The sequence below is a fragment of the Pseudomonas versuta genome (assembly GCF_001294575.1).
GTDB classification, from domain to species: Bacteria; Pseudomonadota; Gammaproteobacteria; order Pseudomonadales; family Pseudomonadaceae; genus Aquipseudomonas; species Aquipseudomonas versuta.
Map to the genome: position 1 here is coordinate 2,578,683 of NZ_CP012676.1, position 57,671 is coordinate 2,636,353.

Below are 57,671 nucleotides of genomic sequence, written 5' to 3' on the forward strand. Positions count from 1 at the left end.
AGTAAGAAGATAAAGCCCGGATATTTTTATTTTTATTGGGTGTAACTATCAGAACGGGACGGTCTGGCTAAGCCTCACGTTGTCCGAGGCACTGGCCAGTCTCAGCGTGCGCTCGCCCTGAGGCAGCTGCCACGATTTTGACTGCGTTGCCCAATACTGCAGCTTGCGCAGCGGCACGATGATTGACACGTCTCTGGTTTCCCCTGCCTTCAGGCTGATCCGGTCAAAACCGACCAGGGGTCTGCGGCGCGAACTCGGCCCCCTGGATCTGCTTTTGCGGCGCACTTCAGGTAAAGCTGCGGCACTTCATCACCGGCCACCGGGCCACTGTTGGTCAATTTGAAATCGACCTTCAGATCACCATTAGGCAAACGTCCGGTTTTCAAAGCGCTGTAATCGAAATGGCTGTAGGACAGCCCGTAGCCGAATGCAAACAGCGGCGCCTTGTGCTGCGACTCAAACCAGCGGTAACCCAGATTGACGCCTTCGGTGTAACTGACCACGCCATCAAGTTGCTGGCCGCGCTCTGGGTAACGCGGATCGGTGGCTGGATAGTCCTGAAGACTGTGAGCCCAGGTGAATGGCAGGCGACCCGCCGGGTTGCTGCGGCCCGTCAGGATATTGGCCGTAGCCGGGCCACCCTCGTCACCGGTCCACCACATTTGCACCAGGCCTTTGACCTTGCCCAGCCATGGCATGGCCACCGGTGTGCTGGTATTGAGCACCACCACCAGATTGGGATTGATGGCGGCGATTTCCTCGATCAACTTGTCCTGATCACCCGGCAAGCCGAACTGCGGGTCGGTGCGCGCCCAGGCGAAAAAGATCACCTTCTTCGCGCCACGAGCCGCTGCCAGCGCCTGGGCCCGGTTGACTTCCCGCATTTGCGGGGTGACCCAGGCCAGCCGCACCTGAACCGGTGCGCCGGAGGTATCGTTGTAGGTGCTGACTTCGAGCAGATGCTCGCCGCGGCTGAGCTTGACCATGCGCCGCACATTGTTGAGACCATCGGTGGTCGGCATCAAGGCATCCTGTCCCGGATGGACGACGTCACCGTGCAGGGCGTTTTTCAGTGAACTGCTTTCACCGATGATTTTCCCGTCTACTTTCAGCACGGCACCGGCGCCGAGCATCTGCAGGTTGAGGTTGTAATCGCCCTCCTGCTCGATGTTCAAACGGGTTTTCCAGCTCGGCAAGGTGTTAGCCGCCAAGGCATTACCGGTTGCAGCCGTAAACGCCAGCTGGCCATCACGATGGTTTTGCCCCTCTTGCTCTCTGGCCCAGCCAGGCTTTCCATCGAAGGACACTCGATCTGCAGGGATGGCAATACCGGTCATGTCGTTGGCTACGGCCACGTTTATTTTTGCTTGCGGTTCGAGTGCGTGCAGCGCGTCGGCCGGGCCGACCTGCAACTGCGGCATACCGATCGAGTGCTCGGCAGAAACGCCCAGCGCTACCGGCTGCACCGCGCCCGGGCCGATCATCGCCAGCCCTTTGAGGTCGTCCCCGGTAAGCGGCAACACATTGTCCCGGTTCTTCAGCAAGACCGCCGAATGCTCGCTGGTCCTGCGCACAATCGCGGACAGACCGTCCTCCATAGGGGTGGATTGCGGTTGATGGCTGCCCTTGTCCAACAGACCGAAACGCTCGATCTGCCCCAGCACGCGGCTGGCGGCCCGCTCGATGTCCTGTTCTTTTACGGTTTTATCGCGCAAGGCTAGGAACAGGTTCTGCGGTTTCTCGTCATTGGGAAACTGCCCCATCATTACGTTCGGCCGCTGGCCCACCATCCATTCTTCCGGCATCGGCCGGGCGAATACTTTTTTCATGCTGCCCATGGACGTATGCAGCGCGGGTTGCTGTATCGCGGTGTTGTCATAGTAGGAACGCATGATGTCCCAGAACGGGTGTTTCTCGTCGATGCGCCCGGGCATCTCCATGTCCATGCCTTTTTTGATGTAGCTGGCACTGTGCACGCCTCCCCAATCGGAAGTGACAAAGCCTTTGAAGCCCATCTGGTTGCGCAGCACCTGTTCGAGCAAATGCTCGTTGCCGCAGGCGAACTCGCCATTGAGCTTGTTGTATGAACACATGATCGAGGCCACTCCGGCGTCGATAGCGTCCTGAAATGGCGCCAGATACACCTCGTGCAGTGCTTGCTCGGGAATGCTGACATCGAAGCCGGTCATGTCGTAGCCGACCAGGTGCTTGGCCTGGGCCATGACCCCCTGGCCCTGAATGCCTTTGATCACTTGTGCGCCCATGCTGCCGGTCAGCAGCGGGTCTTCACCATAAGTGTTCCAGCCGCGACGAAAACCCGAGTCGCGAAACATGTTGATAAAAGGCTCCAGGGCTACGTCTATCCCCAGACGACTGGCTTCCTTACCGATGACCACCCCATTGTCATAGGCATCCTGCTTGCTGAAGGTGGCAGCCAGGCCCATGGTCGAGGTTGGAATGATCGATTCCTTACGGGTCAGGACACCCGGCGGGCCGTCTGCCAGCCGCAAGGGCGGCACTCCCAGGCGAGGGACGCCCGGCAGGTACCCGGCCTGCCCCTGATTGGTGCTGTCGTCCTCGGTCATGCCACGCACCAGGTTGAACTTGTCCTCCAGGGTCATTTTTTTCAACAGTGCGTCTACCCGGACCTGATCGGCCTCGGGGCGCACTTGTACATCTGCGGCCATGCTCCGGGCCGCCAGGGTCGAGCACAACACTGCAGCTGCCAGTATCGACAGCCGGAAAAAACCCGGGCGATAGCGCCCGTACCGCGCACAAAAGGTCGTCATCAATAGCTCCGTTACTTCTGGGTTAACGTTGGGTGGGCTCTTTAACGAGCACGAGACCGAGCAGGGAAATCAGCCCGCAAGCAATCAGGTAAAACGCCGGGGCGCTGGGATTGCCGGTCAGGGATATCAGGAGGGTGCAGAAGAACTGGGCAAAACCGCCGAAAACGATGCTGGCAAGGGCATAGGTCACTGACAGCCCGGTCGCCCTAACCTCAGCCGGGAAAATTTCCGCCAGCATGACCAGCGAGGGCACGGTGTTACATACAAGCAGCGCCGCCAGGGTGCTCGCCACCACAACCAGCACCGGCAATGTCGGTGAGTGCTGCAGCAGAATAAACGCCGGATAGATCAACACCAGCATGGCCAGCCGCGACCAGAGGATCATGCGCTTGCGCCCCCAGCGATCACAGGCCCGGCCGGATGCCACCGCCAGGGCCACTTGCACGGCGCCCGCCGCGCACCCGGTCCAGATCCCGACCGACAACGGTAGATGCAACTGCGCCACGGCAAAGTTGGACAGGTAATGCAGGATCACGTAAGAACCCGAAGTACCGCCGATGGCAATCAGGATCCCGGCCACCAGTGCCTGCTTATGCTGGCCCCAGCTCAGGCGGTGGCTGACATCGCGCTTGACCTGATCACTTTCCTGCAAGTGCCGGCGCATGTATGACCCGACAGGAATCACCAGCAACCCGATCACGAAGGGGATGCGCCAGCCCCAGCCGGCGACCTGCTCTTCGCTCAGCCCGTAGTTCACGCTCAGGCCCACCATCGCGCCGAGGAGCACGCTCAGGCCCTGGCTGAAAAATTGCCAACTGGTGAAATAACCGCGCTCATGGCTCCGGGCCTTTTCCATCAGGTAGGTGGTCGAGGCGCCCACTTCGCCGCCAATCGCAAAGCCTTGCAGCAGGCGGGCAAAGACAATCATCAACGGTGCCGCAATCCCGATCTGCGCATATGAAGGTGTCAGGACAAAAATCAGCGAGCCGATCGCCATCAGCCAAAGGGTCAATATCATGGCGGCCTTGCGCCCTACCCGATCGGCATACTGGCCTAGCAGGATGCTGCCCAGCGGGCGCATGAAAAAGCCGATGCCATAGGTTGCGAACGCAAGAAGCAACTGGTTTGAACCGTCAGCCGGGAAAAACTGTTTGCCGATCACAGTGGCAAAAAAGCTGTAGACGGTGAAGTCGTAGAACTCCAGCCCATTGCCAATGGTAACGGCCGCGATGTTCTTTTTGCGGCTGCCCCGGGAGCCGGTCGATGAGTGCCCGGCCATAGCGGGTGTTTCAGATAAGGTATGTTCCATAATGGAGTCCGGGCCTCAAAGTGCAGGTGCTGTGGGCTTGAGCATTTTTTCCACCAGCTTCACCCAGTAGGACGCACCGACCAGCAGGCACTGATCATTGAAATCGAATTTCGGGTGGTGGCACATGACATTCTCTGCACTGTCACCGTTGCCGATGATCAGGTAGGAACCGCGACATTTCGCCAACATGAAAGCGAAGTCCTCGCTGCCGGTAAGCGGGCGCATGTTCTCGATCAACCCCTGCTCCCCGATCCATTCCAGAGCCGCGCTACGGGCTAACTCGGTTTCATGCTGATCATTGACCAGCACAGGGTATCGGCGGTTGTAATGAACCTCTGCTTCGCCGCCATAACTTTGGGCGATATGTTGCGCCAACAGGGTGATGCGCGCTTGCAGGATGTCTCGGGTGTCAGCCCGCAGGGAGCGGACACTGACTTGCAGCTTCGCCGACGCGGGGATCACGTTGGCCGCCGAGCCTGCGTGAATGGAGCCGACACTGACAATTGCGGTATCCAGCGGGTCGATGTTGCGCGACACGACACTTTGCAGGCACAGGGTCAAAGTGGCGGCCATGACCACCGGGTCCACAGTCTTGTGCGGTACTGCGCCATGCCCGCCCACCCCTTTTAAGGTGATGGAGGCGGTGTCCGATGAGGCCATGAACGGCCCGCTGAGAAAGCCCAGTTTGCCCGCAGGGAAACCGGGCATGTTGTGCATGGCGAAGATCGCATCGCACGGAAAAAGCTCGAACAACCCTTGCTCGACCATTTCCCGGGCCCCTCCCAGGCCTTCTTCGGCCGGCTGGAAGATCACATTCAGGGTGCCACTGAAACGTCGGGTACTGGCCAGCACTTTGGCCGCAGCCAGCAAGGTGGCAGTGTGACCATCATGGCCACAGGCATGCATCTTGCCTGCTTGAGTGCTGGCGTAGTGCAGTCCGGTTTCCTCGGTGATCGGTAGCGCGTCCATGTCGGCACGCAACCCGATGCGCGGGCCGCTGCCATGACAGAGCTGCCCTACCACCCCCGTGCCCGCCAGGCCCCGGTGCACCTCAAAGCCCCACTCCTGCAGTTTTTGCGCTACCAGATCACTGGTTGCAAACTCTTCGAAGCCCAGTTCCGGGTGAGCATGGATAGCGTGCCTGATCGCTATCATCTCGTCCTGTATCTGCTCGATCTCTGCCAGAATCATCATTTTTTGTTGTCCCCTCAGACTTGTTATTGATTTGATTCTGACCCGTATTGACAGAATTAAAAGACAAGGTTTAGGCTCGGTGACAACATTTAGTTGTCATCAGGGGCAAGATGAAAACCAACCAGTTCGTGGCTTTGGTGGCGGTCTCCGAAACCGGAAGCATCCGCAGCGCAGCCAAATCGATAGGTCTGACCCAGGCAGCGATCACCCGCACGTTGCGAGAGCTTGAACAGCAACAAGGGGTGGAGTTACTGGAACGCAACCATACCGGTGTGCGCTTCACCGAAGCGGGCAAAAGCCTGCTGCACCATGCACGCCTGATCCTGAGCGAGATCGATAAAGCCCGGGCAGACTTAAACCTGATCCGTAGCGGGCAATCCGAACGTCTGCGGATCGCCATTTCACCTTTTATCAATTTCACTTTTTTGCCGGAGTGTCTGAGCCTCTATCAACAAGAGTACCCACACGTATTTGTGGAAGTGTTCGAGGGCCTGCATGGCATTTCCGTACCTCAGCTCAGGGACGGCTACCTGGATTTCGCAGTGATCCAGGCCAGTAATTTTATTGCTGAAAACGAATTCTCGATCGAACCGCTGTTTTCCTATCAGGCCCATGTGGTGGGGCGCAGCGATCACCCGCTGCTGGATTCCACGTCCATCGACGAACTCAATGCAATGAAGTGGCTGGCTAACTACCCGCCTTCATTGCACAGCACCTTTATCAGTGACCTGCACCGGGAGTTTCGCCTGTCGCCCAAGCCCAGCCACGTGGTCAGCGTGCACTCGGCGGGGATTCTGTTGCCGGTGCTGTTGCAGACAGACGCGCTCACGGTGCTGCCCGACCTGCTGCTCAAGTCTCAATGCTTTGCTGCGGCGGTGGCGCCTTTGAGTGCGTTCAAAGGCTCCAAGTCCCGAATCCTCGGCGTGGTCAGCCGCCGTGGCAACGTGCGCAGCAAAGCCGCCAACGCCTTCATCGCGACCTTGAAACAAGTGATAAAGCAGCACGCCAAGAACCCCAACTCACCCTTCAGTGAGATGCTCTCGCCCAAAGACCTGCTCTTTTGAGCCGGTGTGACGGATTGCGGGGCGAATGCTAAACAGGGTCAAGGTGGTAATGACGCCGAACGTCACCAGCATCAGGGAGACCGGCCAGGATGACTTGTAGATGCCGAACAGGGCTGTAGCCGCCAGAGGCGCCAGACCGCCGGAGAAAATCGACGCAATTTCATGCCCCAGAGCCAGGCCTGAATAACGCACATGAGCCGGGAACAGCTCGCCCATCAAGGCCGGCTGAGTACCAATCATCGCGCCGTGGCTGAAGGCCAGCCCGAGCAGCAGGGCCAGGTAGACCCAGCCCGTAACATGGGTGTCCATCATCCAGAAGAACGGAAAGGCCAACACGATCAGGCTGATGGAGCCGATTGCATAGACGGTTCGCCGACCTATTATATCCGACAGCCAGCCCCAGAACAGAATGGTGAAGGCTTCAACGATCATTGCCAGCATGACCCCGCCCAGGACCACTTGAGTGCTGAGCCCGGTGAGTTTGGCGTAGGCCATGACGAACGCGAGGAAGATATAGGCGCACCCGTTCTCTGCCAGGCGCAGGCCCATGGCCTGGAACACCTCCCGGGGATGGTTGCGCAGCACCTCCAGAGCCGGAGGGCGCTCGGCCTTGGGGCGACGCTTGACCTCCTGTTCAAACTCACGGCTTTCCGGCAGGCTGCGGCGGATATACAGGCCCACCCCGAAAATCAGAATGCTGGCCAGAAACGGCAGGCGCCAGCCCCAGCTCATGAAGTCCTCCTGGGGCAGCATCTGCACCAGGTAGAACGCTGCAGCGGAGAGAACGAATCCACCGGACACCCCTAACTGGCTCCAGGCCGCATAGAAGCCGATCCGCCCGGGTGGTGCATTTTCGCTAAGCATCAGCACCCCGCCACCCCATTCTCCGCCTGAGGCCACACCCTGGGCGATCCGCAAGATGACCAGACTGGCGGGGGCCAGATACCCCGCCTGCTCGAATGTCGGCAACAGGCCCATGAGAAAGGTCGCCAGCCCCATAATCGCCAGGGTCATGACCAAGGCTTTTTTGCGGCCGTGCCTGTCGCCGATATGGCCAAAGATGATTCCCCCCACCGGGCGGGCAAAGAAGCCAACGGCGAACCCGGCGAACGCCCCCATGGTGCCGACAATCGGATCCGTTCCCGCGGGGAAGAACAGCGGACCGAAAATCAATGCGGCAGCCGTGCCATACAGGAAGAAGTCATACCACTCCAGTGCGTTGCCGAACACCGAGGCGATGACGATGCGCCGCATCGATGCGCGATTGACCGGCCCGTTATGACCTGTTTGCAAATTGCTCATGAATCCCTCCGATCAACACTTGCGGGTTGTGGTTGTAATCAATCAGCAGCTATCGGGCCTCAGTACTCCAGCGTGAGGCTCGACTCGAGATTGGCCTGCACCTGGCTTTCGCTCAGCCAGTCCTGTTTGCAGCCATGGTCGCGATAAAGCGTCAACTGATCCGCTACGTGCTTGCTGGCCTCGCCATTGGCCGCGACGAAGCCGCTCTGACCCGGTGGTACGACCGAGCACATGCTCACCCCGTCACTGCCCAGGCTGACCCTGAACGTTTCGCTGCCACGGTTCATGAATGGAGCAAGGGCGGGTTGCCGGTCTTTTGAAGCCCAAGGCACGCCGATCGCGTTGAGCGCAGCAAAACGCATGCTTGCCACTGGCGTGCGCCAGGCCTGCAAATCTGCTCCTTGGGTGGCTAGCAAAGCTTTGAGGGTGCTGCGCAGAACTTCCAGGACAACAGCTTCAGGCGCCTCACCATTGAAAAAGTCATAACCCTGAGGAACGCTGGCGTGCTTGCCCTGCAGCGCATTCCACAACAATTTCGAGGCATTGCCCGGCTGTGGCGATACCGGACTGTATTGCGTCGGGTAACCGGCCCCGGCATAAACTTTAAACACCTCTGCCGGTAAATCGTCTTGCAATACCCGGCTGTACATGGCCGCCAGCCACCCACGCATAATCGGCACCGCCGGGCTGTCATAGACGCCTTTGCCCTGATCGTCACGGTTTTGCAGATTCCACTGCTGCAGAATGTCGGCGGCCTGACGCGCCGGATCAGCGACCGGCAGATTGCGGGTGGCCGCCACAATCGAGGGCACAAAATAGCGCGCATTAAGGTCGGCAAATGCACCGCGGCGATCCACGTCCCAGATGTCGTCGAGACTGAGCCTGGCCTTGGCCTGTAACGGCGCGATCAACTCGTTAACCCGATCGACACGGGAATAATTGGCACCGTCCGCACGCAGGCCCGGTGCGGGCTGGTTGTTCCAGCTGACCAGATACCCCTGGTCCGGGTTGTAACTGCGCGGATTGCCAGCAAAAGGAAGGAAACCTTGCCACTCCATGCTGCCATCACCCAATGCCGGAAACTGCACCGGCTGGTGGCCTGGACGCTGTGGTTGCTTGCCCACGGCCACGTGTCCGATATTGCCCAGGGTGTCGGCATAGAACCAGTTGATCGAGACGCTGACCCGCTCGGCCTGAAGCAAAAACTCATCCCAGTTATGGGCCTTGGCCAACCCGGCCCACCCCATCAGGCTTTCGATCTCGCGCCCTTCCCAGCTGCGCTTCTGGCTGTAAGCGGTTTGATTGGCAACATCCCAGGTGCTGACGAAACCATGAACCGTCGAGTACACCTCAAGCGTATAAGGTGCCTCTCCTTTCACCTCGATGGTCTCGGTGCGTTTGTGCATCGGTTGGTAATGACCGTCGTAGCGATACTCAAAACGATTCTGCGGGTTGAGCTGTTCTTGATAGACGTCGTTGGTATCCAAGGCGCCAACAGTCGAACCCCAGGCAATGTGCCCGTTACTGCCAAACAGAATGGCCGGCAGGGCCACCGGGGTGCTGCCGGTAAAGTCATAGCCGGCCCCGTGCAAGCCGACGCTGTAGGTGATACTGGGGTTAAACCAGCCTTGCTGCGGACCATTGAACAGCACTGCGCGACCGTCCTGGCTTTTTGCCGGTGAGACGACCCAGGCATTACTGGCCGTTGGCATCGCATCTGCCGCGGCTTGCCCCAGGCGGGCGATCTGCTGACTACGCCAGGTGTGCGCCGCCGCGACCGACAAGGGTTGCAGGCCTTGCGCTGAATTGTAATTTCTCAGCGGTCCCGCTGCCTTTGCCGACGTTGACGGGGCTTGGGGGTCCTCCAACCAACGCAGCTGGTCATACAGTTGCTGCCCGATCAGAGTACCGCGAGAGGCTTGGAGGCGTTCCAGCAGTTGCAGGTTGGCGACTTCCTGGGTACCGGCAAAGAACCGGTTAAGGATCAACCCCACCCAGATATTGGCGACATCTTCAGGACTCCAGGGTGCAGGCTCAAAACCTTCCTCGACAAATTCGATCGCCAGCAAGTTCGGCTTGTCCGCCAGCACCTCCCGGATGCGGGCGTTGAAGCCTGCCGCATAGCCTTCAAAGATCTGTCGATCATCAACTGGCAATGCCTGCAACTGCGCGCGAATACTGGCGGGATCGAAATTTGACCGCGTCGCCTTGTCGATCTCCAGATAGTCCTTGCCCAGCACCTGGGCAACAGTTCCGTTGCTTGAGCGACGGGCCATTTCCATTTGATACAAACGATCCTGGGCAACGGCATAGCCGTACCCGAAATACAGCCCCCCCAGATCCTGAGCGTAAATATGCGGCACACCGTAGTGATCACGCTTGATGGTGACTTGTGCTGCGAGCCCTTGCTGGGCAACTGAACCAAGACCCAGCCCAAGCAAAGCCAGGCGCATTGTCCGACCAAACACACGGGGTTGAGCAAGCCTGTGAGGCTTGAAACTGTACATAACGGACATCCTTATAACGGCCGGGTTATGTGCCTCAGCACAGCGGTGAAAATGCTGCGGGCAGGTAAATCGTGGAGTGCATGTCGAGTAGTTGCGGCCCCGAGTTTTCCGGTGGCCAAACCCCGTCGTTAACCGCGCGGGTGCGGACCTCGAGCCGCTGCTCAAGGCTGCGCCAGGGCCAGATATGCAAGTACCGGGGCGTGCGCCCGTCCGTTGCGTAGAACGCGGCATAAACCGGCGAGTAGCCCTTGCCTGTGCGTGCGCCTATGGCGCACTCCCAGCCGTCGAGCGTGGGGGCAAGACCCGAAGGAACCAGGTTGTAGACCCGCAGTTCATAGAAAGGCCCGTGGGGGCCTGCAGCAAGGGGCTTGAGAAAAGGGAACAGGCTGTAGTTTTCCACCGTCATATCCGCCATGAAGGCCTCTATGCCAAAGGCATCATGGGACAGCAGATAACGCTCACGCTCGTTATGCCGTGAACGCTCGTCACAAAAACCGCGCAACACTGCCACCTGGTTCAACGGACCAATCTCCGATGCCCAGCAACCGATCAGACTGCAACCTTGAACGGCCCCACCCAGCGTTTGCTCCAGCCGCGCCATAACCGCAGGCATGGTGCGAACCCGCACAGTGAAGGTAATCAACTCGTATAAAGTCATCGCGACCTCTACTCGGCAACCAGAAAACACCCGTCAGCGGGCAGCAGACTGGCGTCCCTGGTGATGGGAGCTCTGTGAAATCAAAGAATTCAGAACTTGAAGACGTAGGTGGTGATCAGGCGGTTTTCGCCGTAATCCTGGCCTGATGCGTCACCCCTTCCATAACGGGTCTTCACATCCGTGCGCCGCCACTCAAAAGCGAGATTTTTCAGCGGACCGCTTTGCACCACATAGGCCAGCGCCAGGTTGCGCTCACTCTCCTGGTTGTTGCTCAGATCACCCCCGCGGTCCCAATGGGTGCCTTTTGTATAGCGTGAGTAGAACGTCAGGCCCGGTACGCCCATTGCCACAAAGTCGTACCCGTAACGCACCGACCAGGAGCGCTCTGCCGGCTGGACAAACGCCAGCGACGACCAGTTAACCAGGTAGGGTTGAGGGATATATCCGTTCAATGTCGGGAACACACTCTCGCCCAACATGCGTTGGTAACTGAGGCCGAACATATGCGCGTTTTTGGTCAGGGTAAATAACGTGCCGTAGGATCGATTATCAATCTTTCCGTCCAGGGCATGCCCGGCCTCACTATTATTAAAGTATCGAATGTCTGTTTTTAAGGCATAACCATTACCCAGATCAGCTCGATGCATCAACCCCGCATAATGTTGTTGATAAATATCATGCAGCAACCCGTAGTAATAACTCAGTTGCAAGTTTTTACTCAGATTGTAAGTACCGCCTGCGAAGTCCAGCCCCTCACTGTCGAGTGCGTCGCTCGTGCCCCATTTATAGAGCTTTTCATGATTGGAAGACTCGCGGGTGACCACCGACCAGAAACGCCCGGCGGTTAACTTCAGCCCTTCGATTTCCTGAGACTCGATCATCGCCCCCTGATAGATCGTATCCAGTTGCCTGCTGGAGTCATCGTAGGCAATGGGCAGTTGCGGGCGATGATCGCCCACTTTCAACTCGGTCTTGCTGTAGCGCATTTTCAGGGTTGCGCCGGCCCTGCTGTAGTCTGCAGCCGTTTGTTGGTCCCGGACACTGAACGGCAGCGATCCGTCGTTACCGGTTGAGTCCAGGCGCACGGCATATTGCGCGTTCAGATCCAGGCCAATAGCCAGAGGGCTGTCGGTATAGCCTGATACCCATTGCGCATCGAAGCCCTGGCTCCAGCTGCCGACTTTCGAATCGCGTGCCTGATGCTGGTGGTAATCCCGGTCGAGATAAAAGTTGCGTAACCCCAGACTAAATTGTCCGTCGTCAAGCATATCGGCATTGGCCAGCTGCGGTATAACAACCGCGGTCAGGCACACCGCGGTAACAGCCTCGCTTACCCAGCGCTTCTGAAACATCGGATACTTCCTTTTTACATGCCAAAAGGCATTTATAGTGGGAGCAGATTAATAAGCAAAAACAAGGGATGCGGATAATCTACGTTGTTATTTTTATAAGCCACTTAGTGCAAAAAGAGCTGAGCAACTCCGACACGGAGCGCTGGACACCTGGAAACTTATTAATGTTCTTTATGCTTTACTTTAAGAGGACCCACTTCAACTTGCCGCTTTCGATGCGTCTCCCAAACGGTGGTAGGCACGATTGAAATACACCAGACCTTCCTGGCTTTCACCATTACGAATTCCCACGACTTCACAGTAAAAAATCGTGTGCGAACCGACTTCATGGGCCTGGGCAATACGGCAGTCGAAGTTGACCAGGGCTTCATCCAGCAAAGGTGCACCGCTTTCCAGAGTGCTCCAGCGGGCACAGGAAAAACGAGCATCCATGTCCAGTTCACGATTGGCGAATACGCCAGAAATCCTCTGGTGATCTGCACTCAACACATTGACACTGAGTACGCCGTTGCTCTTGAAATGCACATTTGAATACGACGAACGATTCATACAAACCAACAGCGTTGGCGGTTGATCGGTGACACTACACACCGCAGAGGCAGTGAAGCCGAATCGCCCTGCCGCACCGTCGGTGGTGATCACCGAAACGGCACCACCGAGCATTGCCATTGAATTACGAAATCCGGTCGTGTCGACCATGGTAGTTACCTCTGTCAGATATCCAGTACCAGCGTCTTGGATTTGGCCCGCGAGCAACACACCAACATCTGGTCGTTCGCAGATTTTTCATCATCGGTCAGGTAAAAGTCACGGTGGTCCGGCTCACCTTCAAGCACGTCGCACAGGCAAGTGCCGCAAACACCTTGTTCGCAGGACATCTCGACCTTGATTCCGACTCCGGCCAGGGCGTGGGCAATGCTCTGGCCTTCACCTACCTGCACCGTTTTACCGCTGCGTGCAGCGATGACTTCGAACCCAGCGCCCGAGGCATCGACCTCGATCTGGAAATATTCGCGATGGATATGATCATCGGCGTACCCCCGTTTTGCGGCCTCGGTAATTACCCATTCCATGAATCCGGCAGGGCCACAGACATAAATATGCACCCCGGCTTTGGGCGTACCGAGCAGGCTGCCCAGGTCGAGTTTCTGTTGCGCGTCCTCATCATCGAAATGGGTGTGTACACAGCTGGCAAAGTCCGCATTGCCAAGCTCTTCGAGAAACCCGCTGCAGGTGCGCGAGCGGCTGCAGTAGTGCAGCTCGAAGGCACTGTCCAGAGCATTGAGGCTATAGGCCATCGCCACCATCGGCGTAATGCCGATGCCACCGCCTATCAGGATCGAGCGCTGTGCATCCGGCGCCAGCGGGAAAAGATTGCGCGGGAGGCTGATCTCGATTTGCACACCTTCGCGCAGTTGTTCATGCACCGCCAAAGACCCGCCGCGAGACGCAGGATCCTTCAGCACGCCCACACGATAGCGCGACCCGTCAGACGGGTTGCCGCACAGGGAATACTGACGAATCAGGCCAGGCCCAAGATGAATATCCACATGTGAACCTGCGTCGAAAACCGGCAACGGCTGGCCCGAGGCATCACTCAACTCGAGGACCACGACACCGTCGCCCTGCTCCTCGCGCTTGCTCACCACAACCTTTAAAGTTTGCTCACTCATAGCTTGTTTCCGGGTTACACCCAGCCGCATTACGGGCCGGGTCGGTTGAGTCCTGGGACCATGCTTAACGCATGAAGATCCCGCCATTCACATCCCAGGTGGCCCCGGTCGTGAAGTAGGCGTCTTCACCGGCCAATAGCACGACCAGTTTGGCGATGAAGCCGGCGTCGCCGAGGCGCTTGACCGGGATGGCGTCGATCAGCTGTTCCAGCCTTTGTGCCGGCACCGCTGCGCGCACCGCCGGGGATTCCACAGGGCCCGGTGCGATGGCGTTAACCGTCACCCCTGAGGAGGCCAGTTCTTTGGCAAAAATTTTCGTCAGGGTGATGATTGCGCCCTTGGAGGCGGCATAATGTGCGCCGGTGGCAGTGCCCCCGTTTTGTCCGGCCAGCGAGGCCATATTGATGATGCGCCCGTAACCCTGGGCGGCCAGATGCATGCCGAACACCTGACAACCGACGAAAGTCCCGCGCTGATTGACCTCAATGACCCGGTCAAACTCCTGGGCACTGATCTGCATGACCGGCGTGATCATGGTCATGGCGGCGTTGTTCACCACCACCTGCAGCGCCCCCCAATGCGCCAGGACAGCCACCAGCGCGGCTTCAAAATCGGCTTTTATGGCGACATCCAGCTTCAGGGCCAGAACACGCTCGCCACTGGGGTCGAGCTCACGGGCGGCGGCTTGGGCCAGTTCCAGCGAGAGATCGGTGATGACCACCGCATAACCGGCGTCGAACAAGCCCCGGGCAATTGTGTTGCCCAACCCTTGAGCGGCGCCGGTCACCAATGCTGTATGCGTCATGAAACACTCCTCAGAGGATGTAACCGATACCGGCTAGGGTATCGGTGGAGTTGATCAGCTGGATCAATTTGCGCTGGATTTTGAAGCTGTCACCGCTGCGCAACAGCTCGAATGTGATGTCGGCGGTGTAGTGCTTGAACACGTCCTTGCGAAATTCCCGCAGGTTTTGAGCGCAACGCACGGTGACCACACCGCCTTCATCCGAAAGCACCCGAAAACGCGATAGCGAACGCACAGTTCGGGCCCGCGGCGTGGTGGAAATGGAGTCTCCGCTGATCAGGCGCGTAACCCGCAACTGACGCATGTGATGATCGTCGTAGGCGTAGTTCAGGGTGTTTTCAAAGTCGGTCTCCAGCGGATCGATCGGAATGATATAGGTGGATTTTTCGGCCCACAGATCGAGCCACGGGGAAAACTCACCGTGGTCGAGCATGTCGGCTTCCTGCCAGATAAAGGCGCTCACATGGTTGAGCAATTGCACGTCGATCATCATTTGCCCTCCTGGGCCGACATCATTTTTTTCCACTGCTGGTAGCCTGCGCGCATACCGGTTTCGGCACTCACATCACCGACCACGCCGTCCTCTGATTTTTGCTCCCCGGGCAACCCGCGGTTGAGCATGATCCACAGGTCGGTGCCGGCACTGGCGCCCCGCTGCACCCGTTCCCAGGCCTCGGAATCGTCCGGCGTGCCAAAGCCCATCGGGCCTTGGAAATGCTCATGCAAGCGCAGGCGATAACGGTTGGCCACTGCCGGGCCGCCGTCCATGGTGATCACCGCATGATGAATTTCGGTTTCATTCACGGCTATCGGTTGCAGCACGCGGAAGAAAGCCATCGAGCAAGCGATGTTCGGGAACAGGTTGAGGTTGAAACCCGAACCTGCGACCGCCCGCACGATTCGTCGCACCTCCAGTTCTTCGTGACCTTCGGCCCTCAGCTGCGCTGCCAGCTCTTCGAAGCGTGCAGGAATCGGCAGGTCGAGGTTGGCTTCCAGATCGATCAGGTCGGGGATCATCACCATCACACTGTGGCCGTTGCCCAGATCTTCAACAAAACCGCTGCCGCCGACAAAATCGAGCATCTCCTCTGTCTGCTTGTCCACCGATGACAGGAATGACTTGTGAACCAGCGGGAAGTGGTAAGCATCGGTGGTGTTTTCGAGCTGAATCTTCCAGTTGCCGGGGAAGCGGAAACGGTGCTCGCCCGCCACTTTGATCGGGTAACCGGCGCCCTGTTTCATGAACAGATCTATCCACTTTTTCGCCGCACCGAGGAAGTCGCTCAGCGGCTCAATGTCATCCTTGAAGGTGGCGAAGATCATGCCGTTGTACTGTTCGACCCTCAGGCTGACCAGCGGATGCTCGCTCTTGTCGAGCATGTCGGCATAGCTTTCAGGATGCGGCACGCCCCGCAGCGAGCCGTCCAGGGCATAGCTCCAGCCATGGTAGGGACACACGAAACTGTTGGTCTTGCCTTTTTTGTGTTCACAGACGGTCGCGGCGCGGTGGCGGCAACGGTTGAGCAACACATGAATGTCTTTCTTGCGGTCGCGTACCACGATGACCGGCTGCTTGCCGACGTAGGTGGTCTTGTAGCTGCCCGCCTCGGGTATTTCACTGACGTGACCGACCCAAATCCAGGTGCTGTAGAAAATGTTCTTCAGCTCCTGATCGAAAATCTGCGCATCGGTGTACAGCGAAGTGTGTACCCGGTCATGCAGTACAAGATCTGCCGGGGTCGTTTGCAGCGTGGTGGTCTGAATCAGGTTATTCATGATCACTCCTCGTCGGCATATCCCGCCGACTCCTGGAAAATTCTGGTTGTTACTCGCCGGACCTGGCCGGCACTGGCAACGCGGCGGCGCTGTTCCACGCGGTTACCGGGCGGCTGAACAGGTTTTCGGTCTGAAAGTGCGCGATGCACCACCTGCCGTTTTCCTCCGTGAAACTGACTGTCAGGCGTGCGCTGTTGAGGTGCGAGTCGCCGCTGGCAAAGGTCGAGGTCTGCAACATCACCCAGCTTGCTTGGGCACAATCGCCCTGCACCCGAATCAGCTCGGACGTAAGGAAATGTACGTTGAGAGCAAAGTGCGCCGGTTCGACCATATAGGTCGCAAACATTTCCTTGATTGCCCCTCGCCCGCGATAGCCACCGAAGGCATTGCGGTACTTGGCGCCCTTGCCTTCCCACAGTGCATCCGGGGTGAAAAGACCGGCCAGTTCGTCCAGAGGCGAGTTCACCCCAAGCTCGTCGCACAGCACCATGTAGCGGTTCATGCAGGCCCGGATGGCGTTCTCGCTTTCCAGCCCCTGCAGCCGCTGTTCCAGCTGTAGTACCCGCTCTTCAAGTTCCATGTAGGCAGTCCGGCTCAGCGCTGGATGATCAGTTCGCGACCCACACGGGCCTCGACTTTGGTGTACTTCCACAGCTTGCTGGTGCCATCGCCGACCGGCGTTGTGCGGAACAGGTTGCAGGCGGCATTGACCGTTTCAATGTCCGGCACGTCGGCCAGCAAATAAGTGGTCCAGGGGTAGCCTGTGGAGGGGCCGACCATGCTTTGGTCATCGTCCATGTTGCCCAGGACATTGATCCCCGGCAGGTCGGCTATGCCGTTCCACATTTCGCTGAATGCCGCCCAGACCTGCAGTTGCTCTTCTCGCGGCGCGTCGAAAAAATTCTGGTTGATGCCCATGCAGAACAGGACACGTAATACTTTTTTGTCGCTCATAAATTCACCCATCCAGGAGAAGTAAAAAATTACAGGTAGCCGGGCAATGGCTTGTTGCCGAAGAAAATTGCACCGGCGTTCTGATAGGTCATGTCGCCCATGAACGCGTGCTGGGTGATCACCAGGGTGTCGTTGACGAAACGTGACAGCGGGCTGCTGCGATAGACCCCGCTCATGCCCGAGAGCATTTGTGCGGTTCGCGCGACCTCAGCGGCGACACGGGTGGCGTGGGTCGAGGACAGGCGCAGCATGTTGGTCTGCTCCACGGTCACCGCATCACCCGCCAGGACGCTGCTCCAGGCGTCGTCGATGGACTCGTAGAACCAGGCTCTGGCTGCCCGCAATGAAGCCTCGGCCTTGGCCATTTCTACTTGTGCCAATGGCCGGTCGGACAGCGAAGGCGCGCCGGTCACCGAGATCCGCCCGCTGGCCATGCCGGCCAGTTCATCCAGTGCCGCACGGGCGACTCCAAGCCCGACCACGGACAACACCTGGGTGGCGAACGACAGCGACGGATAACGGAAGAAAGGCTCGTCGAGGCTGGACGGGCCGCCGCGGATGAAGGTCCAGTCCTCCGGGACTACTACCCCGTCAATGACCACGTCATGGCTGCCGGTGCCGACCAGGCCGACCACATTCCAGGTTTCCTCGATGCGGACCTTGTCCCGGGGCATAACGGCCAGGCGCGGCAAACCGAGCATGTCGCCTTTTTTTGGCGCAATCCCTACGCCGATCAACGACGCCCCCATGCAGCCGCTGGAAAATTTCCAACGCCCAACCACTTCCAGGCCGCCCTCAACATAGGCCGCCGGTTGTGGCGGGAAGATGCCGCCAGCAAACACTACGTCCGGGGAGTCGGCGTAGATTTTCTTGATGGTTTGCAGCGGCAGTGCCGACAGGTAAACCGGGCTCATGCCAAAGCTGGCAACCCAGCCGGCGGAGCCGTCGGCATGGGCAATCTCTTCAATCATCTGGCAGAACTGGGCGGGCGAGCGCTCATCTCCACCAAAACGCCGGGGCACCAGAGCACGGTAAACGCCGAGCTTGCGAAAGCGTTCGATCACGTCCTGGGAGATAAATTTTTGCTGGTCAAATTCTTCAGTTCTGGCCCGCTCGCGAATCTCTGCCAGCAGTTGCCGGAATTCGTCACCCGCAGTGATCGGCACGCAGGGCTGGTGATTCAGCTCGCCAAGTACAGTCATGGGTTTCTCCAAGGTATTCATACAGATTGCTGTAGGTTTTCAAGACGGCCAACCAGCTCCCGGGCGACTGCGCACAGCAGTTCGTCCGCGCCTTTGGCGGCGATCAGTTGCAAGCCGACCGGCAGCCCCGAGGCTCCGACCAGCGGGATGTTTAGGGCCGGATGGCCAGAAAGATTGAATGGCCGCACAAAGGCGGTCATGCCGATGGCGGCGCGGGTGTCGGCGGCATCGCTAACCCGCAACGGGTAGTCGGGCATGGTGGGCATTGCCAGGATCTGACAATGCTCAAGGGCTGCATCTACCTCAGCAGTGAACTGCAACCGTACTTGCTCGGCAGCCTCCAGGGCCTGATCCGTTGTGTCTTTGGCACTGAGCAGACGGCCTGCTATGTCCTGACCCACCAAACCGGTTTCCAGCAAGTGGCCGCAGGCATTCCAGGTTTCCCTGTTGATGACCACCAGACCAGCGTCATAAGCCGCCTCCATACCGGGTAACTGCATGGTTTGCAGAGCAAAACCAGAGGTCTTCAGCGCCTGATCAACCGCCGCCTGTACTTCGGAGCCCGCATGAACCGGCACCACGCCCAGGGTGATATTTTCGGTGTCCGGCAAGCTGATGAAGCTCGGGTCGATGATTTTCATGGCTTCGATCAGCACGTTCATGTTCCCCGCGAACGGCCCTACGCAGTCCAGCGAGCTGTGGGTCGGCATGACTCCGGCCCGACTGATGCGACCCAGGGTGGGCTTAAGGCCGAAGACCCCGCAGCACGCAGCCGGAATGCGCACGGAACCTCCGGTATCGGTGCCCAGGGAAAAGTCGGCAAGGCCCGCCGCTACAGCCGCTGCAGAGCCACTGGAGGAACCTCCCGGAATCCGCCCCGGGTAACGCGGATTGTCTGCAGTGCCTTGCCACTCATTGATACCGGTGGTGCCATATGCCAGTTCATGCAGGCTGGTTTTGCCGAGGATCCGGCAGCCTCTGTCGAGTAATGCCTTCACCACCCGGGCATGTTCGACAGCGGCAGGCGCATCGGCCAATGCGCGGCTTGACGCACGGGTTGGCCAGCCCGCGATGTCGATAGTGTCTTTCACCATCACCGACAACCCGTCCCCGCCCAATGCCAATTTCTGAACCACGATTGTCATGCCTTCACCTACCTGTCTATCCATTGCGCAGTGCGCTTTGAGCCATGAGCCCGATCGCAAGAGCGAGCCGAACGCCTAAATCTAAAATCGTAATAATTACGTGAATTGTCAATTGAATTATCACAAATAAAATAGTGTGTATTTTTGGGACGTTTTTTAATGTTACGCACCGATAACGTGCAGAGCAGTAACAACCTTGAATGGTTCAAAAGCCAGTAGAACAATTGTTTTTTATCTTTAAAAACAACTAGATACATTATAAAAAACCTATCTAAATGCTTTTGACCGTAATTTTTATGCCACACCATCGTGGATAAAAAAACGCTCATAAAAAATAAAATACGAAAAATATTCACGTGAAATGTAACGCAATAAACAGCATTTTTTGCCTCATAAAAACACTGAAAAAAATCGATTAAAACATTTTTATGATTGACTACTGATCCAGATCAAAGCCACGTCACAGCTAATGCCGGCGGTTTTTTTCGAGGGTGATTGCTCTGCCCTGTCGACAGATTTATTGCGTCACTGACTGCCCCGGGCAAACAGCATCGGGCAGCTGTGATAGCCACCCGCACAGCAAGACCGCCACAGATTTGTGGCATGCAATCTGCTATCGCCTAGTGGGTCATCGCCCGGCAGGAAAATTCCGTTTCAAAGGCAAAGAGCAAAAACCCACAAACAAAATCGCCTCTTGCGTCTGCAACTCTTCGGAGAAATACATGCTCTTCAAGAAAACCGTGTCCACGCTGCTGTTGAGTGCCGCCTGCGTATCCATTGCCCAGGCAGAAGTAAAAATCGGCGTCATCACTTCTTCCAGCGGGCCCCTCGCACTGGTGGGCTTGCCGCAGAAAAACTCCATAGCACTGCTGCCTGCCAAAGCCGGCGATCAGGACGTGACTTACATTGCACTGGATGACGCCAGCGACCCGACAGCTAGCGTCAAAGCGCTGAAGAAGCTGATCAGCGAAGACAACGTCGATGCGATCATCGGCCCGAGCGGCTCGCCCAATGCCATGGGCGTGATCCAGTTCGCTGCCGAAGCAGGAGTGCCATTGCTGGCACCGGTAGGGACTGCGTCGGTGGTGCTGCCGATGAGCAACGACAAGAAGTGGGTATTCAAGACCACGCAGAACGATGAGCTGATCGCCAAGGCGTTATTTCAAAGCATGGGCAAAAAGGGCGTGAAAACCCTGGGCTTCATCGGCACTGCCGACCCCTACGGTGAAAACTGGGCCAAGGTCGTCGCCACCCTCGCGGCCGAGCACAACATCAAGCTGGTCGCCACTGAACGCTTCCAGCGCCAGGACACCTCCGTGACCGGGCAAAGCCTGAAAGTACTTTCACTACGGCCCGATGCTGTCTTGATTGCCGCCCCCGGCAGCGCAGCTGTCATGCCCCAGACCACCCTGTATGACCAGGGGTATCGCGGTCAGATTTACCAGAGCCATGGCGCCGCACTGCCGGATTTTCTCAAGCTTGGGGGCAAGAAAGTCGAGGGCACCATCCTCGCCGCCAGCCTGATGCTGGTACTGGACGAGATCCCCGACAGCAACCCTTCAAAGAAGGTCGCCAGCGCCTATGTCGCCGCCTATGAGAAGCTCAATGGCAGCAAGCCTGCGACTTTCGGGGCCAATACCTATGACGCCGCCCTGCTCCTGGAAAAAGCCATCCCCATTGCCGCCGCCAGGGCAAAACCGGGCACGCCGGAGTTCCGCAGCGCCCTGCGTGATGCATTGGAGCAAAGTCACGAACTGGCAGGCACCCAAGGGGTATTCAACATGACGCCCGAAGACCACAGCGGCTTCGATGAGCGCGGGCGCGAGCTTATCCAGGTCAAGAACGGCACCTGGAGCCCGATCAAACCCGAATAAATCCCCAACCAGTGATCCCGCCCCCCCCCGGGCGGTGCGCCGCATGCCGCAACGCGTTTGCGGCCTCACTACGCAGGAAGAGTCATCACCATGAATTTCCAGATAGCCATGCTGCTGGGCCAGGACGGGATTACCAACGGTGCGATCTATGCACTGCTGGCGCTGTCGATTCTTCTGGTCTTCACCGTCACCCGCATTTTGCTCATCCCTCAGGGCGAGTTCGTTACCTATGGCGCCCTGACCATGGCCACCTTGCAGGCCGGTCACCCTACGGCACTGGTCTGGCTGCTGCTGGGCCTGACCTTGCTCGATTGCGCAGTGGACCTGATCGGCGCCGCGCGCTCCGGTCACCGGCTGCGTTTGCTCAAACGCATCACCCTCAAGCTGGGTTACGCCGTGCTGATGGTGGTGCTGATCCGGACCTTGCCGCTGGCCAGTCTGCCAATGGCCATTCAGGCACTGCTGACACTGGCGCTGGTGGTGCCTTTGGGCCCGCTGATTTACCGGCTGGTATTCCAGCCGATTGCCTCAGCCAGTTCACTGGTGCTGCTGGTTGTGTCCATCGCCGTTCACGTGAGCATGGTCGGTATTGCCCTATTGCTGTTTGGCCCGGAAGGCGCACGCACCGAACCCTTTTCCGAGGCCGGCCTGGAACTGGGCCCGGTCACCTTCAACAGCCAGACACTGTGGGTTCTGGTGGTGTCGCTGGTGCTGATCATCAGCCTGTACCTGTTCTTTGAGCGCACGCTTTACGGCAAAGCCCTTCGCGCTACCGCGGTCAATCGCATGGGCGCGCGACTGATGGGCATCTCTGCGACGCTGGCGGGCAAAGCGACCTTTATGCTGGCGTCCTTTATCGGCGCACTGTCGGGCATTCTTATCGCGCCGATCACCACCCTGTACTTCGACTCTGGTTTCATCATCAGCCTCAAGGGTTTTGTCGGTGCGATCATCGGCGGACTTGCGAGCTATCCCCTGGCCGCCGCGGGCGCTTTGGCGGTGGGCCTGATCGAAGCGTTTTCGATGTTCTGGGCCAGCACCTATAAAGAAATCATCGTCTTTACCCTGATCATTCCGTTTCTGCTCTGGCGCTCGCTTGCCCAACGTCACGTGGAGGAAGAGCAATGAATCCGCGCTATCTGCTACTCGCTCTGGTGCTGATACTCGGGGTCGCTCCACTGCTGTTACCGCCGTATTACGTGACCCTGCTCAACTATATCGGCCTGTACACACTGGTGGTGCTCGGCCTGGTGTTGCTGACCGGGGTGGGCGGCATGACCAGTTTTGGCCAGGCGGCTTTCGTCGGGCTGGGCGCCTATACCACGGCTTATCTGACGACTGCCGAGCAATTGCCGGCATGGCTGGCATGGGCCGGCGCTTCACCCTGGCTGACACTGGTGGTGGGGATTGCATTGACCGCGCTGGTAGCTATGGTCCTCGGTGCCATGACCCTGAAACTGTCGGGGCACTACTTGCCGCTGGGCACCATTGCCTGGGGCCTGTCACTGTATTACCTGTTCGGCACCCTTGAATCTCTGGGCGGGCATACCGGGGTCAGTGGCCTGCCGTCAATTTCAGTGTTCGGCTATGCACTGGACAAGGGCGAGAAGATTTACTACCTGATCTGGGTCGTCCTGGCGCTGGCAATGCTGATCACCCGAAACCTGCTGGACTCTCGGGAAGGCCGGGCGATCCGCGCGCTCAAGGGGGGCCAGGTCATGGCCGAGTCCATGGGGGTAAACACCTTTCGCTCGAAGATGGTCATTTTTGTCATTTCGGCAGTGTTTGCCGCCCTCTCCGGCTGGCTTTATGCGCACACCCAGCGCTTCGTCAACCCGACCCCCTTCGGCCTGAACATGGGCATCGATTACCTGTTCATGGCGCTGATCGGCGGGGTTGGCAGCGTCTGGGGGGCGCTGCTGGGAGCCGGGATTTTAACCATGCTCAAGCAGTGGCTGCAGGACTTGCTCCCGCATCTGCTGGGCAATAATGGCAACTATGAAGCGATCGTCTTCGGCGTACTGATCGTGCTGCTGATGCAACGCGCACCCGGCGGTCTGTGGCCCATGCTGGTGCGTCTGATGCCCCAGCGGTACAGATCGCGCAAAACCCTGCCCCCCGAAGCTGCCGATAGCCCGGCGCTGGCACGCCGCCAATTGCCGGAACACGGTCAGCTCATTCTGCAGGCGCGTAACGTGACCCGGCGTTTTGGCGGGCTGGTGGCCAACAACGACATGAACCTGGAAGTGCATGCCGGGGAAATCCTGGCACTGATCGGCCCCAACGGTGCAGGCAAGAGCACCATGTTCAATCAGCTGTCCGGGGTCGACACTCCTACCTCCGGCGATGTGCTGTTCATGGGCCAGAAAATCAATGGCACAACGTCTCGCAAAGTCGCAGCACTGGGCATGAGCCGCACCTTCCAGCATGTGAAGCTGTTACCGACCATGAGCGTGCTGGAGAACGTCGCCATTGGCGCCCACTTGCGTGGCAGCAAAGGCGTAGTGGCAGCAGCGCTGCATCTGGATCGACAGGAAGAATGCCGCTTGCTTAACGAAGCCAGACATCAGCTACAACGTGTCGGTCTGGGTGAATTCTTATATGAAGAAGCCGGCAGCCTGGCGCTCGGTCAACAACGGATTCTGGAGATTGCCCGCGCCCTGTGCGCCGACCCGTGCCTGTTGCTGCTGGATGAACCTGCTGCAGGGCTGCGCCTGAAAGAGAAAGAGGCACTAGGGATTTTGCTCAGCCGCTTGCGCAGCGAGGGCATGGCGATCTTGCTGGTGGAACACGACATGGATTTCGTCATGGGGCTGGTGGACCGGGTGGTGGTAATGGAGTTTGGTCAGCGCATCGCTCAAGGCTTGCCTGAAGAGGTGCAAAAAGACCCGGTGGTACTTGAAGCCTATCTTGGAGGAGCAGAGTGATGAACATGTCTTTTGTGCCGCAACCCTCTGCGGACAATCTGTGTGCCAACCCGGTGTTGGAGATCAAGGACCTGAGCGTTGCCTATGGCAAGGTCGAGGCGCTGAGCGGTGCCAGCCTGCGGGTTGGCCAGGGCCAGATCGTGACGGTGATCGGACCCAACGGCGCAGGCAAGACGACACTGCTGTCAGCCATCATGGGGGTGCTCGGCTCCCGGGGGCAGGTCAACTTCGACGGCAGCCTGGAAGCAGTGCCTCAAGTTGAAGTGATGGTGTCTCGCGGACTGGGCCTGGTGCCGGAGAAGCGCGAACTGTTCACCAGCATGAGTGTGGCCGACAACCTGCTGCTCGGGGCGTTTGCCAGGCATCGGCGGGGCGAGCGCGATCACGCGACTACCCAGGCGCAAATCTATGAGTTGTTTCCGCGGCTCTGGGAGCGTCGCGAGCAACTGGCGGGCACCCTGTCCGGTGGCGAACGGCAGATGCTCGCCGTCGGCCGGGCATTGATGGCCAAGCCCAGGCTGCTGATGCTGGACGAACCGAGTCTGGGCCTGGCCCCTCTGATTACCCGGGAGATTTTCCGCATCATCACGGCGCTACGCCAACAAGGGGTATCGATCCTGCTAGTGGAGCAAAATGCCCGTGCTGCGTTACGGGTCGCGGACTATGCCTATGTGCTGGAAACCGGCCAGATCGCCATGCAAGGGCCCGCCAGCGAACTGGCCGACGACCCTCGAGTGATCGAGGCGTATCTGGGACTGGCCAGCAAGCACCAGGAGATGCTCGCGAACTGAGTGAGGCCGGGCTCAGCCGGTATGCCTGAACCTGTAGACCGGCTGTGCGGTGCGCTTCACCGCACAATGCCCTGACCCCGCCCGGGTCCGATCCCGGCAACGCGGACCTGCGCCGTCAGGTGCAGCCAAGCTATCGATCCAGTCGACAGCCTGCGCTCAATCCCCTATAAATCTCTTCTCATTCGCTAACACCAAGTCGAACTCTCTGCATGATCACCCCGAAAAAACGTCTCAGCCGATACAATCCCGCCAGCGAGAATTTCAAAAAGGAAGAATTCCCGTTTTACTGGCTTGCTCGTTTGCATGGCCGTTACTCCCAGGCCATGGAAAAAGCCCTGAAGAAAATCGACATGGATATCCCGCGCTGGCGAATCCTGTTCATTCTCAAGGACAACGGCGAATCGAGCATTTCCGAGATTTCCATACATGCGATCGCGAAAATGTCGACCATCACCAAGATTGTCTATCGCATGAAAGCTGACGGCCTGATTGACACCAACCCGTGCCCCAGCGACGGCCGTGTGACCCAGGTATCCCTGACTGAGACTGGCCGTCAGACCATCGAGAAAATCCAGGTATCCACCAGCGATATCTTCAAGAACAGCTTCAAAGGCCTGACCGAAGCGCAGATCACCCGACTCAACGGCATGCTGGAAACGATCTTCAACAACTTGCCGCAGGATTGATCCCGCTCAGCGCTGGTCAGCCCACCTCCTTGAATCCCATACAGCCCGGCCACTGACCACAACGCAAAAAACCACGGGCTAAACCTGAGGTTTATCCCGTGGCCCGACCCCGTACTTTGACGCGGTCAGTCTTCGAGCGCGCGTACCCGCTCCTGGCGTTGCTGCTCTTGCGGCTGGGCCGAGGCCTGCAAGGTGAAATCGAATTCGATTTCGGCAAACCTGCCGCTGACGCCATGCTCTGCGGCGCGCTGCTGGTCATCGCTGAAACTGATTTTGGCGATCAGCTCGTCACGGGTGGCGTAGGCAAAATCGTCATGCAGGTACTGATCACCGTCGAGGTTGATCTGAGTGGTGAGGTGGCGATGATCCGGCGCAGAAATAAAGAAGTGGATATGCGCAGGACGCTGGCCATGACGGCCCAGTTGATCGAGCAGGTGCTGGGTCGGACCGTCTGGCGGGCAGCCATAGCCTGACGGCACGATGCTGCGAAAACGGTAACGGCCTTGGGCATCGGTGACGATTCGCCGACGCAGGTTGAACTCGGACTGACTGGCATCGAAATAGGAATAGGTGCCGCCCGTGTTAGCGTGCCACACATCCACCACGGCACCGGCCAGCGGCTCGCCGGCGGTGTTTTTGACCTGGCCCTGCATGAACAGCTGAACGCCCGGGTCGAGGCCGTCATCCAGTCGTGCTTCGAAGTTGGACAGTGGCGCACCCGCCACGTACAGCGGGCCTTCGATGGTGCGCGGGGTGCCGCCGGATTTGCCGGCCTGCTCGTCTTCGGCGTCCATCAACAGGTCCAGGTAATGCTCCAGCCCGAGGCCTGCCACCAGCAACCCGGCCTCTTGACGCGAGCCCAGGACGTTCAGGTAGTTCACGGCTTTCCAGAACTCTTGCGGAGTCACGGCGAGGTCTTCGATGATGGTGACCGAATCCCGCAGGATGCGGCTGACCAGGGCTTTGGTCCGCGGATCGCCTGCATCGTTGTGCAGACCGCTGGCCTCATCGAGAAATTTTTGCGCGCTGGCAGTATGGGAAATCTTGGCGTTCATGGTGTTTCCTCATCTTGTAATTATTGGTGTAACCAACTGAGCAGGCAGGACTCAGCTGTCGTCCTCACGAATGGACGAAGGATGGCGACACATTGCGTTGACCTCAATCGCCATATACGGATACAGCGGTAGCTGCATAAGGAGGTCGTGTAACTCCTGGACGCTGTCGACATCGAACACGCTGTAGTTGGCATAGAGCCCGGCGATGCGCCACAGGTGACGCCACTTGCCCTGCTCCTGCAGGCGCTGCGCCAGGGCTTTTTCGTCAGCCTTGAGCCGGGCAGCGGCTTGCGGGTTCATGTCGACCGGCAGGTTCACGGTCATTTTTACGTGGAACAGCATGCGGCTCTCCTTAGACTGGATGGATGGCAGTGGACGTTTTGTCGCGACGGAAAAACGCCAGGCGCTCTTCATCGAGGGTCAGGCCCAGGCCCGGGGTATGTGGAACGTGAAGCTCGAAATCGCGGTACACCAGCGGCTCGCTGAGAATGTCTTCGGTCAGCAACAACGGCCCGAACAGCTCGGTGTCCCAGGCCAGCCTGTCAAGGGTGATAAAGGCATGGGCTGAAGCCAGAGTACCGATACCGCCTTCCAGCATGGTGCCACCGTACAGGCTGATACCCGCGGCCTGCGCAATGGCTGCGGTTCGCAGCACGGCCCGGGGGCCGCCGTTTTTGGCGATCTTGAGGGCGAAAATGGAAGCCGCCCCTTCACGTGCCAGATTAAACGCATCCTCCACCGATTCGATGGATTCGTCAGCCATGATCGGCGCCGGGCTCATGGCGTTAAGGCGCACCATACCCGTGCGGTTGTTGCGCGAGATGGGCTGCTCGATCAGGTCGATCCCGTTAGCCCCCAAAATCCGGCACGCGCGCACAGCAACAGACTCGTCCCAGGCCTGATTGACATCGACCCGCACGCTGGCGCGATCACCCAAGGCTTTTTTGATGGCAATCACGTGTGCCAGATCGCGGCTGACTTCACCGGCGCCAATTTTCAGCTTGAAGATGCGATGACGGCGCAGGTCGAGCATTTTTTCTGCTTCGGCGATGTCTTTTGCGGTGTCGCCACTGGCCAGGGTCCACGCCACCGGCAGCGCATCACGGACCCGACCGCCCAGCAGTTCACTGACCGCCAGGCCCAGGCGTTTGCCCTGGGCATCGAGCAGTGCCGTTTCAATACCTGATTTGGCAAAAGTGTTGCCACGAATGCTGCGTTCCAGCCTCAGCATCGCGGCATTGACGTTGCTGCTGTCCTGACCCAGCAGCAGTGGCGCGAAGTGACAGTCGATGTTGGTTTTGATGCTGTCCGGACTTTCGTTGCCGTAGGCCAGGCCACCGATGGTGGTAGATTCGCCAATCCCTTCAATACCGTCGGCGCAACGCACACGAATCAGGACCAGGGTCTGGTTCTGCATCGTGTGCATCGCCAGTTTGTGCGGGCGTATGGTCGGCAAATCGACGATGATCGTCTCGATCGATTCAATGGCTGTTGCAAGCATGTCTATACCCGTCAGGTTCTTGAAATTCTGGTACTGATTCTGGTGCGCCTTTTTTCGCGATACCAATATAGAATTGGTCTAGCTTGATACCTGTAGGGTATGAAAACTGCTTCTGGAGACTCCGATGGAATTGCGTCATTTGCGGTATTTTCAGGTGGTGGCTCAAACGCTTAACTTCACCCGGGCGGCCGAGTTGCTGCACATTGCCCAGCCGCCGCTGAGCCGTCAGATCCAGCAACTGGAGGACGAGCTGGGGGTGTTGCTGCTCGAACGTAGCCGGCCGCTGAAGCTCACGGATGCCGGGCGGTTTTTTTACGAGCACAGCACTGCCCTGCTCGAACAATTGAACAAGGTTTGCGATAACACCCGACGCATCGGCTCAGGCGAAAAAACCTGGCTGGGGATCGGCTTTGCGCCGTCGACCCTGTATGGCGTGCTGCCGGAGCTGATTCGCCGCCTGCGCAGTGGCAAGTCTGTGGAGCTCGAACTCGGGCTTTCGGAAATGACCACGTTGCAGCAGGTACAAGCGCTCAAGGCCGGGCGCATTGACATAGGTTTCGGCCGTATCCACATCGCCGACCCGGCCATCGTCCAGACCGTACTCACCGAAGACCGCTTGGTCGCAGCCCTGCCTGCCGGGCATAGACTGCTGGCAGGCCCCATCAGCCTGCGTGAACTGGCGAAGGAGCCCTTCGTGCTGTACCCGGTGAACCCGCGGCCCAGTTATGCCGACCATGTGATAGCGCTGTTCGACTCCTATGGCGTCAACATCCATGTCGCGCAATGGACCAACGAATTGCAGACAGCCATCGGCCTGGTGGGCGCGGGCATGGGGGTGACCCTGGTACCGGCCTCGGTGCAATTGCTGCACCGCGACGACATCGGGTTTACCCCGCTGCTGGAAGACAACGCGACCTCGCCGATCATCCTCAGCCAAAGGGTTGGCGACGTATCGCCCGGGCTCAACCATTGCTTGCAGGTGATTGATGAACTGCTGCCGCGGACCTGATGCGGCGCACTCCGGGGTATGGAGGGAGGATGCAATTGAGCGCTGCCGGTTACCCTTACCTGTCTGACCAACGCTTCTGAGCATCCTGGCCCGAAGGCACATGCCATTGCAGAGACGCTCAATTACACAGAAGACGCAATAGGATCTTTTGCGCAATAACTTATTACCCCATGAGCCCGGAGAATAAATGTTCTAACAGCTCCACTTGCTTTAAAGAGACAACAAAACCAGACAATTCTTAAAACTTTCCCCCGTACAGCCTAATACTGCGAACGACCGAAAGCAGGACGCCGGTTTTTTAGGATAATTCTCAACGCAATGTGTATTCCCATGCGGCAAGATCAAGAACTACAACATTTAAATATCAAGGAAGAGTCAAGATCCCATGAACACTTGCGCCTTAGAAACCCTGTCCGACACCCTGTTCGGCATTCTGTATGAAACGCTCCTGCTAAATAGAAAACCCTCCACTTATGGCGCGACACTTCTCAAACAGCAAGTGTCGAAAAGTGTGACTGACAATGAGCCTTTACGCTTTCTTCTGCCGGCGTTCCCCTGCAAAAGCATCAGCCCGGAAAAATGCCTCTCCCCCAGACTGGACATGGCGGAATGGATAGCCGTAAAAAAGATAGTCTCGACCATACGCACAATAGAAGCGTTGTATGAGCCCGGGGTGGAGTTTATTATTTTTTCGGACTTTCACACGTTCTCGAAATATATATCGGTAGAGCCGACCCGTTATTATGACTACCGCAAAGACTTGGAGGCGATTGTCCGCGAGTTCAATTGCGAGGGCGCCTTGCACGTCAAGTCTTTATCAGACTATGAAGATTTCGCCACCTACGCCGATGATGAGCAAATCGAGGTGTTGAGAACACGCTACGGCGACGGCGCTTACGAAAACACCCTGGCGAGCATGATCGCCACCGACAGCGATACCCATAAAAAATATACCGCGCTGAAAAAATTCATGCGCGACGACCAGAAGCTGCTGATTGAGGGGCTGAGCAAGACCCAAAGAAACAACAGAGTGGCAGAGATTGCCCGCGGCATGATGATCCAGGGCGTTGCGCTGGATCGTTTCCTTTGCAAGGTCTTCCCCCTTCACATCCGCCTCAGCATTCACCATCACCCTGATGACAGCGCAAAACACACGGTCCAGTTTTTTGACCGGGGAACATTCAAGACCCCCTGGCATAACTGCATGACCTTTGTAGCGAGTACCGGAAAGTACCGGGCCGAGAAACTCAGGCTGGCGGCCCTTAGAGAAGCGGACAGTCACAGTGTTATTGCACCGGTCTATTTTGATAACAGACAGTGGCTACTGCTGGACTTGCCCGTTTCCCGGCCGAACGCAAAAAAAGCGTTAAAACACATCACCTTCTCACTGCGAAAAAGCAATTGCGGTCTGCTCATCGAAAGCGCTGACCAAGGGTTGGATGTCTCTGTATTTGACAACACTGCAATCAGCCACCTGTTGAACGAGTTCGGCATATTGATATTCCGCGGTTTCAGGCCGTTTGCAGACATTGACAGTCTTGAATCCTGGTATTCCCAGCGCGGGGATTTTCTTAAATGGAGTTTTGGGGCCACCCACATTGTGAAAGCAGAGCGCGAGGGTGATTCATATAGTTCATCTGTCACCTCAGAAGAGGCTTTGCCCTTTCACTGGGACATGGTCTCCCCGCCTCCTTACATGGGCATAGATCAATCCACCCACCCGTATCACACGTACACGCCCAAGGAGTTTTTATTGTACTGCAAGTCCAATGAAACCCTGGAAGGCGGGCTAAGCACCTTGATTGACTGCACTATGGCGCCATTGACCCTCCATGGAAAAACCAGAAAGGCACTGCGTGAAACAACCCTGTCTTATCGAACCAGATTTTCATATTTTGGAGGCGTAGAAAGAACTTACCCCCTGCTCATGGAGGCCCCCGGAACAAAGAAAGAAGTTTTGCGCTGGTGGCAGATCTGGGATGAAGAAAATCATCCCGGCAGCGTGCAGTTCAATTATTCCAGAATCTCGCAGTCGTCCACTTACGAAGACATGACCGCCCTGGAACTGGACCTCACTGAGATTGCCACCCAGAGTGCCAATCATTTCACCGTTGAATTCAAGACCGGCGATATCACTTTAATCAACAACCACACCATGCTGCATGGTCGAACGGCCTTTAAAGGTCACCGTGAGCTTTGGCGCATTCAGCTACAACCGGAACACCGGGCCAAGCCCCAATAACTCCAGCGGGCAATACGCCGATAGCGGGCGCCGGAGCGCCCGTGTCGGTCGCCAGGCCTTTTGCGCTCATCACCCGGGCCAGGGGCGCAGATGTTACTCCGGGCAGGCAACGCTTTGTGGGGCGGGTGGCTGGACTTGATGTGAGAAGCGCTTAACATGTCGCGCTCAATACGCCCCTTCAAGGAAGACGCTACTCATGAACAAGGCGCTCTATTCGCTTCGCCTGGCGGCCTCACTCCCGCTCTACGCCGTCGCCATTCTGATATGGATCGAAGTTACGAAAACCATAGTCAAGTCTGCGGTGCTGGTGTTTACCGTGTATTTGACATCCTATCGATTCGGAGAGGTGCTGGGCGTCTGGATATTTTGCGTACTCGCGGCAGTCATTGCCTACGGCGTGTGGTTGCTTGGAAGATACGTGCGCACCTCACACTTCAGAACCAAACCAAAGCCCTCGTCGACCGATCTGCCTTGATCTCGGCACCTGCTGCCCTGCAACAGCGCCCTGACGTTCATTGGTTCAGATGGCGAGATCCGTGGCGCAGAATTTGAGCAGGCGGCCCGATACCACAGAACGACCTGTCGCCAGCCGTGTATGTCAGACCAGCAATTCCCACTGGCAATTGCAGCCTCATTCTGATCCTGGCTCGATCTAATCAGGCCAATGCACAAACGCTGCGATCAGCTGGAGTCCTTCAGAGGGCTGGACCTGAAGGCTCTCATCTACAGGGCTTGCCCCCCACTACCGATTCACTTATTACCGACTCTCTGCGTAAAGAGTTCATATAGATTGCCTGTTTGCCATAACGATTACGTCGACTCTATTGAGTCAGCAGGCCCAGAGCCTCTACCGTCGCTGCTTACCCCAACAGCCGTAGGAAGTTATCGTGGAAAGTTCAACTTTAGGCATGCTTGTGCTGTCAATGATTGCGCTATTCGGCACTGCCGCGTTTTGCTTCGAGCACCTCTCTACCCGCAGCGAAAAGAAAAAGAAAACCAAATAAACGGGTTATCAACATCCGTTGAACCCCTGATTGTTCAAGGGATAACCCAGCAACGGGCTCTCCCTTTTTTCGTGCGCACGGCCTGAATTTTTCTATATACCGTCTTTCTATATAGCGTCTTAATACCGCTTCGCCCGATCAATCCCCGAACTTGATACTCCAGCGATTAACCTCGCCGCGTCCGCCGTGGGGCTCGGCGATATCGATAACTTCCGGGTCGACTTCACCCGCACCACCCCGATATTCAAGAGGGTTGGCAGCCGTTACCGGGCTGTGATTTCAATATTTAAAAAGCCCATGGCAGCAACTTTCCCTGTCGCAATCTATACGTGTTAGTTCTTTGTAAAAAACAATAAAGTTATGTAATACCCCGCACCCTGTCGCAATTCCCCTATATCATTATTTGACCCGTGCTCGGTGGCTACGCCCAGCCGCAGCGACCCCCCCAGGAAAATACACAAATGATAACATTTCCCTTCTTGCACCTCTATATAACCACGCTTAAAATTCCGCCCCCTCGACCGCTCAAGACAAACTAATAAGTGTGACTCAACTGTTGCTTTCATAGCCTCTCACTGCAGACGGCTTGTAAAGCCATACAACCCGTCATTATTAGATTCAGGGACGAAATACTTCGCGACCGGGCCTCACTTCAAATACTTTTTCACTCCACAGATAACCCGGTAAATACCTGTGAACAGCCCACCCAGCATAATTTTCTTGATTCCCTACTTCGGCAAGTGGCCGTTCTGGATGCCTTTCTTTCTTGAAAGCTGCAGGCATAACCCTGACATCCACTGGCTGTTATTCAGCGATTGCGGCAGCCCCGGATACTTACCCCCCAATGTTTGCATCGAGCCAATGAAAAAGAGTGATTACTATCAATTGGTTTCGGATCGACTGAATATTGATTTCAAGCCCTCTTCCCCCTACAAGCTTTGCGATCTGAAGCCGGCCCTGGGCTTCATACACGCCGACCGTATTCAAGGTTTTGACTTCTGGGCCTTCGGTGATATCGACTTGGTTTATGGAAATCTGCGCCAGTACTTTAATGAAGCTCGACTCAAGCGCTACCACCTGCTCTCCACTCACGAAAGACGCGTATCAGGGCATCTGTGTTTGATCCGCAATACTGAGCGTGAGCGGCGTCTGTTTATGCGTATCGACAATTGGCGAGAACGCTTCACCCGCGATGAACACCACGCTCTGGATGAGGGCGCTTTCAGCCGTATATTCCTGTGGCGCAAGAATTTCCCGACGCCTTTGTTCAACCTGCTGGGAAAATTCAACCCCTCGCGCCGGCGCAGTGAATTTACCGAAGCCTTCAGTACCCCTGGAGGCTGCATTAAATGGCATGACGCCAGCAGCAATTTCCCCCAGCGCTGGTTCTGGCGTGACGCAAAGTTGACCAATGATCAAGATGGAGAACGCACTTTTCCCTACTTTCACTTCGTCTGCTGGAAGCGTAATGAGTGGGCCAGCCTCGGCGAAATTGAAACTGCCGATATGCAACGCATGGCGGGTAAATCAGGCTGGGTTATCGATGCCTCTGGATTTCACACCGAGGGTGAACCCTGATAATTAGCGAGACGCTTGAGCCTGACCGAATCAACCAGATTGGTCCCGGGCGGGACACTTCTGAAACCCACGCATTTCAACAAAAAATTGATAATTAAACTTATTGTTGATATTTTTCTCAGCCTTCGATCAATCACTTGCAGGCTCCCATGAAGGTTTCTGAGGCATTAACAACCGAGCGGGCGCTGATTCTTGGCGTGCTTCACAGCACCCTCAAAATACTCAGCAATGCGCTTGGCCTGCATACGGAGATCGTATTACATGACTTGGCCAACCCGGAGCGATCCATCCTTGCCATTGCCAATGGCCATGTCACGGGACGACAGGTGGGCGGGTCAGTCTTGGGCGGCCCACGCCAGGACTTAGGGATCATCGCCGTCAGGCGCGCCATGGAAGATCACTCCAGCTCCGATCCCATCATGGTGGAGAACTATTCGACACTCGCGCCTGACGGCCGTCTGCTGCGCAGTTCCACCGTGGTCTATCGCGACAGCAGCGGGCAACCTTTCGCCAGTCTGTGTATCAATGCCGACTTGAGCGGGGTTGCCGCCGCCCACTCCGTTCTCGCGGGAATTCTGGGACTGGGAAGCGCACCTGAGTCGCGCGCCGATGAGCCCCGAGATATGGAGCAGTTGATGGCGGAAATCATTCAGGTTGCTTGCCCCGGCGGTGTGGCAGGGATGAAAAAACCTCAAAAGGTCGAAGCTGTGCGGCAAATGCAGGATCGCGGGATATTCATCGTCAAAGGCGGGATTGAAAAAGCCGCTGCCGCGCTCGGCGTCACCCGATACACCATCTACAACTACCTGGAGCAGATCCGGGATACAGAAAACCCAAGCGGGCAGGAATGATCAAAATGCAGCTCGATATTTTCCAGGTAGACGCTTTTTCCTCTGAGACTTTCGGTGGCAACCCGGCGGCGGTTTGTCCGCTGCAGGCGTGGTTGCCTGATGCGACGCTGCAACAAATCGCCGCAGAGAACAACCTGTCCGAGACTGCCTATGTTGTGCGCAGCGGTGAAGTGTTCGAGTTGCGCTGGTTTACTCCCACAGTGGAAGTCGACCTGTGTGGCCATGCCACTTTGGCAGCGGCCTGGGTGCTCTTCGAACAGCTGGGTGAAAACCGCGACGTATTGCGCTTTTCCACTCGCAGTGGCGAGTTGCGGGTCCGCCGTGAAGGCGCACGCCTGGCGATGGACTTCCCGGCCAAGCAGCCTGAACTCGTAGCGGTGCCGCCAGGCCTTTTGCAAGCCTTGGGCCTGGAACGGATCGAGGCGCTTTATCGCACAGATGATTACCTAGTAGTGGTCGAGGATGACGCCATCATCGCCGGCCTCAAGCCCGACTTTGCTGCGCTGGCCGCGTTCGACGTGCGCGGTGTCGCGGTTACCGCGCCGAGTTGTCATTTCGACTTTGTTTCGCGCTGGTTCGGCCCTCGGGTGGGGGTAAATGAAGACCCGGTAACCGGCTCGGCTCACACCTCTCTGGCGCCCTATTGGGCCAAGCGCTTAGGCAAGCGCAGCCTGAGTGCAGAGCAAGGTGGAGCGCGCAAGGGGCAACTGCACTGTGAAGTCGCGGACGGCGACCGAGTCATCATCAGCGGCCACGGCGCGCTGTACATGCGCGGCACCATCTTTATCTGAGGCGGGTTCATTCAGACAACGTAAAAGCCCGGCGCAATGGCCGGGCTTGGCATAAACAATGCTGTATAGATTCCCACGCCACTCTTGGAGGGTGATCTCTCCCGGCTTGCACGGATGGCCGCACATCCAACAAACTCACTGCTTTGTGTAAAAACGGGCCTAGATACATGAGGTGAAGGCCAAGTGATCTGGATTGGTGCAACCCTTGAGGTTTGTCTTAATTTTTGTGGATAAGGAAATTCAATGAACCGCAGCAAAATCTTACTTGCCCTCCCCTGCGCTCTTGCCATTTCAATGTTGGGCGGCTGCGCTGCCTCGGTCAAAAGCGGCGGCACTGAAACCTTGGCAATCCAAGAATCAGCCAAGGGAAACCTTATCCTTGACCTCCAAGGGAACACCGCGGTTCAGCAAAATAAGGACTGGCCTCGATTGAGGGATGAATGGACTGACGCCTTGCATTTTGAAGCTACCCAGCCGGTTATTACCTGACTGAAATCCAGCCATTTGGCCCCAATGGAAAAGACGGTGTTGGCATCAAGGTCAATGTGACCAACTTTCGATACCTGACACCAGGTGCACGTTATGGCGCCGGAGTGATGGTCGGTAACGCCTGGATCAACTCAAGCGCAGACTTTACAGATTTGAAGTCTGGTCAGTTGATCGGCTCCCGGACCTACGACACTTCCTCTTCAGCTTGGGAGGGTGTTATGTCGGCTATGACCCAAGAGCAGGTTGAGGCTATTGCCAAGCAAATCATAGGCGACATCAAGAACGCCAAGGTTCAGTGAACTGCCCAGGGAACTCTTGACCTCACCAAGGACTGCCGAGATATCGAAGCAGGGCCAGATCGAAGCGACTGAGCAGCGGGCATGGGAGAATGCACAAGCAAGGAAGCGACAACGTATGACTTCGTAGCCTGGTTAAGCAGCCAACGCTCACTGCGCCCCAAGCGATGTTTGTACATGCGCTGGTAAAGGCAGTGAGCTGAAGTGCTGGAGGAAATGCAGGAAGAAAATCGTGGGCACCTGCAGGGCTCACAGTAAAGCCCAAGGTCACTCGAAAAGTCATTGGAGGGAGAAATGAAAAAGCCACCGAGAAGGTGGCTAAGTCATTGAATAATATGGTCGGGACGGAGTGATTCGAACACTCGACCCCTAGCACCCCATGCTCCCTCGTAAAATCTCTTAAGCCATTGTAAATAAAAGAAAAATACAACATTGCATGATGGCAAAATGTACTGCTATTCGTGCGCAGGCAAACGGCAAACCGTGGCCTGTAGGGTAGGTTTTGCGCAGCTTCGTACAACCCCCAGCTACTGCATGGACGCTCCTGAAGGACATCTCTGGGTGTTAGACTCACGCCTTTGTCTCTACTCCAAGGTGTTATTGCGTGAACATGGAAAATCATTCCCAGACGGCCTCGTTTCTTTGGTCCATTGCCGATCTGCTGCGCGGTGACTTCAAACAATCGCAATACGGTCGCATCATCCTGCCATTCACCCTCTTAAGGCGGATGGAGTGCGTACTCGCTCCGACCAAGGATGAGGTGATCAAACAAACCTTCGCCCAGGAAGGCCGCCCCGACACCGTTCGCGAAATGATTCTGCTGCGCGCCGCCGGCCAGCAGTTTTTCAACGCCTCGCCGCTGACCCTCGGCACGTTGTCCGACACCCAAACTGCAGCCGACCTGATGAGCTATGTGCAGGCGTTCAGTAAGGATGCCCGCGAGATCTTCGAGCATTTCCACTTTGAAGATTTCGTTCAGCAGTTGGAGAACGCCAATTTGCTGTATCAGGTGGTGCAGCGTTTTGCTGTGGCTCCCCTTGAGCCAGAGCGCATCAGTAACTTCGGCATGGGCATCATCTTTGAAGAGCTGATCCGCAAGTTTGCGGAAAGCTCCAACGAAACCGCCGGGGAGCACTTCACCCCGCGCGATATCGTGCACCTCACCACCTCGCTGGTGATCACCGATCAGGACCACAAGCTCGCGCCCAACAGCATCGTCACCATTTATGACCCAACAGCTGGCACCGGCGGCTTTCTCTCTGAGGGTGATGAGTACATCCAGTCCATCAGCGAGAAGGTCAGCGTGTCCCTGCACGGCCAGGAACTCAATCCGGAGTCCTACGCCATCTGCAAGGCGGACATGCTGATCAAGGGCCAGGACGTGGCCAGCATCAAGCTCGGCAACACCCTGTCTAACGACCAACTGGCCGACAAGCGCTTTGACTTTATGCTCAGCAACCCACCATTCGGTGTGGAATGGAAGAAGGTACAAAAGCAGATCACTGACGAGCACAGCCACAAGGGGTTCGACGGTCGCTTCGGTCCCGGCCTGCCGCGTGTGTCCGACGGATCGCTGCTGTTCCTTCTGCACTTGGTTAGCAAGATGCGTGACCCGCGCGACGGTGGCTCGCGCATCGGCATCATCCTCAACGGCTCACCGTTGTTTACCGGGGGTGCGGGTTCGGGTGAGTCGGAGATTCGTCGTTACCTGCTGCAAAACGACTTGGTTGAAGCCATTGTCGCGCTGCCGACGGACATGTTCTACAACACTGGCATTGCCACCTATGTGTGGATACTCAGCAACCACAAAGCCGCCGAGCGCCAAGGCAAGGTGCAATTGATCGACGGTAGCCAACATTTTGCCAAAATGCGCAAATCGCTGGGTAGTAAGCGCCAGTACATCACCGACGATCAGATCGACAAGCTGGTGCGCCTGTACGGCCGCTTCGAGCCAACCGCGCAGAGCAAGATCTTTCCCATCGACGCCTTCGGCTACCGGCGCATCACTGTCGAGCGCCCCCTGCGCCTGAGCTTCCAAACCAGTGCCGAGCGCCTCGAAAAAGTGCTAGTAGAAAAAGCCCTGCAGAAGCTCGACAGCACCGCTCAGCAGCAACTCATGACCGCCCTGCAATTCATGGACCCGGGCGTGCTGCACCGCAACCGTGAGCAGTTTAGTAAGCTGCTGAAAAAAGCCCTTGCCACGCACAGCATCAGCCTCAGCACGCCGGAGCTCAAAGCTCTCCTCAACGCCCTGAGCGAGCGCGACCCCGAGGCGGATATCTGCTCGACCAAGGGCCAACCGGAAGCAGACGCCGGCCTACGCGACTACGAGAATGTGCCGCTGGGCGAGTCGGTGTACGACTACTTCCAGCGCGAAGTCATCCCTCATGTGCCCGATGCCTGGATTGACGAGAGCAAGACGGATGCCCAGGACGGCGAGGTCGGCATCGTCGGTTTTGAGATTCCGTTCAACCGCCACTTCTACGTGTTCCAGCCGCCGCGCCCGCTGGCCGAGATCGACCGCGACCTAAAAGCTTGCACCGACCGCATCAAGCAGATGATCGAGGAGCTGTCGGCATGAGCTTTCCAGAATATCCAGACTACAAGGGCTCTGGGGTGGATTGGCTTGATGAGATTCCAGAGCATTGGAAAGTCATAGCTGCAAAGAGAGGCATTTCCGTACTCACTGACTTCACTGCAAATGGTTCATTCGCCTCGCTTGCAGAGAATGTGGAGTATCAGTCGTCTGGTTATGCTCGCCTAATACGAATGACGGATTTGCGCCAAAATCTCGAAACTGAGGGTGTTTGGGTTGATGAGAACGCTTACAGGTATCTTGAAAAATCTTCGCTGACAGGCGGCGAATTGCTTATGGCTTCGGTTGGCTCTGTCGGTCTGATTTATCTGATGCCGGAAGTTGATTATCCAGCGTCACTTGCGCCAAATATGTACTTGCTAAAAACAAATACTTCTTTGTTGTCCAAGTTTTTTTATTGGTCGCTTTTGAGTGAGGGAGGGCAGAGTCAAATTCTTCAGGTCGCAACAACCACGGCTCAGCCAAAACTCAACAAGGACAACGTCAGATCAATTGTTCTAGCTCTTCCTACAGTCCAAGAGCAAACCAAAATCGTTCGTTTCCTTGACCACGAAACCGCCCGCATAGACGCGCTGATCGTGGAGCAGCAGGGCCTGATTGGACTGCTCAAGGAAAAGCGCCAAGCCGCGATATCCCATGCTGTCACCAACGGCCTTGATACCACGGTGCCTATGAAAGACTCTGGTGTAGAGTGGGTGGGCGAGGTTCCGGCGCATTGGAACGTTGGCACTTTACGCTGGTACGCAACCATTCAAGGTGGTGTGGCTAAGGGTAAGGATTATGAGGGACGCGAGACTGTATTGATGCCGTATTTACGTGTAGCGAATGTGCAAAACGGGTTTGTAGATTTAAGTGAAGTAAAAGAAATTTCCGTACTAGAATCAGAAGTGGAGCGTTACAGCCTTCGCGCTGGTGACGTGCTTATGAACGAGGGCGGCGATAATGACAAGCTGGGCCGTGGAACAGTTTGGCAAGGGCAAATAACACCATGCCTGCATCAAAACCATGTATTTGCTATTCGGCCCAATAATTCGCTTACCGCTGAATGGTTGGCCACCCTTACCCAGTCTGAGCAGGCGCGTTTTTACTTCTTCCTGAACTCGAAGCAAAGCACCAACTTGGCATCGATATCTGCAAGTAATGTTATGAGCCTTGCGTTACCACTTCCCCCTGTTAGCGAGCAGCAGCAGATCCTCTCATATTTGGATCAACATCGTGCCTGGCATGAACAGCTTGTCGAGGTTGCGACGTCTACAGTCGAATTGCTTAAAGAGCGCCGCTCCGCCCTAATCTCCGCCGCCGTCACCGGCAAAATCGACGTACGCAGCTGGCTTCCACCGGCCAGCGCGCCAACCCAAGAATTAGAACGAGAGGCCGTGTAATGGCGGACAGCAAGGAAGCGCAATTCCAGCAGGACATTAGCGACGCGCTGGTCGCCCAGGGCTGGTTGGTGGGCACGGCCAGCGGCTACGACCGGCGCACGGCGCTGTATACCGAAGATGTGTTGGGCTACTTCAAGGACGCCTGGCCGGAGCGTTGGGACAAGTTCGCCAAGGCCAACCCGAATAACCCGGACGATGTGCTGGTGCAAAAGCTGGTGCGCGAGCTGGAGCAGAGCGGCACCCTGGATGTGCTGCGCCATGGCTTTAAGCTGCCGGCGGTGAAGGTGGAGCTGTGCAGCTTCCATCCCGACCACGACATGAACCCGGACACCCTCAAGCGCTACCAGTGCAACCGCCTGCGCGTGGTGCCGGAGGTGTCTTACTCGCCCCATGCGCGTGAGGCTGGCAGCGGTGGGCAGAGCTATAACCCACGGCTGGATCTGGTGCTGTTCGTCAACGGCATCCCCACCGCCACGCTGGAGTTGAAAAGCGAGTTCAAGCAGTCGGTGGAAAACGCCAAGCGCCAATACCGCTACGACCGCCCGGTAAAAGACCCGCTGACGCGCAAGCCCGAGCCGCTGCTGACCTTCAAGCGCGGTGCGCTGGTGCACTTTGCCGTGGGCCAGAACGAGGTGGCGATGACCACCAAGCTGGCGGGTAGAGACACCTTCTTCCTGCCGTTCAACCTCGGCAGCGCGGAGGGCGGCGCGGGTAACCCGCTGCCTGAGGATGACAGCCAGTACGCCACAAGCTACCTGTGGCAACGCCTGCTGCAGCCGGATGCCTGGCTCAAGGTGCTGGGGCGCTTTTTGCACCTGGACAAGAAAACCAGCGAAGGCTTCGACGGCACGCCGGTGACCAAGGAAACGATGATCTTCCCGCGTTACCACCAGTGGGAAGTGGTCAACCAACTTATCAACACCACTCGTGCCGAAGGGCCGGGCAAGCGCTATTTGATCCAGCACAGCGCCGGCTCGGGCAAGTCCAACTCCATCGCCTGGACGGCCCATCAACTGGCCTCGCTGTACGACGAGGCTGGCCAACGCCTGTTCAACTCGGTGATCGTGATTACTGACCGCACCGTGTTGGACAAGCAACTGCAGGACACCATCTACCAGTTCGAGCATGCCCAGGGTGTGGTCAAGCAGATCAATCGTGAAACCAGCAGCCAGAGCAAGTCCGAGCAGCTGGCCGAGGCGCTGGCTGAGCAGACGCGAATTATCATCGTCACCATCCAGACCTTCCCGGCGTTGTTCGATGCCCTGGACAAGTACCCCAAGCTGGCCAGCGGGCGCTATGCGGTGATCGCCGACGAGGCGCATTCCTCGCAAACCGGCTCATCGGCCAGCAAGCTGAAACAGATACTTGGCAGCGATGCCCTGGAAGGGGAAGAAATCAGCGCCGAAGAGCTGCTCGACGCCGCCGTGCAGGCGCGCCAACCGAATGAGCGCATCAGCTATTACGCCTTTACCGCCACGCCCAAGGCCAAGACGCTGGAGCTGTTCGGTCGCCCGGCCGACCCGACGCTGCCGGCCAGTTCCAGCAATAAGCCCGAGGCGTTTCACCTGTACTCCATGCGCCAGGCCATCGAGGAGGGTTTTATCCTCGACGTTCTACGCAACTACACCACCTATAGCACTGCCTGGAAGATCGCCCATCCGGATGGCGAAGACGACGAGGTGGACAGCAAGAAAGCGCGCATCAAACTGGCGCGCTGGGTGCGTTTACACCCTTACAACATCAGCCAGAAAGTCGAGGTGATCGTCGAGCATTTCCGCGCCAATATCCGCGGCCTGCTCAATGGCCAGGCTAAGGCCATGGTAGTGACCAGCAGCCGTCAGGAAGCCGTGCGTTATCAGTTGGCTTTGAAAGCTTATGTGCAGCAGATGGGGTACAGCGATGTGCACCCGCTGGTAGCCTTCTCCGGCAGCGTGTTACCGGATGAGGTGATCCCCGAAGAGGTGACGGAAAACAGCAGCCTGCTCAACGCGGGCCTGAATGGCCGCGATCTGGCGGACGCCTTCGACACCCAAGACTTCAACGTGATGATCGCCGCCAACAAGTACCAGACCGGCTTCGATCAGCCCAAGCTGTGCGCCATGTATGTGGACAAAAAACTGCAAGGCGTGGACTGCGTGCAGACCCTATCGCGATTGAACCGCACCTTTGGTGACAGCAAGGAAACCTTCATCCTCGACTTCTTCAACGAGCCGCAGGATATTCTCGACGCCTTCTTGCCGTACTACACCAAGGCCGAGCTGACCGATGTGACCGACCCGCAGATCATCTATGACCTGCAGAAGAAGCTGGACGCCGAGGGTATCTATCACTGGCAAGAAGTCGAAGCGTTCGCCATGGCTTTCTTCGATCCCAAGGCGGCAGCCAGCAAGCTCAGCTACTACTGCGCGCCGGCCAAGGAGCGCTTTGCCAAGCGTTATGCCTTCTCGCTGGAGTCGCGCCAACAAGCGCTGGATTACAAACGCACCGCCGAAGCCAATGGCGACAGCGCCGGCTTGAAAAAAGCTGAACACGCATTGAAGGAAGCTGGCGAACAAGTTGATCAACTCGACTTGTTCCGTAAGAACCTGCAAAGCTTTGTGCGCCTGTACGAGTTTCTCTCGCAGATCGTGCCTTATGAGGATCGCGAGCTAGAGCAGCTCTGCGTATACGCCAAGCACCTTCACCCGCTACTACGAGTAGATCGTCTGCTACAAGACGATGTGGACGTGGGAGAGCTGCAACTGAGCCACTACCGCCTGAGCAAACGCGCCGAGCATCAGCTACGCCTAAGCGAGGAAGAAGGCGAATACACCCTCAAACCTGGCAATGATGTAGGCAGCGGCAAGCCCCATGATCCAGAGAAGAAGCGTTTGTCCGAAATCATTGAGGCGCTGAATGATATCTTCGGCGCAGAGGTTAGCGATGACGACCAACTGCAGTTTCTCACAGGCATCGCCCAACGCATCAGCCGCCAAGAAGATGTGATGGCCCAAGTGAACAACCATTCAGTTGATCAAGTGATGCACGGCCTGTTTCCCAAGCGAGTCCTCGACACGGTGCTGGACGCCATGACCGACCACGAAAAGCTGTCACTGGAAGTGCTGGATAACGAGACAAAAAGCCGGGCATTTGCCTTGGTAATTTTGAAGATGCTGAAGTCGGCGGCCGCCCTTGATGAACGCGGGTTGCACGATGCCTGAGGACATGTAAAACCCATTTTTCAAAAACAAACCAAAATCTGCTTTTTGCCGATTGAGCCCTTCGCACTACACAGTTTGGGTCAGCTCTGTTGAAAAAGTAGCTCCCTTATCTGGCCTGCGGCAAAATCGCTGCATTGGCCAGCGGGAAATTGGTACCTGCATAACCTAACTGATGTAGTTTCAGCTGGAAATGTCTTCATTCAATGAATACAACTTACGGAAAGAATTTTTTGCGCGCTACTACTGCCATTGGAGGCATTGAGCGTTATGAACAGCACATTCATGACTAAAAGGATAAAAGAGCTTGAATCCATGATACTCCCCAAAAGCCTCTATGGACTCATTCATTTCATGGGGATTGACCGCAAAGAATTCACCGATTACAGAGAGTGGTTACAGTTCTGTGAGCTTTACAAAGCCATGACTGCTCTTCAAGGCTCAGATGGCTTCGAGGTAATAGCTGCACGAGTGATTTCCTTTGTAGAAGAAAGCCGACCAAAGCCTGCGAAACCAGCTCCGTCGCCTACTCAGGCTCGCACCCCCAAGAAGAAGCGCCGTATGAATAGCAAAGAGCGCCGCCGCTTGAGCGAAGAGGAGTTACACCTTCTGAGTTTGGAGGCAATGAGCAAAGCAGAACGCTTTTTAGCAAAAGAGCTCCGTAGAGCCAAACCCATTCCAAGCAAAATGATAGAAGACTGGAACGCATCACCGAAGATTGGTCTCGGTATTGAAAGCACGCTAGCTCCTCCACCAAAAACTAGACGAGACCAAGTTAAGTTAGATGCTCACACGATCTCTGCCACTCATCAGAATACTACGTCTCATATCTTGTACGTCGCAGGGTGGACACTAGCACAAGATGAGGATTAGTTTTCTTGGCTCGTGCTTTTCTATGTAGAAATTCAGGCCTGACCTGACGGTTACCGGATTTGTGGTGGTTAGTGTCATGTCAAATTCAGTTTAACATTTCGGCCTGCCAGATTTTCTTTCTATCCTCAAATGTCTCAGCCGAAATGCGACCACAACACATTTTTCTTTGATGAGCCCGTTCATCATTGTAGTGGGTCACTCACGGGGGAAGATCGGACTGCAATTGCTCCATGGTTTGTAGGTAAAGCTGGTAATCATGCTGCTCTAGCTTACCGCAACATTCCTCGCCACGACCCGTTAGAATCCATAACACAGGAACGTTTGGCTCTGTGAAGTACGCCAGAACTTTGCCGTCCTACAGGTCTGCGGCTACGATTGGCATCTACGTTGCCTAGCCCTTGGTGAAGGTGACTTTTCTGTAAGTATCAACGAAGGTCTGCTGATAAATACGGCCTACGCCTTTCACAGTGCCGACCTAAAACGTGTCCTGCAAACCGAGGTAGCCTAGATGGGCCGTTTCGATTTCGCCGCAGGCGATATCGTCATCGCGCTTTTTCTCCAGGACAACGACCTTGGCTACTGTCAGGACAACACCTGTAGCGGCAACGTTCTTTTATAGCGCACGAAGACATTGTTTGAAGTTCGCCAGCTCGTACCGCAGTCAGGCGGATCGCACGCCTGAAGGGCTGACGAATATTCCGTAACCAGACTTAATTGTCGCCATCCCCGTTGAATAAGTTAGCATTAAGCTTAACGAAATTCTGCCAGTCATCTTCCCCCAAAAACTCCCTCAGCCTATCTAATTCATTATGGCTAAATTTTTTTGGAGACTCAGAAGAACTTCCATGCCCTGGCCTATTCCGGCAGTACAAATCAAGATCTCTCGTCTTGTTTGAACTCAAATATCCTACTAGCCACTTAGACATTTTCAAATCAGGATTTAATTCCAATAGACGATATAGTTCCTCCTTACCAAACGAATCTGAAGATGACGTAGCTGAATGGCTTGCGGATTTATTTTCACCCGTCAAAACTTCTGAAAGGCCTTTCCTCACACCCCCGTCGCTTTCAAACCAACTAGGTTCAACATGAATACCACGATTTTTTTTGCCAGCATTTTCCTTTATTACTCTGTCCCAAAAAGCACGAACACTTCTTTCCGCATCATCACTGAGGACATGCGGAACATCCAAAAGCGAATTCACGTATGCTTGGTTTTTATCCTTAATATCTTCAATAGAACTATCTTGTATATCTTCATGTAAAATCTTACTACTATCAGCCAGGAAATCCGAAGAGGTATACATATAAAATAAATCTATACCTGTCTCCCTATATATTTCAGACTTTAAGTGCTCGCTAGGCCCTATATATTTAAGCCCTCCAGAATCTACTATTTGCCACCAATCATCTTTAGTGTCATCAGTGACAAATAAAACATTTTTAATATTGCCACCAGCCAACTTCCCTATGAGTTGTTTCCATATAATTAGATCACCATACTGACGCTCATAACTAAGCCCATCAAACATAAACACTGAATCTTCAACTTCGCCTTTAGCTTTTACTGCATCTCGAAAGCCTGGCGGTATTTTTTTAGTGTAGCGCTCCTCACCTTCTTTATAAATCTGATCCAACCATGCTTGATCGCTAGGCCTTGGACCGACCTGCCCTTTGGTAATAGCATCGATTTGTTCTAAAATCCCATCACTAGACCTTACATCTGCCTGTCGGCTATCCCACTCTTTGATTTTCTCTCCGCACTTCGAAACCTGATCTTTTATCGACTCGATAAGATCTTTTAAATGGTCATTCAACTCAGGAAATTTCTTACCCAAAGCCAGGCTATTGAGCTTCTGCTGAATATTTCCAGATATACCATCAAGCTCAGATGAAATCTCACGAAAAGTCTTCTTTTCATTTTTAATAACGTCCAATCTGCGACGATGATATTCAAGTCCTACTTGATGAGGAACCCAAACTCTCTCTTTTAGTTTTTCAAGTATTCTAAAAAAGTCTGTTCGAGTGGATTCTTCGTAACCATAAAGATTCAGTAGAACATTAGTATCGAAAACAAAAATTGTTTCGTCACTTTTCCACGCAGCCTGTATAGCGGCACTATCCGGAGTACCAAAACTTTTGAATTCACTCTTCATAGCTGCTCTCTCATGATGATATCAAAATAGTATCATGCGCAATCGCTAGAGATTTATGTGCTATTCATAATTTTCAAAAAAGCCCTCCCAAAGCCTCAGGCGACCAATTCATAACAATCAACTCTCCCGTCACCTCAGCCTTCCCCTGCCGCTGATTCGTGGTCGTGTACCGGATCTCCGTCGTCTCAAAATGAAACCCTTCAAACACCCGTCGAATGTCCGGGTGATCGTTAATGCTGACCATCACCTTGCCTTTGCAGCGCCGCATAAAATCGGCCATGCGCTCGTAGTTTTCAAACGGGAAGTCGACACCATAGCCAGCGGTCTGCCAGTAAGGTGGATCCATGTAGTGGAAGGTGTGTGGCCGGTCGTAGCGCTCTGCACACTCAAGCCAGGGCAGGTTCTCGACGTAGGTGCCAGATAGGCGCTGCCAGGCAGCCGACAGGTTTTCTTCAATGCGCAGCAGGTTGATTGCAGGGGCTGTTGTTGCGGTGCCAAAGCTCTGCCCTGAGACCTTTCCACCGAAGGCATGGTGCTGCAGGTAGAAAAATCGGGCCGCGCGCTGGATGTCAGTCAGGGTTTCCGGACGAGTCATTTTTTGCCACTCGAATATCTGCCGTGAGCTGAGCGCCCACTTGAATTGGCGCACGAACTCTTCCAAGTGGTTCTGCACCACGCGGTACAGGGTCACCAGGTCGCCATTGATGTCATTCAGCACTTCGACTGGTGCAGGCTGAGGACGTAGAAAATACAACGCCCCGCCACCTGCAAATACTTCGACATAACATTCATGGGGTGGGAACAGAGGGATGAGACGGTCGGCCAGGCGGCGTTTGCCGCCCATCCACGGGATGATGGGTGAAGACATAGTGTGCAAGACCTTTGCTGTTGAGATGAGCAGGTGCTAGGCTCGCCGCGCTTTGTGCACAGAGCGGGAGCCTTGGCTGGGCTTGCAGGCGTGTTCTGCGGGTTCGGTGGCCGGGCTGGATGTTGACGCATCCCGCTTCGGCCGCTCCTTTTACTTTGTGCCAGATACTTCTTTGGCGTAAGCCTGACAGGCCTGCAGCGCGATCAGTCCTTGATCGCCTTCGCCGGTGATTCCGATAATTCGTTGAGCATGCGCTGGGTCAAGTTGGGCTCTCGCAGTTCCATAAACCACGCCGCCGGCGCCGGTGGTGGCTTGCACTCCGTCACGACCAACTGAGTCGGTGGCGTCGAGTAGGACTGACAGCCGCAGGTCAGCAGTAGCAAGGCGATCACGCAGGCGTGCTTGTTTGGTTTGTTCATCGGTCAGGGCTCGGTAATGGGCTTGGTCGCTGGCTGCCAACCATTGCTCCAGGGCAATGCGTTTGTCCTGCTCCGCCAGAATCAACGCGGAATTGGCGTTGGCCAGATTGGTAAGCACGGTCTGGTGTGCAGTTTCCTGCGAGGCCAACTTCTGGCCGTAGGCATTGGCTTGCCACTCCCATGCGGCCCAGGCACTGCCTGCCATTAAGCCGAACATCAACAGCAGCGCCCCTCCCCACTTCACCGCTTCAACCTTCACACCAACACCTCCAGCGCCCGGGAATACAACACCTGCCGATCAGCCGCGCCGTTCTGGCCGCCATTGATGCGTTGAGTGATCTTGTCGAACTGCCCCGCGTCGGCCAGTGTGTTGAGTCCCCTAGAAGCCCAGAACCACGCTGCTGACATGCAGGCGTGCTGTGGTTTTTCCAGCAGCTCGGGTTGCTTGATGAGGTCCAGTGCCAGCGCCTCGCTGCACATCATGTAATTGGCCCGGCCGGTGATCTGAATCAGGCCACGGCCGCGATACTTAGAACCGTCGCCCGGCTGGTTGTTGCCCAGATCACTACGTCCCTCGTATCGGGCCTGTGCTTTGGTTGGGCCCCAGATCTCTTTCACATACATGAGCTGGCCTGACTCGTGGCCGATCTGGGCGATGAACGCTGCGATGCGCTTCGGGCCGACGATCTGGTACCGCACCATTGCTGTGTTTAGCAGGGGTGTAAAAACGCCGGCAACTGGGCCGGCGTTCGGGAGGATCTGCAGCAGTTGTTGCCGGGTAATGGTCATGGTTATGTCCTGACGAAAAAGCCCGCACAAGGCGGGCTGGATATGGGCAATGGTGAGTTACAGCTCGATGACCTGCAGGGGGCCTTTTGCCGTCTTGCTTTTGCCTTTGGCCTTGGCTTTGCCTTGCTTGCCGGCATTGCATTCGACGGTGGTGCTCCAGCCGCTTTGGGTGAACACCTGCTCGACCGAGTCCACCAGGTACTCGCCATCTAGCCCGGTCTTGAAGCCTTGTGTGTTGATCATGCGTTCGGCAAACAGGTCGGTACGCCCGGGCATTTCCAGGCGTACTGCAGCAGTGGAGCGGTTGAAGGCTGAGAGCCGGGCCTTGGCCGCCTGTTCGGCTGCGGATTTGTTCGGGTAGATATGTCGATCGGTATGCACTGGCGGCAGGCCGTCCGGGGCTTCGTCGTTGTCCAGGGTGATGATGGCCAACTTGCCGGTCTTCTTGTCCTGGTGCTTGGTGCTGACCGCCTTGTGGGTAGTGCGATCCGCGAGGCGGAATTGCCAGCGGCTGACGTCGCTGCGGGTCAGGGTGATTGCACCCAGTACCTTGCCGCTTGCGCTCTGGCCGGCTTGGCGCTGCAGCACCAGTAACTTGCCATCCGCGACTTTGGCGGTGCAGTCGTATTGCTTGGCCAGCCGAGTGATGAAGTTGAAGTCCGACTCGCTGAGCTGGTCTGCCCGGGGCACCGTTGTGGTCACAGGGCACACAGGTGCCCAGCCGTTACGCGCGGCTACGTCGCTGACGATGCTGGCCAGGCTGACGCTCTCCCAACTGCCGCTGCGTGTGGATTTGCCACTGCCTCGCATGTCGCTGGCCTTGCCCCGGATTACCAGCGTGTCCGGAGGGCCGGAAAGCTCGACCTCGTCCACGGTGTAACGTCCGAGGCGGGTTAACGCAGCGCCACTGTAGCCAAGAAAGATCTCGATACTGGCACCGCGACTTGGCAGCGATACGGCGCTATCACGGTCATCGATGCGCAATTCAAAGTCATCAGACTCCATCCCGGGCTTGTCCGTGGTGCGCAGTAACAGCAAGCGGTCATTGATCAGCTCGGTGATGTCGGCACCGTCAGCGACGATTCTAAAAGTCGGGGTCATGGTCAAGTTCCGGGCAAGAAAATGCCCGCGCGAGGGCGGGCTTAAAAATTGAGCGTTACAGGTCTCGCAAGGCGTTTACCCCCAGAGCATCACCACCTCATCACTCGGCGCCGGCAGATCCGGCAGGTGGATCAACAACCCCGCCCTATACGGCTGCACCTCACCAGCCAGCCCCTGATTGGCATCGAGCACGGCCTCTACGGTACCGTTGAGGTGGCCGTAGTAGTTCTGGCAGATCGTGTCGAGCACGTCGCCACTAGCGGTTCTGCAGGTCGTCGCCATAGCGGACAAACTCCAAGGTAAAGCCCTGTTTGCGCGGGATGCCGCCCTGCAGGAAGGCGCTCTGTTCTTCTTCGATGTTTTTCAGGCACCAGTTGCCCAGGACTTCGCCGTAGCCGGTGGTCAGTCCCAGCGGCTGCAGCTGGCCGCCGATGCTGCGCAGGGTGTCCAGTTGTTTGATGCCGCCCTTGAAGCCCGGGTAGATCGAGCCTTTAAGGGTGATGCGTTCCGCGCCTATGCCGACTGCCTGTTGCGCCGGGCGCCGTGTGAGGCGCTCTTGGGCGGCCCAGCGAAATTCGCTGGAGCGGGTCAGTTCTTCAAACGCTGCAGTGTCCAGGTTGAAGTAGTAAGGCTTCGACTCCGGTTGCAGGGGCTGGATGATCAGCAGGTGCGGGAATGGCTTCACGGCCTCTACGGCCGGGGTCAGGTCGGTGCCAAAGGCTCCGGTCGGGATGATGTTGGCCAGCGACGGACTGATGTTGCCGGCGATGTTGTTGATCGCCGTGGCCGCCCTGCCCGCCTGTTCTTTGAGCACGCCGAGGCGCTCGTCGATTTGTGACACCGCGCGGGAGGCCTGGTTGTAGGTGGCCACCACGCTGCCGACCCGGGACTGGGCAGCATTGATCCCGCGCATCAGGCGCTGCACCTTGGCTCCCACCTCAGGACCAATAAACGGCAAGTCGCCCAGTTCGTTGGCGGCGCCGGTGATTTCGCTGATAGCGCCATTCACCGGACCGAGCATGCCGTCCAGGCTGCGACGTCCGGTTTCGCCGGCGGCAGCCAAGTAGCTCAACCCTGACTGCAGCTGTTCCATGTAGGCCATGTTTGCTCCTTACCCCACATGCGGGGCGTCATAGAGGTTGCGGTTGGACATCTGCTGGCCGATTTGCTCCATCTGCCGCTGCAGGTGTGGCTGGAGTTCCCGGGCCAATGCGGCCGGGTCTTTGACATCGCCTTTGACGGTGACTTGCAGCGGCGCCGAGATGTCGATTTTTTGCTGGATCTTCGGCGGTTCGACATTGAGCACCGGTTCGATTTTCGGTGGCATGGCCAGCGGCCCTGACGGGGTGGTGCTCGAAAATGAGCGCACCACGTCGCCCATGTTGGTGGCCCCGGGCAGACCTCGGGTCAGTCGCGGATCAAATGGCACCGGGGCAAGTGCTGGGATCGATGATTTTTTGTCGTCGGAACCAAACCACGACTTACCCAGTTTTGCGCCAATGGACTCACCGCCCATGCTGCCGAGAATGCCGCCGATAACCCCGCCGATTGCGGTCCCCAACACAGGCACCACCGAACCGATAGCAGCTCCTGCAGCCGCTCCGGCCAAGGCGCCGGCCATATTGCCCGCTGCAGCACCGTAGCCTTCAGCCTTGGCTTCCTGGGTGTCGGCACTCTGGTAGGTGTCCAGAAGACGCATGCCGCCTGCCAACAGGGCAGAACCCGGGATCACTTTGCCGGCTTTGCCAACCAGACTCATTGCCCGTGCTGCGCGACCGGCCGGTACCGGTGGAACAGGCGGCCGTGGAGGATTGGGTGGACGCGGTCCACCACCTGCCCGGCGCCTGCCGTTGCGATTACCCACGCGACTGCGCCGACGGCCACTCCTACTCCCGCCGCCACCGCCATAACCGCCCATGGCCGAGGCGTTGACCACGAACACTTTTTGCGGCCCCGAGTCTTCGCCGTCGCTGTCACCCGCGCTGGCTTCGCGGAACACATCCAGCACCTTGAGCCCGACATCGACGGGGTTTAAGCCCTTGCTCTCACCCTCCTCAGCTTCAGCATCCTTTTTGCCACCCAGGGCCTTGAGCCCGATTTCAGCCAGGGCCAGCACTTTCGAGCCTTTGCTGTCGGGCTTGCTGTCGTCGCCGTCTTCGGCGTTGGTGACAAAGACTTTCTGCACCTCGTTGCGGTCACGACCACCCAGGGCGCCACGGGCGATGTTGATCAGGCCCTTGCCCATCTTGAAAGCGCTGAAGGCGCTGGCCACCAGTCCGATCGCGCCGACTGCCAGGGTGGTGCCGCTGATTACCTTGGGAAACTCCCCGGCCAGTCCGGCAATGCTGTTGCCGATTTTGGTCAGGCCGTCCGCCGCCATGTCCGTCAGCGGGCGCAGGGCATCGCCGATGCGGGTCATTGAGGCTTCCATGCTCGCCGCCGCCGAGCCCCACTTGGCTGCCGAGGTTTCCCGGGCCGAGGCGGCATCCGCTTCGATCTTGGCCTGGCCGTCCGTGTCCTTGATGTCGGACATGTCCTGCTTGATCTTGCTGCCGTATTTGATCTGCGCGAGCAGGCCGGCACTGGCGCTTTTGTCGCTGACAATGGTCGACAGCCCCGCCGCTTCGATCAGCGAGAGCATGGCTTGCTGTTCTTCAGCGCTGCCGTCTTTTGAGGCTTGAATCTTGGCCTTGAGCGCTTCGACACGCTTGGCTTTTTCCGGATCTTTTTTGGCGATCAGTTTTTCACTGAGCATGATAAAGGCTTCGACCGGGTTGGCGGCTTTACCGCTTTTGGTCGCGGCCAGGATCGATGCGCTCAGGTCATAACCGGCATCCGCGAATCGCTTCTGACTGGTGCTGCTGATCACCGCATTGAGCAAGTTGTCCATGTTGGTGGCCGCAGCCGCCGCATCCTGGGTCTGCGAGAACTGCGCCTGCAGGCTGGCCCCGAGAAAACGTACCGCCTCGGGACCTTCCATGCCCAGCCGTTTGATTGTTCCCAGCAGACTGGGCATGTACCTGGCCATGTCCTTGGGGCCAAAGGCGCCGATATCACCGGCCGCCGCGACCTGACCCAGCATCGCGCCCATGTCCTGCTTCGCAACCCCGGCCTCCTTGAAGGCGCTGAACAACGTGGCGATGGTGGACGCTTCCATACCCTGTCCGTCGACCAGATCCGCGATCAGCGGCGCATAGTCGACCGACTCTTCCCAACTGATGCCCTTTTCAATCAGGCCGCTGACGGCGCTGGCCAGCAGTTTCTGGCTCATGCCTTTCTGCGTGGCGACCTCGGTGATCTTGTCGGCCATCTGCCGTTCGGCATCGGTGCCGGCGGTGTGGGCCCAGATCGCCATTTGCCGGATTTGAGCCTGGTAGTCCGCCGAGATTTTGGTCGGTACCGCCACCGCCGCGATGCCGATCGCAGCCTTGCCCAAGGTGCTTTTGAGCCCGGCCCGGCCTTCGTTGAACTGGCTGTGGCCTTTGGCAGTGAGCTCGGCACTGCGGGCGGTGCGGCCCAGTGCGTGATAGGCCCTGTCTAGCCGCCCCACTTCCACCCCCTGCTTGCGCAGGCTTTCGATGTTGGCGTTGAGTCGGGTCTGCAGCGCGGATGCGCCCGAGGCGCCGCTGTCGTGGGCTTTCTTCCATTCGTTGCGCAAGCGGATGGTGTCGCCGATGGTGCGTTGCAATACCCGGGCCTTGGCGCCGGTTGCTTCGAGTTTCTTGATCCGCCCTTCAACGTTTTTGAAAGCGCTGCCCACGGTTGCGCTGACGGCCCCGCCAATGACCAGGCCGAGCGCGAGTTTGTTCGCCATGTGTTCGCCCTACCCTGTAATTGCGCGGCTGGGCTCAATCCGTGAGCCACCAGACCATTTCCGAAAACGGCATGGCCATGATCTCGGCGGCAGAGAAGCTGGTCTCTGCCGCCAGGCGTTTGGCCAGGTATTTCAGGACTTCGGGGTTACAGTTGGTCTTCGCTGACCAGACGAAAATAGCCTTCTTGCACGCGCTGGTAGTCCAGCAGTTTCAGGCTTTCCAGGTCCTTGATCCCGACCTCGGTGAGGCTGGCAAACAGCGACATCTCCCGTTGCTCCGCATCGTTTCCGGAGATGGCCTGAGCCGCCCGCACATCGCGCACGGTCGGGGCGCGCAGGGTCAGTTTGTCGGCTTTGATGCCATTGAGCTCGGTGGGGTAACGCAGGGTCACGGTGACGCCATCGTCAGTCAGGGCCAACCAGGCTGGCGTTTTGCTGCTAGTAGAAGTGGTCATGCGAATATTCCTTAAAGGCCCAGGGCGCTGCGCTCGGCAGCCAGTTGGTCGACGCCATCGATCACGCGCACCGCGTTGACCATGTCGATTTCGTACAGCGTGCGACCGTCGACTTCCAGCTTGTAGTAGGTGACCGCCATCGCGTATTTCATCTCGGCTTTGTCGCCGGCCTTCCAGTCGCCCATGTCGACTTCTTTGAGCATGCCGCGCAGGGTCGCGATCACCGGGGTGATCTGGCCCTTGAGGCCTTTGAAGGCCCCACGAAACACCGCGTTGCAGCCGGTCTGATCCGAGAGGCCGAAGTACTTCATCGACTCGCGACGCACACCGGTGCTGGTCCAGCTGGCTTCCATTTTCTCCAGGCCCATGTCCATTTCGACCTCGCCGGCCATGCCGCCGCCGCGATGGGCTTCGGTTTTGACCGTGAGCTTGGGCAGGGTCAGCGACGGCACATCGCCGGCGAAACTGACCCCGTCCACGAACAGGTTGGTGTTGCTGAGCATTTGCGGAATCATTGAGCGGCCTCCTTAGGCGGCGGTGTCCAGCACTTCGGTCAACCACTGGTTGGTGACCTCGACGCGGAAAATCGGGTTTTCGGCAGGCGGCACGTCGGTGAAGCGGATGTTCCAGTACACCTTGCCCTGCTCCAGCTGGCTGGCCGTGTTCAGTTCGGTGTCGGCATACACCTCAAAGTTGATCACCGCGCCCTGATTTTTCAGGTCGCGCATAAAGGCCTCGAGACCGTCGGTGACGTCCTTGATGTAGGTCTTGGTGATCGAGCGGTCGACCGCCCATTTGTGCCCGGCCAGAATCGCGTCCATAACGATGTCGACGGTACGGACCCGGGTCACGAACGCCCATTTCGAATCGGCCGACAGGGTGCGGTTGCCCCACAGGCGATAGCCGCCGTCACGGATGATGGTGGTGATGTTGGCGTTGTTCAGCAGGTTGGCGCGGCAGGTTTCATCACCGTCGAGAAACTCGATCGGGCGCGAGGTGCCGGTGATGCCCACCAGCTCCTTGTTCGAGGGCGAGGCCCAGAAGCCGTACTCGGTGTCGGTCCAGGCGAACAAGCCAGCGGTGAAGGCCGAGGCCGGTGAGTCAATTGTTGCGCTGGTCACGGTGTCCCATTGCTGCACGCCCGGATCCACCATAAATACGCGCTTGCTGCCGAATTCCTTGGAGTAGGCCAGCACCGCCTCATCGGTGGTGTTGGGGCCGTCGACGATAGCTATGGCCCGCAGCTTGCCGGCGAGCGCATCCATGGCAGTGGCCACCGCCTGGGTCGCGGAATGCTTCGGCGCGATCAGCAACCGGGGCTGGGCGTTGAAGCGGCTTTTACCGTCGAGCAGCGCCTGCAGGCCCGTACGCTGACCCGAAGCCAGGACCCCGCCGATGATGGCTGAGGTTTGCAGTGCCGGGTCTTCCAGACGGGCCACGCCGCAGGCAACGATCACCGCCTTGGCCCGGACAAATACGGCTCTGGCGGCGCGGGTGATGGCCGAGTCTTCGCCGAACGCGGCAATGGCTTCGCGCTCGCTGGTCAGCAGCACCAGGTCGTTGGGTTTTGCCGATGTAGAGGGTCCGGGAGTGAAGGTATCGACCAGTCCGATGATCGAAGTCGACGGCAGCGCAATCGTGCGTGCGCCGGTGTCGACCAGGGTGACGGTTACGCCGTGGAAACGGCCGGATGTGCTCATAAAGTCATTCTCCAGAAACGACAAAGCCCCGCAGTGCGAGGCTTGTGTGGGGCAAACAATAATTTGGCTGTAGGAGCGGGTTTAGCTGAGGTTTTCGACCCAGTCGGGCGTAGTCGGACGGTATTCCTTGGCCGGAAAGTGCTTCGATTCCGGCCAGTCGCGCAAGGCCTGCACATAGTCCAGCAACTCGCCGGACTGCTTCACTGTCATCGTGGTCGGGCGGGCTGAGTCCACTTCATCGCGGTGCCTTTCCCTTAGCCATTTGACGCTCTCGATTTCAGTGTCACGCCAGGTTCTTTCAGTCGCGGTGGTATCAGGAACCAGAGCCGGTTCAGGACTGCCCCCTGCGGCGATCCATTCTTCGTACTCGACCCAGAACCGATGCCCACGCGGGACAGTCGCGCCGTCATCCATGCGAATCACCGTGTCAGGATCTCCAGTCAGTTGATAGCTCATGACAGCTCCTAAAGTTCTGCGTCCGCAGTGGCATGGATGTAATACGTCTGGGGGACAACCCCGAGGTCACCGTTATCGATGCTGACGTGACGCGTGCCGACCATCAAGGCCCGGGCATTTTCGCTGGAAAACAGATCGCTGCCCGAGCGCCATTGGCCATCCGGCCCGGCTACGCTATAAAGCTTGATACTGGGTGTGGCTCGCTTTTCGACCTTGAACGTCCAATGCCCAATCGGTTGGCTGCTCCAGCCAGCCTGTCCGATGTAGACGATAGACATCAGCGAACCGATGTGGGTTATCCGATGTTGCGGTTCTATTTCATACGAGAAGGTTTTCTCGTAATAGCGCTGACAGAGCATCAGCTCTTGCACAAACGGCCTCAGGTCAAAGTCGGTGGCAACAGACCCTGTTTCAAGTTGCACAGACGCCAGGTCGAGGTTGTATGCGCCGGCTCCCTGGCTGGCAAAACCCAGCTCAAGATAATCACGCCCAGGCATTCTTTTTTTTCCCGCGATCGAGGGGATATTTAAGGTGACCTCGTACCGTTTAAACACTGTTGTGACGGCCACTTGTTCACTCACACCAGGGCCTGCATCCGTGCCACCCACACCAAAAGATTGGCGCAGTATCACGTTGCATGTGTGGTTGATGGTTGAACGCATATAAAACGACACCGTCACGCGTTTACCCGCGCACGTCTCAACGCCTTCAATGGGCTGGCTGATTCTCATGCCGTCGCTGCTGCCCGAGCGCGAAACTCTTAATCCGAAGCGTCCCTCATTGACTCCTTCGCCCGGCTCAAACTCGATTCTTTCCCAGATAGCTGTCGAATTGGCTGGCAGGGAAACCATCCAGCGGTCCGGGCCGTATAACGCCTGGGCCGGGCCGGCCAGATTGCCGACATGACCCGCTGCCCCCCGCTGCCAGATATCGAAATTGCCATTGATCAGGCGGTTCTTGCGAAACACCTGGGATGGAAAAGTCTGATCCGGACTCTCAATCTGCGCGCACACATACCCGGTGTTGGCCACCTTCCGCGAG

The 57,671-nt window shown here is 57.2% G+C and carries 49 protein-coding genes and 2 pseudogenes (1 of these 51 only partly in view); 18 read left to right on the top strand and 33 right to left on the bottom strand.

The window, feature by feature from the left end; translation table 11 throughout:
- Positions 1 to 48: 48 nt before the first annotated feature.
- Genes AOC04_RS24180 through AOC04_RS11265 form a run of 4 tightly spaced genes read right to left on the bottom strand, consistent with a single transcriptional unit; the run spans position 49 to position 5,292 of the window.
- The gene (locus tag AOC04_RS24180) at positions 49 to 285 is read right to left on the bottom strand and encodes a fibronectin type III-like domain-contianing protein (RefSeq protein ID WP_237178864.1); all 237 of its coding nucleotides are present in this window, start codon (positions 283 to 285) and stop codon (positions 49 to 51) included.
- Positions 210 to 2,789, bottom strand: coding sequence for a glycoside hydrolase family 3 protein (locus AOC04_RS11255; RefSeq protein WP_060693384.1), 2,580 nt, complete (start codon positions 2,787 to 2,789; stop codon positions 210 to 212). The genes AOC04_RS24180 and AOC04_RS11255 overlap by 76 nt, the downstream gene beginning before the upstream one ends.
- Positions 2,790 to 2,811: 22 nt before the next feature.
- Complete coding sequence (locus AOC04_RS11260; protein WP_060693386.1) at positions 2,812 to 4,098, bottom strand: MFS transporter; 1,287 nt, start codon at positions 4,096 to 4,098, stop codon at positions 2,812 to 2,814.
- A gap of 15 nt (positions 4,099 to 4,113) precedes the next feature.
- On the bottom strand, positions 4,114 to 5,292 hold the full coding sequence (locus tag AOC04_RS11265) for a M20 aminoacylase family protein (RefSeq protein ID WP_060693388.1): 1,179 nt from the start codon (positions 5,290 to 5,292) through the stop codon (positions 4,114 to 4,116).
- 110 nt (positions 5,293 to 5,402) lie between these two features.
- On the opposite strand from AOC04_RS11265, the gene AOC04_RS11270 reads away from it, so the two are divergent.
- A complete protein-coding gene (locus AOC04_RS11270) occupies positions 5,403 to 6,356 on the top strand; it encodes a LysR family transcriptional regulator (RefSeq protein ID WP_060693390.1) in 954 nt (317 codons plus the stop codon).
- Here the strand turns inward: AOC04_RS11270 and AOC04_RS11275 are convergent.
- The 13 genes from AOC04_RS11275 to AOC04_RS11335 form a co-directional block, all read right to left on the bottom strand.
- Positions 6,312 to 7,658: an MFS transporter gene (locus AOC04_RS11275; protein WP_082363702.1), complete on the bottom strand. Its 1,347-nt coding sequence runs from the start codon at positions 7,656 to 7,658 to the stop codon at positions 6,312 to 6,314. The two genes, AOC04_RS11270 and AOC04_RS11275, sit on opposite strands and share 45 nt — an antisense overlap.
- A gap of 59 nt (positions 7,659 to 7,717) precedes the next feature.
- Complete coding sequence (locus tag AOC04_RS11280) at positions 7,718 to 10,111, bottom strand: penicillin acylase family protein (RefSeq protein WP_237178865.1); 2,394 nt, start codon at positions 10,109 to 10,111, stop codon at positions 7,718 to 7,720.
- Positions 10,112 to 10,199: 88 nt separating this feature from the next.
- Positions 10,200 to 10,823 carry an NIPSNAP family protein gene (locus tag AOC04_RS11285; RefSeq protein WP_060693394.1) on the bottom strand — a complete coding sequence of 208 codons (624 nt, stop codon included), beginning with the start codon at positions 10,821 to 10,823 and terminating at the stop codon, positions 10,200 to 10,202.
- An 89-nt stretch (positions 10,824 to 10,912) separates the two neighbouring features.
- On the bottom strand, positions 10,913 to 12,175 hold the full coding sequence (locus tag AOC04_RS11290) for an OprD family outer membrane porin (RefSeq protein ID WP_060693396.1): 1,263 nt from the start codon (positions 12,173 to 12,175) through the stop codon (positions 10,913 to 10,915).
- 198 nt (positions 12,176 to 12,373) lie between these two features.
- Positions 12,374 to 12,874: a flavin reductase gene (locus AOC04_RS11295; protein WP_060693398.1), complete on the bottom strand. Its 501-nt coding sequence runs from the start codon at positions 12,872 to 12,874 to the stop codon at positions 12,374 to 12,376.
- Positions 12,875 to 12,888: 14 nt separating this feature from the next.
- Positions 12,889 to 13,848 (bottom strand): PDR/VanB family oxidoreductase, encoded by a 960-nt coding sequence (locus AOC04_RS11300; protein ID WP_060693400.1) that lies wholly within the window; start codon positions 13,846 to 13,848, stop codon positions 12,889 to 12,891.
- Between the two features lie 64 nt (positions 13,849 to 13,912).
- Entirely contained in the window at positions 13,913 to 14,653 is a 741-nt protein-coding gene (locus tag AOC04_RS11305; protein WP_060693402.1) for an SDR family NAD(P)-dependent oxidoreductase, read from the bottom strand.
- Between the two features lie 10 nt (positions 14,654 to 14,663).
- Positions 14,664 to 15,140, bottom strand: coding sequence for an aromatic-ring-hydroxylating dioxygenase subunit beta (locus tag AOC04_RS11310; protein WP_060696932.1), 477 nt, complete (start codon positions 15,138 to 15,140; stop codon positions 14,664 to 14,666).
- 2 nt (positions 15,141 to 15,142) lie between these two features.
- Positions 15,143 to 16,429, bottom strand: a complete 1,287-nt coding sequence (locus AOC04_RS11315) for an aromatic ring-hydroxylating oxygenase subunit alpha (RefSeq protein WP_060693404.1) — start codon at positions 16,427 to 16,429, stop codon at positions 15,143 to 15,145.
- Between the two features lie 49 nt (positions 16,430 to 16,478).
- Complete coding sequence (locus tag AOC04_RS11320; RefSeq protein WP_060693406.1) at positions 16,479 to 17,009, bottom strand: nuclear transport factor 2 family protein; 531 nt, start codon at positions 17,007 to 17,009, stop codon at positions 16,479 to 16,481.
- Between the two features lie 14 nt (positions 17,010 to 17,023).
- Positions 17,024 to 17,383 (bottom strand): hypothetical protein, encoded by a 360-nt coding sequence (locus AOC04_RS11325; RefSeq protein ID WP_060693408.1) that lies wholly within the window; start codon positions 17,381 to 17,383, stop codon positions 17,024 to 17,026.
- A 29-nt stretch (positions 17,384 to 17,412) separates the two neighbouring features.
- A complete protein-coding gene (locus tag AOC04_RS11330; protein ID WP_060693409.1) occupies positions 17,413 to 18,585 on the bottom strand; it encodes an acyl-CoA dehydrogenase family protein in 1,173 nt (390 codons plus the stop codon).
- A 17-nt stretch (positions 18,586 to 18,602) separates the two neighbouring features.
- Positions 18,603 to 19,730: an amidase gene (locus AOC04_RS11335; RefSeq protein ID WP_060693411.1), complete on the bottom strand. Its 1,128-nt coding sequence runs from the start codon at positions 19,728 to 19,730 to the stop codon at positions 18,603 to 18,605.
- A gap of 722 nt (positions 19,731 to 20,452) precedes the next feature.
- Between AOC04_RS11335 and AOC04_RS11340 the strand changes: the two genes are divergently transcribed.
- From AOC04_RS11340 to AOC04_RS11360, 5 genes are all read left to right on the top strand, one after another.
- On the top strand, positions 20,453 to 21,604 hold the full coding sequence (locus AOC04_RS11340) for an ABC transporter substrate-binding protein (protein ID WP_060693414.1): 1,152 nt from the start codon (positions 20,453 to 20,455) through the stop codon (positions 21,602 to 21,604).
- Positions 21,605 to 21,694: 90 nt separating this feature from the next.
- Positions 21,695 to 22,732 carry a branched-chain amino acid ABC transporter permease gene (locus AOC04_RS11345; RefSeq protein ID WP_060693416.1) on the top strand — a complete coding sequence of 346 codons (1,038 nt, stop codon included), beginning with the start codon at positions 21,695 to 21,697 and terminating at the stop codon, positions 22,730 to 22,732.
- Entirely contained in the window at positions 22,729 to 24,531 is a 1,803-nt protein-coding gene (locus AOC04_RS11350; protein WP_060693418.1) for a branched-chain amino acid ABC transporter ATP-binding protein/permease, read from the top strand. Before AOC04_RS11345 ends, AOC04_RS11350 begins: the two co-directional genes overlap by 4 nt.
- The gene (locus tag AOC04_RS11355) at positions 24,531 to 25,322 is read left to right on the top strand and encodes an ABC transporter ATP-binding protein (RefSeq protein WP_060693420.1); all 792 of its coding nucleotides are present in this window, start codon (positions 24,531 to 24,533) and stop codon (positions 25,320 to 25,322) included. Before AOC04_RS11350 ends, AOC04_RS11355 begins: the two co-directional genes overlap by 1 nt.
- A gap of 209 nt (positions 25,323 to 25,531) precedes the next feature.
- Positions 25,532 to 26,008 (top strand): MarR family winged helix-turn-helix transcriptional regulator, encoded by a 477-nt coding sequence (locus AOC04_RS11360; RefSeq protein ID WP_060693422.1) that lies wholly within the window; start codon positions 25,532 to 25,534, stop codon positions 26,006 to 26,008.
- A 125-nt stretch (positions 26,009 to 26,133) separates the two neighbouring features.
- Here the strand turns inward: AOC04_RS11360 and catA are convergent, their stop codons facing one another.
- From catA to AOC04_RS11375, 3 genes are read right to left on the bottom strand one after another with little or no spacing between them, the layout of a single operon-like run.
- A complete protein-coding gene (catA, locus tag AOC04_RS11365; protein ID WP_060693424.1) occupies positions 26,134 to 27,063 on the bottom strand; it encodes a catechol 1,2-dioxygenase in 930 nt (309 codons plus the stop codon).
- Between the two features lie 51 nt (positions 27,064 to 27,114).
- Positions 27,115 to 27,405: a muconolactone Delta-isomerase gene (gene catC, locus AOC04_RS11370; protein WP_060693427.1), complete on the bottom strand. Its 291-nt coding sequence runs from the start codon at positions 27,403 to 27,405 to the stop codon at positions 27,115 to 27,117.
- A 10-nt stretch (positions 27,406 to 27,415) separates the two neighbouring features.
- On the bottom strand, positions 27,416 to 28,564 hold the full coding sequence (locus AOC04_RS11375; RefSeq protein WP_060693428.1) for a muconate cycloisomerase family protein: 1,149 nt from the start codon (positions 28,562 to 28,564) through the stop codon (positions 27,416 to 27,418).
- A 124-nt stretch (positions 28,565 to 28,688) separates the two neighbouring features.
- On the opposite strand from AOC04_RS11375, the gene AOC04_RS11380 reads away from it, so the two are divergent.
- The 12 genes and pseudogenes from AOC04_RS11380 (at position 28,689) to AOC04_RS11430 (ending at position 44,872) form a co-directional block, all read left to right on the top strand.
- Complete coding sequence (locus tag AOC04_RS11380) at positions 28,689 to 29,573, top strand: LysR family transcriptional regulator (RefSeq protein ID WP_060693430.1); 885 nt, start codon at positions 28,689 to 28,691, stop codon at positions 29,571 to 29,573.
- Positions 29,574 to 29,958: 385 nt separating this feature from the next.
- Positions 29,959 to 31,815 (top strand): L-tyrosine/L-tryptophan isonitrile synthase family protein, encoded by a 1,857-nt coding sequence (locus tag AOC04_RS11385; protein ID WP_060693432.1) that lies wholly within the window; start codon positions 29,959 to 29,961, stop codon positions 31,813 to 31,815.
- A gap of 196 nt (positions 31,816 to 32,011) precedes the next feature.
- Entirely contained in the window at positions 32,012 to 32,290 is a 279-nt protein-coding gene (locus AOC04_RS11390) for a hypothetical protein (protein WP_060693434.1), read from the top strand.
- Positions 32,291 to 32,317: 27 nt separating this feature from the next.
- Positions 32,318 to 32,455, top strand: a pseudogene (locus AOC04_RS23480) (DUF2388 domain-containing protein); the annotation flags it as partial.
- Positions 32,456 to 33,572: 1,117 nt separating this feature from the next.
- Complete coding sequence (locus AOC04_RS11395) at positions 33,573 to 34,397, top strand: DUF6625 family protein (RefSeq protein WP_060696933.1); 825 nt, start codon at positions 33,573 to 33,575, stop codon at positions 34,395 to 34,397.
- A 149-nt stretch (positions 34,398 to 34,546) separates the two neighbouring features.
- Positions 34,547 to 35,248, top strand: coding sequence for a helix-turn-helix transcriptional regulator (locus AOC04_RS11400; protein WP_060693436.1), 702 nt, complete (start codon positions 34,547 to 34,549; stop codon positions 35,246 to 35,248).
- A gap of 5 nt (positions 35,249 to 35,253) precedes the next feature.
- The gene (locus AOC04_RS11405; RefSeq protein ID WP_060696934.1) at positions 35,254 to 36,039 is read left to right on the top strand and encodes a PhzF family phenazine biosynthesis protein; all 786 of its coding nucleotides are present in this window, start codon (positions 35,254 to 35,256) and stop codon (positions 36,037 to 36,039) included.
- A gap of 243 nt (positions 36,040 to 36,282) precedes the next feature.
- Positions 36,283 to 36,827, top strand: a pseudogene (locus AOC04_RS11410) (hypothetical protein).
- Positions 36,828 to 37,428: 601 nt separating this feature from the next.
- Positions 37,429 to 39,405, top strand: a complete 1,977-nt coding sequence (locus AOC04_RS11415) for a type I restriction-modification system subunit M (RefSeq protein ID WP_060693438.1) — start codon at positions 37,429 to 37,431, stop codon at positions 39,403 to 39,405.
- The gene (locus AOC04_RS11420; RefSeq protein WP_060693440.1) at positions 39,402 to 40,802 is read left to right on the top strand and encodes a restriction endonuclease subunit S; all 1,401 of its coding nucleotides are present in this window, start codon (positions 39,402 to 39,404) and stop codon (positions 40,800 to 40,802) included. Before AOC04_RS11415 ends, AOC04_RS11420 begins: the two co-directional genes overlap by 4 nt.
- Positions 40,802 to 44,002, top strand: a complete 3,201-nt coding sequence (locus tag AOC04_RS11425; RefSeq protein WP_060693441.1) for a type I restriction endonuclease subunit R — start codon at positions 40,802 to 40,804, stop codon at positions 44,000 to 44,002. Before AOC04_RS11420 ends, AOC04_RS11425 begins: the two co-directional genes overlap by 1 nt.
- A gap of 267 nt (positions 44,003 to 44,269) precedes the next feature.
- Entirely contained in the window at positions 44,270 to 44,872 is a 603-nt protein-coding gene (locus tag AOC04_RS11430) for a hypothetical protein (RefSeq protein WP_060693443.1), read from the top strand.
- 710 nt (positions 44,873 to 45,582) lie between these two features.
- Here the strand turns inward: AOC04_RS11430 and AOC04_RS11435 are convergent.
- The 13 genes from AOC04_RS11435 to AOC04_RS23490 form a co-directional block, all read right to left on the bottom strand.
- Entirely contained in the window at positions 45,583 to 47,028 is a 1,446-nt protein-coding gene (locus tag AOC04_RS11435) for a PIN-like domain-containing protein (RefSeq protein ID WP_060693445.1), read from the bottom strand.
- A gap of 73 nt (positions 47,029 to 47,101) precedes the next feature.
- Positions 47,102 to 47,896 (bottom strand): DNA adenine methylase, encoded by a 795-nt coding sequence (locus AOC04_RS11440; RefSeq protein WP_060693447.1) that lies wholly within the window; start codon positions 47,894 to 47,896, stop codon positions 47,102 to 47,104.
- Positions 47,897 to 48,046: 150 nt separating this feature from the next.
- On the bottom strand, positions 48,047 to 48,574 hold the full coding sequence (locus AOC04_RS11445) for a lysis system spanin subunit (protein WP_060693448.1): 528 nt from the start codon (positions 48,572 to 48,574) through the stop codon (positions 48,047 to 48,049).
- Positions 48,571 to 49,104, bottom strand: coding sequence for a glycoside hydrolase family 19 protein (locus AOC04_RS11450; RefSeq protein WP_060693450.1), 534 nt, complete (start codon positions 49,102 to 49,104; stop codon positions 48,571 to 48,573). The genes AOC04_RS11445 and AOC04_RS11450 overlap by 4 nt, the downstream gene beginning before the upstream one ends.
- 57 nt (positions 49,105 to 49,161) lie before the next feature.
- Positions 49,162 to 50,205 carry a phage late control D family protein gene (locus AOC04_RS11455; RefSeq protein ID WP_060693453.1) on the bottom strand — a complete coding sequence of 348 codons (1,044 nt, stop codon included), beginning with the start codon at positions 50,203 to 50,205 and terminating at the stop codon, positions 49,162 to 49,164.
- Between the two features lie 75 nt (positions 50,206 to 50,280).
- The gene (locus AOC04_RS11460; protein WP_060693455.1) at positions 50,281 to 50,487 is read right to left on the bottom strand and encodes a tail protein X; all 207 of its coding nucleotides are present in this window, start codon (positions 50,485 to 50,487) and stop codon (positions 50,281 to 50,283) included.
- The gene (locus tag AOC04_RS11465) at positions 50,462 to 51,307 is read right to left on the bottom strand and encodes a phage tail protein (protein WP_060693458.1); all 846 of its coding nucleotides are present in this window, start codon (positions 51,305 to 51,307) and stop codon (positions 50,462 to 50,464) included. The genes AOC04_RS11460 and AOC04_RS11465 overlap by 26 nt, the downstream gene beginning before the upstream one ends.
- A 9-nt stretch (positions 51,308 to 51,316) precedes the next feature.
- A complete protein-coding gene (locus tag AOC04_RS24040; RefSeq protein WP_060693460.1) occupies positions 51,317 to 54,019 on the bottom strand; it encodes a phage tail tape measure protein in 2,703 nt (900 codons plus the stop codon).
- A gap of 146 nt (positions 54,020 to 54,165) precedes the next feature.
- Positions 54,166 to 54,474, bottom strand: coding sequence for a phage tail assembly protein (locus AOC04_RS11475; protein WP_060693462.1), 309 nt, complete (start codon positions 54,472 to 54,474; stop codon positions 54,166 to 54,168).
- 11 nt (positions 54,475 to 54,485) lie between these two features.
- The gene (locus AOC04_RS11480) at positions 54,486 to 54,989 is read right to left on the bottom strand and encodes a phage major tail tube protein (protein WP_060693464.1); all 504 of its coding nucleotides are present in this window, start codon (positions 54,987 to 54,989) and stop codon (positions 54,486 to 54,488) included.
- A gap of 12 nt (positions 54,990 to 55,001) precedes the next feature.
- A complete protein-coding gene (locus tag AOC04_RS11485; RefSeq protein ID WP_060693465.1) occupies positions 55,002 to 56,174 on the bottom strand; it encodes a phage tail sheath subtilisin-like domain-containing protein in 1,173 nt (390 codons plus the stop codon).
- Positions 56,175 to 56,255: 81 nt separating this feature from the next.
- A complete protein-coding gene (locus AOC04_RS11490) occupies positions 56,256 to 56,630 on the bottom strand; it encodes a tail fiber assembly protein (protein WP_060693467.1) in 375 nt (124 codons plus the stop codon).
- A gap of 8 nt (positions 56,631 to 56,638) precedes the next feature.
- Positions 56,639 to 57,671, bottom strand: the 3' portion of a protein-coding gene (locus tag AOC04_RS23490; protein WP_073514935.1) for a phage tail-collar fiber domain-containing protein. 836 nt of this gene lie beyond the right edge of the window; 1,033 of the gene's 1,869 nt are visible here — the last part of the coding sequence; its start codon lies beyond the right edge, outside the window; the stop codon is at positions 56,639 to 56,641.

Bases quoted from the DNA above. Each gene is read 5' to 3' on its own strand.
- AOC04_RS11255 (WP_060693384.1), bottom strand. From the start codon at position 2,789: ATGACGACCTTTTGTGCGCGGTACGGGCGCTATCGCCCGGGTTTTTTC.
- AOC04_RS11260 (WP_060693386.1), bottom strand. From the start codon at position 4,098: ATGGAACATACCTTATCTGAAACACCCGCTATGGCCGGGCACTCATCG.
- AOC04_RS11265 (WP_060693388.1), bottom strand. From the start codon at position 5,292: ATGATGATTCTGGCAGAGATCGAGCAGATACAGGACGAGATGATAGCG.
- AOC04_RS11270 (WP_060693390.1), top strand. From the start codon at position 5,403: ATGAAAACCAACCAGTTCGTGGCTTTGGTGGCGGTCTCCGAAACCGGA.
- AOC04_RS11275 (WP_082363702.1), bottom strand. From the start codon at position 7,658: ATGAGCAATTTGCAAACAGGTCATAACGGGCCGGTCAATCGCGCATCG.
- AOC04_RS11280 (WP_237178865.1), bottom strand. From the start codon at position 10,111: ATGCGCCTGGCTTTGCTTGGGCTGGGTCTTGGTTCAGTTGCCCAGCAA.
- AOC04_RS11285 (WP_060693394.1), bottom strand. From the start codon at position 10,823: ATGACTTTATACGAGTTGATTACCTTCACTGTGCGGGTTCGCACCATG.
- AOC04_RS11290 (WP_060693396.1), bottom strand. From the start codon at position 12,175: ATGTTTCAGAAGCGCTGGGTAAGCGAGGCTGTTACCGCGGTGTGCCTG.
- AOC04_RS11295 (WP_060693398.1), bottom strand. From the start codon at position 12,874: ATGGTCGACACGACCGGATTTCGTAATTCAATGGCAATGCTCGGTGGT.
- AOC04_RS11300 (WP_060693400.1), bottom strand. From the start codon at position 13,848: ATGAGTGAGCAAACTTTAAAGGTTGTGGTGAGCAAGCGCGAGGAGCAG.
- AOC04_RS11305 (WP_060693402.1), bottom strand. From the start codon at position 14,653: ATGACGCATACAGCATTGGTGACCGGCGCCGCTCAAGGGTTGGGCAAC.
- AOC04_RS11315 (WP_060693404.1), bottom strand. From the start codon at position 16,429: ATGAATAACCTGATTCAGACCACCACGCTGCAAACGACCCCGGCAGAT.
- AOC04_RS11320 (WP_060693406.1), bottom strand. From the start codon at position 17,009: ATGGAACTTGAAGAGCGGGTACTACAGCTGGAACAGCGGCTGCAGGGG.
- AOC04_RS11325 (WP_060693408.1), bottom strand. From the start codon at position 17,383: ATGAGCGACAAAAAAGTATTACGTGTCCTGTTCTGCATGGGCATCAAC.
- AOC04_RS11330 (WP_060693409.1), bottom strand. From the start codon at position 18,585: ATGACTGTACTTGGCGAGCTGAATCACCAGCCCTGCGTGCCGATCACT.
- AOC04_RS11335 (WP_060693411.1), bottom strand. From the start codon at position 19,730: ATGACAATCGTGGTTCAGAAATTGGCATTGGGCGGGGACGGGTTGTCG.
- AOC04_RS11340 (WP_060693414.1), top strand. From the start codon at position 20,453: ATGCTCTTCAAGAAAACCGTGTCCACGCTGCTGTTGAGTGCCGCCTGC.
- AOC04_RS11345 (WP_060693416.1), top strand. From the start codon at position 21,695: ATGAATTTCCAGATAGCCATGCTGCTGGGCCAGGACGGGATTACCAAC.
- AOC04_RS11350 (WP_060693418.1), top strand. From the start codon at position 22,729: ATGAATCCGCGCTATCTGCTACTCGCTCTGGTGCTGATACTCGGGGTC.
- AOC04_RS11355 (WP_060693420.1), top strand. From the start codon at position 24,531: ATGAACATGTCTTTTGTGCCGCAACCCTCTGCGGACAATCTGTGTGCC.
- AOC04_RS11360 (WP_060693422.1), top strand. From the start codon at position 25,532: ATGATCACCCCGAAAAAACGTCTCAGCCGATACAATCCCGCCAGCGAG.
- catA (WP_060693424.1), bottom strand. From the start codon at position 27,063: ATGAACGCCAAGATTTCCCATACTGCCAGCGCGCAAAAATTTCTCGAT.
- catC (WP_060693427.1), bottom strand. From the start codon at position 27,405: ATGCTGTTCCACGTAAAAATGACCGTGAACCTGCCGGTCGACATGAAC.
- AOC04_RS11375 (WP_060693428.1), bottom strand. From the start codon at position 28,564: ATGCTTGCAACAGCCATTGAATCGATCGAGACGATCATCGTCGATTTG.
- AOC04_RS11380 (WP_060693430.1), top strand. From the start codon at position 28,689: ATGGAATTGCGTCATTTGCGGTATTTTCAGGTGGTGGCTCAAACGCTT.
- AOC04_RS11385 (WP_060693432.1), top strand. From the start codon at position 29,959: ATGAACACTTGCGCCTTAGAAACCCTGTCCGACACCCTGTTCGGCATT.
- AOC04_RS11390 (WP_060693434.1), top strand. From the start codon at position 32,012: ATGAACAAGGCGCTCTATTCGCTTCGCCTGGCGGCCTCACTCCCGCTC.
- AOC04_RS11395 (WP_060696933.1), top strand. From the start codon at position 33,573: ATGCCTTTCTTTCTTGAAAGCTGCAGGCATAACCCTGACATCCACTGG.
- AOC04_RS11400 (WP_060693436.1), top strand. From the start codon at position 34,547: ATGAAGGTTTCTGAGGCATTAACAACCGAGCGGGCGCTGATTCTTGGC.
- AOC04_RS11405 (WP_060696934.1), top strand. From the start codon at position 35,254: ATGCAGCTCGATATTTTCCAGGTAGACGCTTTTTCCTCTGAGACTTTC.
- AOC04_RS11420 (WP_060693440.1), top strand. From the start codon at position 39,402: ATGAGCTTTCCAGAATATCCAGACTACAAGGGCTCTGGGGTGGATTGG.
- AOC04_RS11425 (WP_060693441.1), top strand. From the start codon at position 40,802: ATGGCGGACAGCAAGGAAGCGCAATTCCAGCAGGACATTAGCGACGCG.
- AOC04_RS11430 (WP_060693443.1), top strand. From the start codon at position 44,270: ATGAACAGCACATTCATGACTAAAAGGATAAAAGAGCTTGAATCCATG.
- AOC04_RS11435 (WP_060693445.1), bottom strand. From the start codon at position 47,028: ATGAAGAGTGAATTCAAAAGTTTTGGTACTCCGGATAGTGCCGCTATA.
- AOC04_RS11440 (WP_060693447.1), bottom strand. From the start codon at position 47,896: ATGTCTTCACCCATCATCCCGTGGATGGGCGGCAAACGCCGCCTGGCC.
- AOC04_RS11450 (WP_060693450.1), bottom strand. From the start codon at position 49,104: ATGACCATTACCCGGCAACAACTGCTGCAGATCCTCCCGAACGCCGGC.
- AOC04_RS11455 (WP_060693453.1), bottom strand. From the start codon at position 50,205: ATGACCCCGACTTTTAGAATCGTCGCTGACGGTGCCGACATCACCGAG.
- AOC04_RS11460 (WP_060693455.1), bottom strand. From the start codon at position 50,487: ATGGCGACGACCTGCAGAACCGCTAGTGGCGACGTGCTCGACACGATC.
- AOC04_RS11465 (WP_060693458.1), bottom strand. From the start codon at position 51,307: ATGGCCTACATGGAACAGCTGCAGTCAGGGTTGAGCTACTTGGCTGCC.
- AOC04_RS24040 (WP_060693460.1), bottom strand. From the start codon at position 54,019: ATGGCGAACAAACTCGCGCTCGGCCTGGTCATTGGCGGGGCCGTCAGC.
- AOC04_RS11475 (WP_060693462.1), bottom strand. From the start codon at position 54,474: ATGACCACTTCTACTAGCAGCAAAACGCCAGCCTGGTTGGCCCTGACT.
- AOC04_RS11480 (WP_060693464.1), bottom strand. From the start codon at position 54,989: ATGATTCCGCAAATGCTCAGCAACACCAACCTGTTCGTGGACGGGGTC.
- AOC04_RS11485 (WP_060693465.1), bottom strand. From the start codon at position 56,174: ATGAGCACATCCGGCCGTTTCCACGGCGTAACCGTCACCCTGGTCGAC.
- AOC04_RS11490 (WP_060693467.1), bottom strand. From the start codon at position 56,630: ATGAGCTATCAACTGACTGGAGATCCTGACACGGTGATTCGCATGGAT.